Annotated in this window: 50 protein-coding genes and 3 tRNA genes (1 of these 53 running past the window's edge); 41 read left to right on the top strand and 12 right to left on the bottom strand. The window is 56.2% G+C overall.

The window, feature by feature from the left end; all coding sequences use genetic code 11:
• The 6 genes from BMY01_RS18625 to der all read left to right on the top strand — a co-directional run.
• Positions 1-1019 carry the 3' portion of a helix-turn-helix domain-containing protein gene (locus BMY01_RS18625; protein ID WP_074746891.1) on the top strand. 328 nt of this gene lie to the left of the window's left edge, so 1019 of the gene's 1347 nt are visible here — the last part of the coding sequence; its start codon lies beyond the left edge, outside the window; the stop codon is at positions 1017-1019.
• 33 nt (positions 1020-1052) lie between these two features.
• The gene (gene ispG / locus BMY01_RS10375) at positions 1053-2303 is read left to right on the top strand and encodes a flavodoxin-dependent (E)-4-hydroxy-3-methylbut-2-enyl-diphosphate synthase (RefSeq protein WP_439331400.1); all 1251 of its coding nucleotides are present in this window, start codon (positions 1053-1055) and stop codon (positions 2301-2303) included.
• Entirely contained in the window at positions 2293-3552 is a 1260-nt protein-coding gene (gene hisS, locus BMY01_RS10370; RefSeq protein WP_074746887.1) for a histidine--tRNA ligase, read from the top strand. Before ispG ends, hisS begins: the two co-directional genes overlap by 11 nt.
• 36 nt (positions 3553-3588) lie before the next feature.
• On the top strand, positions 3589-4227 hold the full coding sequence (locus tag BMY01_RS10365) for a tetratricopeptide repeat protein (RefSeq protein WP_074746885.1): 639 nt from the start codon (positions 3589-3591) through the stop codon (positions 4225-4227).
• A 157-nt stretch (positions 4228-4384) separates the two neighbouring features.
• Positions 4385-5710, top strand: a complete 1326-nt coding sequence (gene bamB, locus BMY01_RS10360) for an outer membrane protein assembly factor BamB (protein WP_074746883.1) — start codon at positions 4385-4387, stop codon at positions 5708-5710.
• 151 nt (positions 5711-5861) lie between these two features.
• Positions 5862-7262, top strand: a complete 1401-nt coding sequence (gene der / locus BMY01_RS10355; protein ID WP_074746881.1) for a ribosome biogenesis GTPase Der — start codon at positions 5862-5864, stop codon at positions 7260-7262.
• Positions 7263-7283: 21 nt separating this feature from the next.
• Here der and apaG read toward each other — a convergent pair whose 3' ends face one another.
• Positions 7284-7667, bottom strand: a complete 384-nt coding sequence (apaG, locus tag BMY01_RS10350; protein ID WP_074747054.1) for a Co2+/Mg2+ efflux protein ApaG — start codon at positions 7665-7667, stop codon at positions 7284-7286.
• Between the two features lie 185 nt (positions 7668-7852).
• On the opposite strand from apaG, the gene rpe reads away from it, so the two are divergent.
• The 4 genes from rpe to BMY01_RS17785 all read left to right on the top strand — a co-directional run bounded on the left by rpe (position 7853) and on the right by BMY01_RS17785 (position 11190).
• Positions 7853-8536 carry a ribulose-phosphate 3-epimerase gene (rpe, locus tag BMY01_RS10345; protein WP_074747052.1) on the top strand — a complete coding sequence of 228 codons (684 nt, stop codon included), beginning with the start codon at positions 7853-7855 and terminating at the stop codon, positions 8534-8536.
• A 161-nt stretch (positions 8537-8697) separates the two neighbouring features.
• Positions 8698-9381: a phosphoglycolate phosphatase gene (locus BMY01_RS10340; protein ID WP_074747050.1), complete on the top strand. Its 684-nt coding sequence runs from the start codon at positions 8698-8700 to the stop codon at positions 9379-9381.
• A gap of 140 nt (positions 9382-9521) precedes the next feature.
• Positions 9522-11003 (top strand): anthranilate synthase component I, encoded by a 1482-nt coding sequence (gene trpE / locus BMY01_RS10335; protein ID WP_074746879.1) that lies wholly within the window; start codon positions 9522-9524, stop codon positions 11001-11003.
• Between the two features lie 25 nt (positions 11004-11028).
• Entirely contained in the window at positions 11029-11190 is a 162-nt protein-coding gene (locus BMY01_RS17785) for a hypothetical protein (protein WP_175463244.1), read from the top strand.
• Positions 11191-11252: 62 nt separating this feature from the next.
• Here the strand turns inward: BMY01_RS17785 and dacB are convergent, their stop codons facing one another.
• Genes dacB through BMY01_RS17410 form a run of 5 tightly spaced genes read right to left on the bottom strand, consistent with a single transcriptional unit; the run spans position 11253 to position 14970 of the window.
• A complete protein-coding gene (gene dacB / locus BMY01_RS10330) occupies positions 11253-12899 on the bottom strand; it encodes a D-alanyl-D-alanine carboxypeptidase/D-alanyl-D-alanine endopeptidase (RefSeq protein WP_074746876.1) in 1647 nt (548 codons plus the stop codon).
• Position 12900: 1 nt separating this feature from the next.
• Positions 12901-13143, bottom strand: coding sequence for an MBL fold metallo-hydrolase RNA specificity domain-containing protein (locus BMY01_RS10325; RefSeq protein WP_074746874.1), 243 nt, complete (start codon positions 13141-13143; stop codon positions 12901-12903).
• Positions 13140-13391 carry a hypothetical protein gene (locus tag BMY01_RS10320; protein ID WP_074746872.1) on the bottom strand — a complete coding sequence of 84 codons (252 nt, stop codon included), beginning with the start codon at positions 13389-13391 and terminating at the stop codon, positions 13140-13142. Before BMY01_RS10320 ends, BMY01_RS10325 begins: the two co-directional genes overlap by 4 nt.
• A 30-nt stretch (positions 13392-13421) precedes the next feature.
• The gene (bioA, locus tag BMY01_RS10315; RefSeq protein WP_074747048.1) at positions 13422-14732 is read right to left on the bottom strand and encodes an adenosylmethionine--8-amino-7-oxononanoate transaminase; all 1311 of its coding nucleotides are present in this window, start codon (positions 14730-14732) and stop codon (positions 13422-13424) included.
• Between the two features lie 13 nt (positions 14733-14745).
• Positions 14746-14970, bottom strand: coding sequence for a hypothetical protein (locus BMY01_RS17410; RefSeq protein ID WP_139176854.1), 225 nt, complete (start codon positions 14968-14970; stop codon positions 14746-14748).
• Between the two features lie 210 nt (positions 14971-15180).
• On the opposite strand from BMY01_RS17410, the gene BMY01_RS18620 reads away from it, so the two are divergent.
• The 13 genes from BMY01_RS18620 (at position 15181) to BMY01_RS10250 (ending at position 27426) form a co-directional block, all read left to right on the top strand.
• The gene (locus tag BMY01_RS18620) at positions 15181-15513 is read left to right on the top strand and encodes a Flp family type IVb pilin (RefSeq protein ID WP_302848427.1); all 333 of its coding nucleotides are present in this window, start codon (positions 15181-15183) and stop codon (positions 15511-15513) included.
• A 43-nt stretch (positions 15514-15556) separates the two neighbouring features.
• Positions 15557-16141 carry an A24 family peptidase gene (locus BMY01_RS10305; RefSeq protein WP_254772692.1) on the top strand — a complete coding sequence of 195 codons (585 nt, stop codon included), beginning with the start codon at positions 15557-15559 and terminating at the stop codon, positions 16139-16141.
• Positions 16142-16355: 214 nt separating this feature from the next.
• Positions 16356-17168 carry a Flp pilus assembly protein CpaB gene (gene cpaB / locus BMY01_RS10300; protein ID WP_074746868.1) on the top strand — a complete coding sequence of 271 codons (813 nt, stop codon included), beginning with the start codon at positions 16356-16358 and terminating at the stop codon, positions 17166-17168.
• A 116-nt stretch (positions 17169-17284) separates the two neighbouring features.
• A complete protein-coding gene (locus BMY01_RS10295; protein ID WP_254772691.1) occupies positions 17285-18889 on the top strand; it encodes a type II and III secretion system protein family protein in 1605 nt (534 codons plus the stop codon).
• 7 nt (positions 18890-18896) lie between these two features.
• Positions 18897-19277, top strand: a complete 381-nt coding sequence (locus BMY01_RS10290; protein ID WP_081353874.1) for a tRNA dimethylallyltransferase — start codon at positions 18897-18899, stop codon at positions 19275-19277.
• A gap of 163 nt (positions 19278-19440) precedes the next feature.
• Entirely contained in the window at positions 19441-20676 is a 1236-nt protein-coding gene (locus BMY01_RS10285) for a pilus assembly protein TadG-related protein (RefSeq protein WP_254772690.1), read from the top strand.
• Between the two features lie 10 nt (positions 20677-20686).
• Positions 20687-21202, top strand: coding sequence for a TadE family protein (locus BMY01_RS10280; RefSeq protein WP_081353872.1), 516 nt, complete (start codon positions 20687-20689; stop codon positions 21200-21202).
• The gene (locus BMY01_RS10275) at positions 21202-21666 is read left to right on the top strand and encodes a TadE/TadG family type IV pilus assembly protein (protein ID WP_074746864.1); all 465 of its coding nucleotides are present in this window, start codon (positions 21202-21204) and stop codon (positions 21664-21666) included. Before BMY01_RS10280 ends, BMY01_RS10275 begins: the two co-directional genes overlap by 1 nt.
• Before the next feature lie 57 nt (positions 21667-21723).
• Complete coding sequence (locus BMY01_RS10270) at positions 21724-22884, top strand: CpaE/TadZ family protein (RefSeq protein WP_254772689.1); 1161 nt, start codon at positions 21724-21726, stop codon at positions 22882-22884.
• 28 nt (positions 22885-22912) lie between these two features.
• Positions 22913-24271 carry a TadA family conjugal transfer-associated ATPase gene (locus BMY01_RS10265; RefSeq protein ID WP_074746859.1) on the top strand — a complete coding sequence of 453 codons (1359 nt, stop codon included), beginning with the start codon at positions 22913-22915 and terminating at the stop codon, positions 24269-24271.
• A 24-nt stretch (positions 24272-24295) separates the two neighbouring features.
• The gene (locus tag BMY01_RS10260; RefSeq protein WP_074746857.1) at positions 24296-25267 is read left to right on the top strand and encodes a type II secretion system F family protein; all 972 of its coding nucleotides are present in this window, start codon (positions 24296-24298) and stop codon (positions 25265-25267) included.
• Positions 25268-25300: 33 nt separating this feature from the next.
• Entirely contained in the window at positions 25301-26242 is a 942-nt protein-coding gene (locus BMY01_RS10255; protein WP_074746855.1) for a type II secretion system F family protein, read from the top strand.
• A 17-nt stretch (positions 26243-26259) separates the two neighbouring features.
• The gene (locus BMY01_RS10250) at positions 26260-27426 is read left to right on the top strand and encodes a LytR C-terminal domain-containing protein (RefSeq protein WP_074746853.1); all 1167 of its coding nucleotides are present in this window, start codon (positions 26260-26262) and stop codon (positions 27424-27426) included.
• 138 nt (positions 27427-27564) lie between these two features.
• Here the strand turns inward: BMY01_RS10250 and BMY01_RS10245 are convergent, their stop codons facing one another.
• On the bottom strand, positions 27565-29001 hold the full coding sequence (locus BMY01_RS10245) for a cyclic di-GMP-binding domain-containing protein, MshE-related (protein ID WP_074746850.1): 1437 nt from the start codon (positions 28999-29001) through the stop codon (positions 27565-27567).
• Between the two features lie 193 nt (positions 29002-29194).
• Positions 29195-29857, bottom strand: coding sequence for a methyltransferase family protein (locus tag BMY01_RS10240; RefSeq protein WP_254772688.1), 663 nt, complete (start codon positions 29855-29857; stop codon positions 29195-29197).
• Between the two features lie 473 nt (positions 29858-30330).
• Here BMY01_RS10240 and groES point away from each other — a divergent pair, with 473 nt between their 5' ends.
• The 13 genes from groES to BMY01_RS10175 all read left to right on the top strand — a co-directional run bounded on the left by groES (position 30331) and on the right by BMY01_RS10175 (position 42981).
• Entirely contained in the window at positions 30331-30621 is a 291-nt protein-coding gene (gene groES, locus BMY01_RS10235; protein ID WP_074746846.1) for a co-chaperone GroES, read from the top strand.
• A gap of 52 nt (positions 30622-30673) precedes the next feature.
• Entirely contained in the window at positions 30674-32332 is a 1659-nt protein-coding gene (groL, locus tag BMY01_RS10230) for a chaperonin GroEL (protein WP_074746844.1), read from the top strand.
• A 284-nt stretch (positions 32333-32616) separates the two neighbouring features.
• Positions 32617-33459 carry a presqualene diphosphate synthase HpnD gene (gene hpnD, locus BMY01_RS10225; RefSeq protein WP_074746842.1) on the top strand — a complete coding sequence of 281 codons (843 nt, stop codon included), beginning with the start codon at positions 32617-32619 and terminating at the stop codon, positions 33457-33459.
• A gap of 107 nt (positions 33460-33566) precedes the next feature.
• Positions 33567-34313, top strand: coding sequence for a YciK family oxidoreductase (locus tag BMY01_RS10220; RefSeq protein ID WP_175463243.1), 747 nt, complete (start codon positions 33567-33569; stop codon positions 34311-34313).
• A gap of 118 nt (positions 34314-34431) precedes the next feature.
• Positions 34432-34516, top strand: a tRNA-Leu gene (locus BMY01_RS10215).
• 95 nt (positions 34517-34611) lie between these two features.
• A complete protein-coding gene (gene tig, locus BMY01_RS10210) occupies positions 34612-35919 on the top strand; it encodes a trigger factor (protein WP_074746840.1) in 1308 nt (435 codons plus the stop codon).
• Between the two features lie 2 nt (positions 35920-35921).
• Positions 35922-36563, top strand: a complete 642-nt coding sequence (gene clpP, locus BMY01_RS10205) for an ATP-dependent Clp endopeptidase proteolytic subunit ClpP (protein WP_074746838.1) — start codon at positions 35922-35924, stop codon at positions 36561-36563.
• Between the two features lie 67 nt (positions 36564-36630).
• Complete coding sequence (gene clpX / locus BMY01_RS10200) at positions 36631-37908, top strand: ATP-dependent Clp protease ATP-binding subunit ClpX (RefSeq protein ID WP_074746836.1); 1278 nt, start codon at positions 36631-36633, stop codon at positions 37906-37908.
• A gap of 91 nt (positions 37909-37999) precedes the next feature.
• Positions 38000-40411, top strand: a complete 2412-nt coding sequence (lon, locus tag BMY01_RS10195) for an endopeptidase La (protein ID WP_074746834.1) — start codon at positions 38000-38002, stop codon at positions 40409-40411.
• A 170-nt stretch (positions 40412-40581) separates the two neighbouring features.
• Positions 40582-40854 carry an HU family DNA-binding protein gene (locus BMY01_RS10190; protein ID WP_011381631.1) on the top strand — a complete coding sequence of 91 codons (273 nt, stop codon included), beginning with the start codon at positions 40582-40584 and terminating at the stop codon, positions 40852-40854.
• 14 nt (positions 40855-40868) lie between these two features.
• A tRNA-Val gene (locus BMY01_RS10185) sits at positions 40869-40944 on the top strand.
• Positions 40945-40958: 14 nt separating this feature from the next.
• Positions 40959-41035, top strand: a tRNA-Asp gene (locus tag BMY01_RS10180).
• Between the two features lie 59 nt (positions 41036-41094).
• On the top strand, positions 41095-42981 hold the full coding sequence (locus BMY01_RS10175) for a SurA N-terminal domain-containing protein (RefSeq protein ID WP_074746832.1): 1887 nt from the start codon (positions 41095-41097) through the stop codon (positions 42979-42981).
• A 13-nt stretch (positions 42982-42994) separates the two neighbouring features.
• Here the strand turns inward: BMY01_RS10175 and BMY01_RS10170 are convergent, their stop codons facing one another.
• Entirely contained in the window at positions 42995-43777 is a 783-nt protein-coding gene (locus BMY01_RS10170; RefSeq protein ID WP_074746830.1) for an enoyl-ACP reductase FabI, read from the bottom strand.
• 282 nt (positions 43778-44059) lie between these two features.
• Here BMY01_RS10170 and BMY01_RS10165 point away from each other — a divergent pair, with 282 nt between their 5' ends.
• From BMY01_RS10165 to BMY01_RS10145, 5 genes are read left to right on the top strand one after another with little or no spacing between them, the layout of a single operon-like run.
• A complete protein-coding gene (locus tag BMY01_RS10165; protein ID WP_081353871.1) occupies positions 44060-46333 on the top strand; it encodes an ABC transporter substrate-binding protein in 2274 nt (757 codons plus the stop codon).
• 3 nt (positions 46334-46336) lie between these two features.
• Positions 46337-47314 (top strand): ABC transporter permease, encoded by a 978-nt coding sequence (locus BMY01_RS10160; protein ID WP_074746828.1) that lies wholly within the window; start codon positions 46337-46339, stop codon positions 47312-47314.
• 21 nt (positions 47315-47335) lie between these two features.
• On the top strand, positions 47336-48796 hold the full coding sequence (locus tag BMY01_RS10155) for an ABC transporter permease (RefSeq protein WP_074746826.1): 1461 nt from the start codon (positions 47336-47338) through the stop codon (positions 48794-48796).
• A gap of 36 nt (positions 48797-48832) precedes the next feature.
• Positions 48833-50932, top strand: coding sequence for an ABC transporter ATP-binding protein (locus BMY01_RS10150; protein ID WP_074746824.1), 2100 nt, complete (start codon positions 48833-48835; stop codon positions 50930-50932).
• A gap of 17 nt (positions 50933-50949) precedes the next feature.
• Positions 50950-52557: a peptide chain release factor 3 gene (locus BMY01_RS10145; protein ID WP_074746822.1), complete on the top strand. Its 1608-nt coding sequence runs from the start codon at positions 50950-50952 to the stop codon at positions 52555-52557.
• A 17-nt stretch (positions 52558-52574) separates the two neighbouring features.
• On the opposite strand, the gene BMY01_RS10140 is transcribed toward BMY01_RS10145, so the two are convergent.
• The 3 genes from BMY01_RS10140 to BMY01_RS10130 form a co-directional block, all read right to left on the bottom strand.
• On the bottom strand, positions 52575-53459 hold the full coding sequence (locus tag BMY01_RS10140; RefSeq protein WP_074746820.1) for a fructosamine kinase family protein: 885 nt from the start codon (positions 53457-53459) through the stop codon (positions 52575-52577).
• Positions 53460-53471: 12 nt separating this feature from the next.
• The gene (argH, locus tag BMY01_RS10135) at positions 53472-54902 is read right to left on the bottom strand and encodes an argininosuccinate lyase (protein ID WP_074746817.1); all 1431 of its coding nucleotides are present in this window, start codon (positions 54900-54902) and stop codon (positions 53472-53474) included.
• 156 nt (positions 54903-55058) lie between these two features.
• Positions 55059-57263: a primosomal protein N' gene (locus BMY01_RS10130; RefSeq protein ID WP_074746815.1), complete on the bottom strand. Its 2205-nt coding sequence runs from the start codon at positions 57261-57263 to the stop codon at positions 55059-55061.
• Positions 57264-57671 lie beyond the last annotated feature (408 nt).

The following is a 57671-nucleotide window of genomic DNA, read 5'->3' as shown; positions in this document are numbered from 1 at the left end:
CTTTCCCCTCCGGGCAGGAGTATCTGAAACGCAACGTGGTCATCGGCGGAGGAATTGTCCTGGCGATCACCCTGCTGGGTTACGCGATCTATAGCGGTGACAAGGCTCCAGTTGCCGAGCAGCCCGAGATGGCAATGGAATCGGAGAAAGACAACGAGCAGCCGACTCTTTCATTCCCGTTTGCGCCGCAGGCGCCCACCACAGAAGCGCCGGAATCCCAAGCTCCCGCACCTTCCGCGCTTGCTCCCGATATGGCTTCCCAACCAGAGCCAGGTATTGCTGCCCTCCAGGAGACAGGACCTTCTGCGGATACAGGCAGAGAGCAGGACACCGTGGCGTCCGCTCATAAAGACGAGACCGCTGGGAGCGGTCCCGAAGCTTCTGCTGGAGAGCCTCTCACTCTGCCTCTTGCGCCGCCACCGGCGTCGCAAACCACTCCCCCAGCATCGGCAGTTCCCAGGGGGGAACCCGCCAATGTCGCAGTGACTCCGAAGCCGCCTCAGGCCGCAGTTGCTTCGAAGCCGCCTCAGGTCGCAGTTGCTCCGAAGCCATCTGAGGTCCCAGTTGCTCCAAAGCCATCTGAGGTCGCAGTTGCTCCAAAGCCGCCTCAGGCCGCAGTTGCTTCGAAGCCGCCTCAGGTCGCAGTTGCTCCGAAGCCATCTGAGGTCGCAGTTGCTCCAAAGCCGCCCCAGGTCGCGGTTGCTCCAAAGCCATCTGAGGTCGCAGTTGCTCCAAAGCCGCCTCAGGCCGCAGTTGCTCCGAAGCCGCCTCCTGCAAAAGGTGGAATTCGTCTGACGTTTGCCGGGGAGTCATGGGTGCAAGTCAAGGATAGCAACGGTAAATTGCTTCTCTCAAGAGTCAATCCTCCTGGCAGCGAGCAGGTGCTGCGTGGTAAGCCGCCCTATTCCCTCATGATCGGAAACCCGGGCCAAGTCAAGCTCGTCTACAATAACAGACCGGTCGATCTCTCGATTTTCGCCAAACTTCCCGGTGGAATGGCACATCTCGTGCTCGAATAGATTTCAATTTCAACACAGAATTTCATATTCATCATGTCTATGGTTCAAAGTGCTTTTCCCCCACGCCGGAACAGCGTGGGCGTTCAGGTAGGTTCGATCCGGATCGGCGGGGGCGCGCCCATCGTAGTGCAGTCCATGACCAATACCGATACGGAAGATGAAATTGCTACCACCGTGCAAGTGGCCCAGCTTGCGCGTGCCGGATCCGAACTCGTGCGCATCACCGTCAATACGGCCGAAGCAGCCAAGGCGGTGCCGGGTATCAGGGCTCGACTCGACGATATGGGTTGCCACGTTCCCCTGATAGGCGATTTTCACTTCAATGGCCATAAACTGGTGACAGAGTATCCCGATTGCGCACGTGCACTGGCGAAATACCGTATCAATCCCGGTAATGTCGGGCATGGAAAGAAACGTGACGAACAGTTTTCCATTCTGATCGAAGCGGCCTGCAAGTATGAAAAACCGGTGCGCATCGGGGTCAACTGGGGAAGCCTCGATCCCGAGCTGCTGGCGCGCATGATGGACGAGAATGCCCGCTCCGGGGACCCGAAGGATGCCTCCGCGGTAATGTACGAAGCCTTGATTACCTCTGCACTTCAAAGCGCTGAGCGCGCGGAGGAGATCGGGCTGGGTCGTGACAGAATCATATTGTCATGCAAGATGAGCGGGGTGAGAGACCTCATTACCGTTTATCGCGCCCTTGCATCCCGCTGCGACTATGCGCTGCACCTTGGGCTCACCGAGGCGGGCATGGGTTCGAAGGGGATTGTTGCTTCCACGGCAGCACTGTCGGTACTGCTTCTCGAGGGTATCGGCGATACGATACGGATATCGTTGACGCCCGAGCCAGGGGGAGATCGCGCGCGCGAAGTGATCGTGGCCCAGGAGATACTGCAAACCACCGGTTTGCGCGCTTTTGTGCCTCTGGTTGCTGCCTGTCCCGGCTGCGGCCGTACCACCAGCACCTATTTTCAGGAACTGGCGGAAAGCATCCAGGGCTACGTGCGCGAGCAGATGCTGGTATGGCGCGAGGAATACGAAGGTGTGGAAAATATGACCCTCGCTGTGATGGGCTGCGTGGTCAATGGCCCGGGCGAAAGCAAGCATGCCAATATCGGTATCAGCCTGCCAGGCTCGGGGGAACGGCCGGTGGCGCCAGTATTTGTGGACGGCCAGAAGTCTGTAACGCTGAAAGGTGACAATATCGCAGGCGAGTTTCGCCAGATAGTCGATGAATATGTACAGATGAAATACCCCAAGAAAGCAGTCGATGCCCACTAGGGGGATTCAGGCTGTACGCGGGATGAACGACATCCTGCCTGATCAGATTGACCGGTGGGAGTTCTTCGAGCAAAGTGTCCGTGACTGGATGGCGGCTTATGGCTACCGTAATATCCGCATGCCGATAGTCGAGCAGACCGACCTGTTTGTGCGTTCCATCGGCGCGGTCACAGACATCGTCGAGAAAGAGATGTACACCTTTGTGGATCATCTCAACGGCGAGAGCCTGACACTGCGGCCGGAAGGAACCGCGTCCTGCGTACGTGCGGTTCTTGAGCATAATCTGCTCTATTCCGGCCCGCAACGGCTATATTATTCGGGTGCGATGTTCCGCCACGAGCGTCCGCAAAAAGGACGTTACCGGCAATTCCATCAGGTCGGCGCAGAAGCTCTGGGGTATGCCGGCCCCGATATCGATGCCGAGCTTATCGTCATGGGCGCCGACTTGTGGAAGCGGCTCGGTGTTTCCGGCGTGCGGCTCGAAATCGGGACGCTTGGCAGCGCGGAGTCGCGCTCCGTGCACCGTACCCGCCTGATCGGCTACCTGCAGCGGCATCTATGCAAGCTGGATGAGGATGCATCCAGGCGCCTGCACAGCAACCCCCTGCGCATACTCGACAGCAAGAATGCCGAGATGAGAGAGATTATCGAGGGCGCTCCGCGGTTACTGGATGACCTGGACGAGGACTCTCTCATTCATTTTGAAGGTTTGCAGCAAATCCTGCGCGAGCAGGGGATCGACTTCGAGATCAACCCGCGGCTGGTACGGGGACTGGATTATTATAATCGCACCGTATTCGAGTGGGTCACCGACAAGCTGGGGGCGCAGGGAACCGTCTGCGCAGGGGGACGTTATGACGGACTGGTAGAACAGGTTGGCGGCAAGGCTACTCCCGCGTGCGGATTCGCCCTGGGAGTGGAACGAGTACTGGCACTGGTGATGGACAGTGCCATCCCTCAGGCTTCTCCTGATGTCTACGTGGTTCACAAGGGCGATGTCGCGGCCGGGTTTGCCTGGAAAACGGTAAGATACCTGAGGGATCGTGGGTTCCAGGCAATTCTGCATTGCGGAGAGGGCAGCTTCAAGGGGCAGATGAGAAAAGCCGACGCCAGCGGGGCGCGTTTTGCGGTCATCATCGGAGATGATGAAGCGCAAGCCGGCGAAATAAGCATCAAGCCGCTGCGGGAAGCAGCGGAGCAGGTCCGGGTGGAGCTTGCGGAAGCTGCCGACCTGTTGAAAAAGGCTTGAATCAGAAGAATTCCAATTCCAAACTTGGGAAGGTAAATGGCAGCATATAATCCGGAAGAACAGGAAAATATAGACGAGTTGAAATCCTGGTGGAACACGTACGGCACAATGGTGATTGTGGTTGTCGCAGTTTTCATCGCGGGTATCGCCGGCGCACAGGTATGGAACTACTACAAGAAGCAGAAAACCGAGCAGGCCCTGGAATTGTATGATTCCGTGCTACAGGTTCAGGGGAGTGGCGATGCAAAAAAAATCAGCGACGCTGCCGGTCTGGTGATGGAAAGCTTTCCGAGTAGCGGTTACGCGTCGCGTGCAGCATTGATATCGGCTCAAGCCAGCTTCAACGCCGGAGATTTGCAGAACACGAAAAACCGCCTGCAATGGGTGCTCGACAATTCCGGGGAAGAAGAGCTGAAAGACATGGCGCGATTACGTTTGACGGGCGTATTGCTGGATGAGAAAAAATACGACGAGGCGCTGCGCCTGCTTGAGGTCAAGCATGGGGAATCCTTCGACGGACTCTATGCCGATCGCCGGGGCGATGTGCTGACGGCCACCGGGAAATTTGGCGAAGCCCGGGCGGCTTATCAAATGGCGCTTGCCAGGATAAGTGCCGGCAGCACTTACCATGATATCGTGCAGATGAAGCTGGATGCGCTGCCAAGCGCCAAATAGTTATAGTTTCAATATAAACTGGATAAACTCCAGCGCGAGCCCGCTACCCCTGGCGGCTTGCTGCAGCCGGTCCACTCTGAAAGCCGCTCCCTTAACATGATATGACTTGATCGGCTCGTTGATTTTTTCGTAATCACTCCTTCTCATAAACAGGAAAATGCGCGCAAGCAAAGCCTCAGCCGATGAGTTGCTGAATGTTTTTCCCGTGCCTGACCCCAGTGGCGTGCACAAGGAAATATCACTCTTGGAAGAAGCGCGTCCGTTTCACCTGGCGAATAGTGCATTCTGGCGCTATATTCTGCTGTTCGTATCGTCCTTCGCGCTTTCCGGATGTGCAGGCATGGTAGATATGGTGCGCGATGTGACCCGCAGCCTTGCCGATATCGATGTATCCGGTGTCACGGACCTTTTCGGACCAGGTGAGGTTCAAATGAGCCCGGAGCAGATCGCACAGCTGGAGGTGATACCGAGCACCCGTCCCGGTTGGGAGGCGGGCGTCGAGGAAAGTCCGGCGACTGTATTTCTGCCGGTTTTCGGCGATGGCGCTGTCTACGCGGGGGGACCGGATGGTCGTCTTGTGCGTTTCGACCCAGCTTCTGGCAAGGCTTCAGGTGTCATCGACACCAAGCATCCTCTCGCGGGTGGAATTGGCGCGGGAGATGGTATGCTGCTGGTAGGCACTTTCAAGGGCGAAGTGCTGGCTTTCGACGAGAAAAGCGGCAAACCGAAGTGGACTGCGAATCTTTCAACGGAAGTGTTGAGTCCGCCGCATGCCGGAATGGGCGTGGTAGTCGTTCGCACGGGAGACGGTCGTATATACGGGTTGGATAGCGAGAGCGGCAAGCGCAAGTGGGTTTATCAGGGCGCTACCCCATCCCTGACAGTGCGGAGTTTCGCTGGCGCGCTGATTGCCAATGATAGGGTATATGCTGGTTTTGCCGGGGGCAGGCTGGTGGCGCTGAATCTTTCGAACGGCAGCTTGGTTTGGGAGGCAATGGTATCACGCCCCAGGGGCGCCACCGAACTTGAGCGAATTTCGGATGTCACCAGTTTGCCCGTTCTGGATGAGCAGCAGGTGTGCGCTGTTGCCTACCAAGGGCGTATCGCCTGCTTCGATATTACAGCTGGTAACCAGATCTGGGCCCGGGATGTATCCAGTAATGCCGGTCTGGCCATGGATGACAATTACGTTTATGTGAGCGAGAACAGGGGCGGAATAGTGGCTTACGACAAAAGGGATGGCACCAGCGTATGGGCGCAGGATCTGCTCAACGGACTCAAGTTATCCGCTCCGCTGGTGCACGGCGCTCGTATCGTGGTCGGAGATTCTCAAGGTTATGTAAATTTCATCAGGAAGGATAACGGCGCCATTATTGCGCGCTCCGGAACCGACGAAAGTGCCATTACCGCCCGTCCCATATCATTGCCCAATGGTATCGCGGTACAAACCCGGAAAGGCGGAGTTTTTGCATTTGGTGCCTAATCGCGTGCCTAGTCGGACGCTTGGGCGCGCGTGTTTGAAAATTCACCTTCTTCTGAGGAACACCTCGGGTAATCCGCGAAATCGCTGTTCAGCGCTTCAACTCCGTGCCATATGCCGCAGCCGAGCCCTGTTTTAGACGAAAGCTGAAATCATGAAACCCACCCTCGTACTGGTAGGGCGATCCAACGTCGGCAAGTCCACGCTTTTTAACCGTTTGACACGCAGTCGCGACGCGCTGGTGGCCGACATGCCGGGGTTAACGCGCGACCGTCATTACGGACACGGCAAGCTGGGCGACAGGCCGTATCTCGTGGTCGATACAGGAGGCTTCGAGCCGATGGCAACGGAAGGCATCCTGCACGAAATGGCGAAGCAGACGCTGCAAGCAATTGACGAGGCTGATGTCGTGCTCTTCATCGTGGACGGTCGAAGCGGTTTGACGGCGCAGGACAAAATTGTCGCCGAGCAACTTCGCAGATCGGGTCGCCGAACCCTGCTGGCGGTAAACAAGACCGAAGGCATGGCTGTTTCCGTCGTTACTGCGGAATTTCACGAACTGGGATTGGGCGAGCCTTGTGCAATTTCCGCCGCCCATGGCGACAACGTGAGTGAACTGGTGGCGCTGGCGCTTCAGTATCTTCCCGACGAACCGGAGCAGGAAAGAAAAGACGAGCATCCGAAAATCGCCATCGTGGGGCGTCCCAATGTGGGGAAATCAACGCTCGTGAACACCCTGCTGGGAGAGGAACGTGTCATCGCGTTTGATCAGCCGGGGACAACGCGTGACAGCATTTATATCGACTTTGAGCGGAATGGACGTACCTATACCCTGATCGATACAGCCGGCTTGCGCCGCCGCGGCAAGGTGCAGGAGACCGTGGAAAAATTTTCCGTGGTGAAAACACTGCAAGCGATAGAAGATGCCAACGTGGTGATACTGGTGCTGGATGCTGGCAGCGAGATTTCGGATCAGGATGCGCATATTGCCGGATTCATCCTGGAAGCAGGACGGGCACTGGTGCTGGCCGTGAACAAGTGGGACAGTCTGGATGAGTACCAGCGTGACATGATCAAGCGCGATATCAGCCGTAAATTGCCATTTCTGCAGAATTTCGCCCGGTTTCACTACATCTCGGCGCTACATGGTACTGGAACGAAAGGCCTGCTGCCCTCTGTCGATGCCGCCTATGAGGCGGCGATGGCTCATCTCCCCACTCCCAGGCTTACCCGCACGTTATTGGCCGCGGTGGAGAAGCAACCTCCTCCGCGTGCCGGTATGTCGCGTCCCAAGCTGCGCTACGCCCATCAGGGTGGTTCGAATCCGCCCTTGATTATAATCCATGGCAGCGCCCTCAATGCCGTGCCCCAGACCTATCAGCGCTATCTGGAAAATACATTTCGCGATACCTTCGAGTTGGAGGGAACGCCGCTACGGATAGAATTCAGGACAGGCCGCAATCCCTACGCGGGAAAGAGCCCCGCTCCGCTCACCGAAGCCGAGGCAAAACGGGCTCATCGTCGTCGACGATACGGGCGGAAGAAGTATGGGTAACGGCGAGGGGGAAGATATCTCTTAATGGAGGATTCGCGGCACGCTCAGAATGAACTCGGGAATGGGTGCGTCGAAGCGCAGGCCATCCTCGGCTACCATCTGGTAGCTGCCTTTCATTGAGCCTACCGGTGTCGAAATGGCCGTGCCGCTCGTGTATTCGTAGCTGTCTCCCGGCTTCAGCAGCGGCTGCTCTCCTACCACTCCCAAGCCTCTTACCTCCTGTACGCCACCGCTGCCATCGGCGATGACCCAGTGTCGACTGATGAGCTGGGCGGTGACGGTACCGGTGTTGGAAAGAACGATCGTATAGGCGAATACATAGCGATCCAGCGCCTCGTCCGATTGTTCCGGAAGATAGGTGGTATGAACCTTTACCGCGATCTCGTATTTTTTTCCTTCAGCCATACTGGCATTGCACACTATTTTCCGGCTCAGGGCAAGGGCAGCACGCCGCAAAATCATTGGAACGATTTTCAAGACTGCAAGAGATCGCAACCAGGAACAGCAGCTTTAAAGACCGATGCCACTAACGCCGCAAGACAATTTACGGTTAAAATTGCGCTTTTTTGATCATCACAAGGACGCCCTTCATGGCCAATTACCGCATTGCTCCAAGCATTTTATCTGCAAACTTTGCCAAGCTGGGCGAGGAAGTTTCCGCAGTTATCAATTCCGGGGCGGATTTTATCCATTTCGATGTGATGGATAATCATTATGTACCCAACCTAACTATCGGACCCCTTGTGTGCGAAGCCATTCGACCGGTGACCGACGCGATTATCGACGTGCATCTGATGGTCGAACCGGTTGACCGTATCGTTCCGGATTTCGCAAAAGCAGGAGCCAATATCATTTCCTTTCATCCGGAGGCAACGCGCCATATCGATCGCACCATCGGGCTCATCAAGGAACAGGGATGCATGGCAGGACTTGTTTTCAATCCCGCCACACCGTTGAATTATCTTGACCACGTTCTCGACAAGCTGGACCTGGTGCTGATCATGTCGGTCAATCCTGGATTCGGGGGACAGAAATTCATTCCGGAAGCGTTGCCGAAGCTGAGGGAAGTGCGAAAACGTATCGATGAGAGCGGCAGGAACATACTGCTGGAAATCGACGGCGGTGTGAAAGTGGACAATATTGCGGAAATTGCGCGTGCTGGAGCGGATACTTTCGTTGCCGGTTCCGCAATTTACAGCGCAGGGAAGGACAGCGATCCCCACCGTTATGACACCATCGTATCAGCCCTGCGAGCAGAACTGAAGAAGGTTTGAGCGTGCTCGCGAGTAAACTCCCGAAGTTTGGAGCGATCCATTGGGAAAGCTCCCCGTCGCTTCGTCGCTTATACGACGTGCCGGTATTATTTTTTAATTAATATGGATAATACGACGTGAACAAAGGCCTCTCTCCGCTTGCACGTACTTCTGCTCCTGATATGCATTTTCCCCTGCCGATCAAAGCGGTCATGATCGATCTCGACGGCACCTTGCTGGATACTGCGCCTGATCTTGCCACCGCTGCCAATATGATGCTGAAGGAACTGGGAAAAGCCGAGCTTCCGCTGGAAACCATCCAATCCTATATTGGCAAAGGGATAGAAAAGCTGGTGAAACGTTCGCTCACCGGCGACCTCGACGGCGAGCCCGACACAGACCTTTTGCAGCGCGCAATGCCGCTGTATGAGCGCAGCTACGAAAAAACATTGTATGTCGATACGCGCGCTTACCCCGGCGTGCGCGAGGGATTGAACGCCTTGCGTGCAGGCGGCTTCCGGCTCGCTTGCGTGACCAACAAGGCAGAGGCTTTTACCTTGCCGCTGCTTCGTGCGGCGGAATTGCTGGACTACTTCGATATCGTGGTTTCGGGCGATAGCCTGCCGAAAAAGAAGCCGGATCCGATGCCTTTGCTGCATGCTTGTGAACGTTTCGAAATCGAGCCTCATGACATGCTGCTGGTGGGGGATTCGCTGAATGATGCCCAGGCTGCGCGCGCGGCGGGTTCTCACGTATTTTGTGTTCCCTATGGATATAACGAAGGACGCGACGTGTACGAACTTGATTGCGACGCGATCGTCCCATCGTTATACGAGGCAACAAAGCTGATCCAGAAATCCTCATGAGTAACGGAAAAACGGAAAAGGAAAGATATGCAACCCAGGGATGGTGCTACTGGCACTGTTGGGGTTGGCGTTGGCGGTTCGATAAACATTGATCCGGTCTGCGGTATTTTTTCATTTTCTGTTTTTTTGGAGTCTGAATCATGACGGAAGCAGAATTCCATGCCCTGGCGACAAAAGGCTACACGCACATTCCTGTCGTCCTGGAAACCTTTGCCGATCTTGACACCCCGCTGTCGGTTTATCTGAAGCTGGCAAATGAGCCTTATTCCTATCTGCTGGAATCCGTCCAGGGAGGCGAGCGTTTTGGACGTTATTCAGTTATCGGTTTACCCGCCCGCAGTCGAATCGAAGTGCGCGGCAACGAGGTCAGCGTAATCGACGGCAGCACCAGCCAAGTATTCCAGTCGGAAGATCCTCTTGCTTTCGTGCAATCCTATCTGGCGCGCTTCAAGGCGGCACCTTATCCCGGCTTGCCACGTTTTTGCGGCGGTCTCGCGGGCTATTTCGCGTACGATACGGTACGTTATATCGAGCGCAGGCTCGCCGGCGAGTGCGCGCACAGGCTGCCTGACACAATGGATACGCCCGAAATCCTGCTGCTGGTTTCGGAGGAACTGGCAGTGGTGGATAATCTTTCCGGCAAGCTCTATCTCATCGTATATGGGGATGCCGCTCTGGAGGGCGCGTATTCCAGTGTCCGGAAACGGTTGAAAGAACTGCTGGGATCTCTCCGAGAACCGTTACGGATTCCATTGGAAGCGCCGTGTGAATCGGGTGCGCCGGTTTCGCAGTTCGCGGAGGCGGATTTCATCTCGGCAGTAGAACGGGCCAAGCGCTATATTTTTGATGGCGATATCATGCAGGTGGTGCTATCGCAGCGCACCAGCAAACCGTACGGCGCCTCGCCGCTCGCGCTGTACCGCGCGTTGCGCAGCCTCAATCCTTCTCCCTACATGTTTTATTACCACCTCGGCAGCTTTTACGTGGTGGGAGCCTCCCCCGAAATCCTGGTGCGACTCGAGGGTGAAACGGTTACGGTACGCCCGATCGCAGGAACCCGTCCACGGGGCAAGACCCTAGGAGAAGACGCAGCGCTGGCCACCGATCTGCTCGCCGACCCGAAAGAGCGGGCGGAGCATGTAATGCTGATGGACCTGGGGCGCAATGATGTAGGACGCGTGGCGCAGATCGGAACGGTAAAGGTGACAGAGAACATGCGTATCGAGCACTACTCGCACGTCATGCACATTGTTTCCAATGTCGAAGGCCGGCTCAAGCCCGGCCTCAATGCGATGGATGTGCTGCGCGCCACCTTTCCGGCGGGGACCGTGAGTGGGGCGCCGAAGGTGCGGGCAATGGAAATCATCGATGAGCTGGAAGTCTCGAAGCGTGGAATCTATGCAGGTGCAGTCGGATATCTTGGATTCAACGGGGATATGGATCTGGCTATCGCCATCCGCACCGGAGTGATCAAGGACGGCAAGTTGCATGTCCAGGCGGGGGCTGGCATCGTTGCCGATTCCGTTCCTCAAAGCGAATGGGTGGAGACGCAAAACAAGGCTAGGGCCCTGCTGCGCGCGGCGGAGATTGCGGAGAACGGGTTGGACAGCAGGATCGAATGAAAACCGGAAATAACGCGAGCCATGAATGCTTGCACGTGAGGATGTTACGCAAGCACCTGGCTATGTGGAGTGGCGAAGAGCGCGAGGCAATGCTTTGCAACAGCAAGAGTCAGGGCGCAAGTTGATATTCAACCTTATTCTCGCTGACTGTGATCCGACCGCTGGATTGCAGTTCATCGAGGATTGAGGTGAAAGTTGCTCTCTCTGGGCTACTCCGGCTTCTCGAAGCACGACTTTCGTTGATGAACATTATCGCCCCTCATAGACCCAATCGAGCAGTGCATCCATCGCAGCTTGTCCGCTCTCCGCGCGCGGGTGGTTGATGAAAAAAACTACGACCGAGCGCCTGCCCGACTTGTCGCGCACATAACCCGCGATGGTTTTTACCCCCTCCAGCAGGCCTGTCTTGATATGGGCTTGGCCGGCGACGGCACTGCGGTTGAGCCTTTTCTTCATGGTGCCATCCACTGCGACGATGGGCAGGGAGGAGACAAATTCGGGCATGACATGACTCTGGAATGCGGCGAGCAGCAGTTTGCCCATGTGGCCGGCACTGATGCGTTCATTCCGCGACAAGCCCGACCCGTTTTCCAGGATCAACTCGGGAAAGACCAGTTGGCGGGAAGCGAGCCATTGCCGGATGGCCGTTTCCGATTTGGCAAGAGTTGCGCGTGACGGGTCAGGATTTTCCCCGGTTCCATCCAGGGAAAGTATTGTTCCACTTTTGGCGGCTCGATCATTTCCGTAGCCGATGCTGAAGGAAGCCGGCATAACTTGCGGTTCCCTGTATGGTTCGCTGCCCAGCCCCAGGGTGAGATAGAGCTGCCGCGCGGCGGTATTGTTGCTGAACTTGTTGATATCGCGCACGATATCCGTCAAGGGAGGAGATTGGTGGGTTTCCAGCGGAACAGTTCCTCCCGGAGCGGCACTCCTGCGCACGTTCCCGCGCAGAACACCGCCTTGCTGTTCCCACAACTGCCTGAACAGATCGAAGGTATAGCGGGCAGTGTCGTGAACACTGAGGAACAGGGTTTTTTCGCCGCACCCCAGGGCATAGCTGCCCTTGAACGTCACGGAGACGCGGCTGTCCAGGCCGGGGCCGAACTGAATATCCGTGCCAAGGTCGTCCTTCCAGTCATTGCATGCACCGTTAGTGAGCGTCAGGCTGTTTTTGAGGTCGAGAGAGGGCAGCAGGGGGTCCACCACAACGCGCACGCTCCTGGTTTCCGGTTGCGGCAGCAGCCGCAGCGCGAGCGTCCGGTAATTCACCATCAGCGCCTCGGGGAGGACGTTGTATGCGCGATAGGGCTTGCCGTCGAATGCGGCGGAGTCAATCCCGGGGAGATCGAAATGGCTGCTGTCGAGCACCAGGTCGCCGGTGATCTCGCGCAATCCGGTCTGGCGCAGCCGTCGGGTGAGCAACCAGAAATTCTCCAGATTCAGCCTCGGATCGCCGTAGCCCTTGATGACCAGATTGCCGTGAAGGGCATCCCCCCGAACAATCCCATCAGCATACAGCTCCGTCTTCCAGGCATATCCCGGCCCCAGTAGTTCCAGTCCGGCAAATGTGGTCAGAAGCTTCATCACCGAAGCCGGGCTCATGCCGACGCCGGCATTGATAGCCAGCAGCGGCTGTCCTGCACCGGTTTCATGCACGTAAATGCCAACGGCAGACCGGGGGATACCCGCCCGCGCGAGCGCGTATTTTACCGAGTCAGGCAGGTCGAGCGCCAAACCCGGCAGCGGCAGGAAGACAAGCAGGCTGCATAATGCCCGCTTTATTGCGCGTGATAGCGCTACGCGATGCGAGGTTCTCAATGGATTTCCGAGCGAGTTTCCGGTGAGGTTTTTCTGCGGGTTTTCCAGCGAGTTTTCCAGAAGTGTGAACAGGGACATGCTATATCTCAACAGATGCGGATTGGACAGGGATACTTGCATTCCAGTTTGGTTTCTGCCGGATGGTGTCGGCCAGATGAGCGCAAGTCGAAGGTTGCCGTGAACGAGGAAAGTCTGACCGGAAAGTCAGACTGGGAGGAGCACGGAAGTGGCTCAGCCAGGCGAGCAGGTCCGCGTGAGCGGAAAGCCCGCCGATGGTGTAGATATCCAGCCGCATGGGAATATTGTCATCGAAAATCTTCACTGATCCACCCCCTCCACCGAGCTGCGTCCCACCGTGCCGACCGCCTGGAAGCCGGTAATGAGTATGTTGCATTCCGGCCTGTCCAGATTGGACTTTAGATGATACTTGATCCTGCCCCCTCGCACATCCCGCTTGCAGAGATGCAGAGATGATAACGGCTCCCTCTCGTACATTGAGGCGCATCGATTCCACAGAGCTCTGAACGAAATGAATGCAAGGCTTGCCAGCATTCGGCGCAGCCACTTCATCGCATCCGTCGTTTCCTCATCGGGCAGTTTTCACCATGAGTCCAGCGCCGCCAGCGTCCCCGCTACCAGCAGGTCCATTTCCTGTTCGTTGATGACATACGGCGGCATGAAGTAGACGGTATTTCCCAGCGGTCGCAGGGACAGTTCCTGTCTGAGCGCAGCCTGGAAAAATTTTCCCGAAAACGACGGATCGGAAGTCTCGACTTCAAACGCCCAGATCATTCCGCAATTGCGGAAGTTCCGCGCCCGTGGATGCTTTGCGAGGGGCGCAGATGCCTGGTTGAGATAGCGCGCCTTGGCACGGTTCGCCTCGATGATTTCGTCCTGCTCGAAAATATCCAGCGTCGCGAGCGCAGCCCGGCAGGCCAGCGCATTGCCGGAGTGGGTATGGGAATGCAGAAAGGCGCGCGCCATGTTGTCGCCGTAGAAGGCAGCGTAGATTTCCTCCGTAGTCATCACGACCGAGAGAGGAAGGTAACCTGCCGTCAAACCCTTACCGATGCAGAGGAAATCCGGCAGGATGTCTGCCTGCTCACAGGCAAATAGCGTCCCAGTCCTGCCGAATCCGACTGCGATTTCATCCGCGATGAGATGCACCTGATACCGGTCGCAGAGCTCGCGCGCGTACCTCAGATAATCAGGGTGATACATGCCCATGCCGGCCGCCCCCTGAATCAGCGGTTCCAGAATGAGTGCAGCGGTTTCCGCATGATGCGCTGCAAGGTGCGCCTCGAGCCCCGCAGCTGCGCGCAGAGCATGCTCCTGAGGCGATTTGCCCTCGGAGGCATAGCGCCAGTCCGGGGTGGGAACATGACTGCCTGGCCGCAGGAGCGGTGCATAGGTTTCCTTGAAAAGCGCCACATCCGTGACCGAAAGCGCTCCCAGCGTTTCGCCGTGGTAGTCGTTCTGCAGACTGACGAAGCGATTCTTCTCCGAGCGGCCGAGGTTGTGCCAGTAATGAAAACTCATCTTCAGCGCAATTTCCGTGGCCGAGGCGCCATCGCTCGCATAAAAGCAATGCCCCAGCTGGTTCGATACCAGTTTGCCCAGACGCTCGGACAATTCCACCACCGGCTCATGCGTGAATCCGGCCAGCATGACATGCTCCAGACGGTCGAGTTGCTCGCGAATGGCTGCGTTGATGCGCGGGTTAGCATGACCGAACAGATTGACCCACCAGGAACCGATGGCATCGAGATACCGTTTGCCGTCGCCGTCGTACAGCCACACGCCTTCGGCGTGTGAAATGGTGACGAGCGGCAGCGATTCATGCTGCTTCATCTGGGTGCAGGGGTGCCAGACCGACTTTAAACTGCGTTGCCGCAAGGACTCATCGTTCATCTGCGAATGGGCATCATGGGGAAAACAATCGGGAAAACGGGTAGTGGAAAACAATGGGATGGAAAGCAGTGGACCGATGGAACACGAAGGCGACATCATACCGTGCAACACCTAGCGGGTGAACAGGTAGTGAAATGTCTTGCTGCCAACGGTCAGTGGCACGAAGGCGTATTTCACCTCCCATGGGGTGATCTGCCGTGTTGCTCGACGCCGCGCCCGGCAACCAGAGCTTGTTCATCGAATTTCCGAGATAGCGCGTCTTTCTCCTCCTGTTTCCCGCAATGCTAGCAGGTTACCGCCCCGATAATTTCACTGGCATAAAAGGCAGGGACGCATACGAGGCACAGGTTCAGACAGATCGAGCGGGTAGAAGCCTTCGGAAGAAAAGCGGAAGAAGGGCATCCCACAATGGACCGTGGTCGCAGCTCCTTTCTATCTAAACATCATAATGGCGACGATTATCACGCAACCTGTACCTTGGTACAAGGTGTACTTCAGTACGATGGACGCAGCACCTGCGGACTTTCAAAATGGCGCCGCAGTAGAAGAAGGAAGCCCGCCATATTCGGCGGATTTTATTGATGACCTAAATAAGATAAGAGGAAACATTATGAACAAAATCGCGCAAGGCGTTAAGCAGTTTCTGAACGATGAAGAAGGTGTAACCGCCATTGAATATGGTTTGATCGCTGCTCTGATCGCGGTAGTTATTCTCACGACCGTACAGTCTATCGGTACTTCTTTGGATACTAAATTCAAGGCTATTCTCGCTGCACTGTAAAAAGAAATCTCAACCGCCCGGCGTTTTGTCGGGCGGTCAGCAGTTGAATGAAAACGTGAATCATCAAATGCATTTATTAAATATCGGATTTTTGCTGCTGCTATTGCTGGCAGCAGCCTGGAGCGACATCCGCACCCGCCGGATACCCAACATCCTGGTTTTTCCCGGTGCGATTGCCGGCGTACTGTGGCATGTCCTGCTGCCGCAGGAAATGGGCGGGCTTGGTTTTCTCGGCTCCCTGGCTGGAGGGGGCACCGGCCTGGCGCTGCTCTTGCCGCTCTACATGCTGCGCGTCATGGGCGCGGGCGACGTGAAGCTCATGGCTATGGTCGGCGCCTTTCTCGGCGCACGGGAAACCGTCGGCGCGCTGCTGTGCGTCCTGTTGGCGGGCGGGGTATTGGCGCTAATAGCCGCATTGTGCGAAGGCAAGCTGCGCGTGCTGTGGCGCAATCTGAACGTCATGCTGCTGGGGACGCTCGCCGGTGGGACGATGACGGGCCTCTTCGTGAGTGGAAAAGCCGGTGAAGGTATCGGGGGAGATGCCGCGGAATCCGCTGGTGCGCTGCCTTATGGTGTGGCCATCGCCGCCGGCACGACGGTGTATCTAGCCATGACCCGCTGGAACTGACAGAAAGTATGCCAGATGAGCATACGGGAATGCAGGTATAAAAGTACAAAGTACAAAGGCGAAAGTATAAAAGCTCTTTGGGCGGTTCGCGGGTCAGCCGGTGCGTCGGTGCTCGCATAACGGAATTAACGAATCGAGTGGCTGGATTACGAGGAGATACCAAGGGTGATCCGGAAACAATTGTCAGCTAAAGTCAGCTAAAAGGAATGACTGAATGAAAAACGTGAGAGCGATATGGATGATCGTGATCTCGCTGTTGTTGGGATTGGCTGCGGTAGTGGTAGCAGGCAAGTGGATCATCGACCGTGCCAGTGTGGATGCGGCCACTGTGATCGTTGCTTCGCGCGATATTGACGTCGGTACCCGCCTGACGCCGGATCTGCTGCAATCGTCAGACTGGCCGCGGGCTACAGTGCCGCCGGGATCCTTCCAGGACGCAAAGTTGCTCGATTCCCGCGTGGTCAAGGTCAATCTGGTGCGCGGCGAACCCCTGCTGGAAACCAAACTGGCTCCGCAGGGCGCTGCGGGAGGATTGTCGGGCGTGATTACCGAGGGCAAGCGCGCCATCACGGTGAAGGTCAACGAGATCGTTGGCCTCGCCGGATTTGCGCTGCCCGGAAACAACGTGGACATTCTGGTTAACGCCAAGGATGAAAACGACAAGTCCATTTCCAAGATCGTGCTGGAGCGCATTCTCGTGCTGGCGGTAGGGCAGGACCTGGGCCGGGATGAAACCAAGCCGAAGGCGGTCACCGCCGTGACACTGGAAGTCACGCCGCAGGAAGCGGAAAAACTCGATCTCGCGCGCAGCATCGGCACGCTGTCGCTGGTGCTGCGCAACCAGATCGACAAGAGTCCCGGCACCACTGGGGGGGTGCGCAGCCGAGATCTGCTGACGATGCACGGCGAGCCTCCCTCTCCAGCACCTGTCCGGCGTGCTGCCGTCGCCGTATCCAGACCGGGCGTCGAAATCATCCGGGGCATTGAAAGAACTGAAGCAAAACTGGTGGAAAAGGAAACCCGATGAAGTCGCAGCTCCCCCCGAACAGATTTTCCGTCATCCCGATGCCCATGCGTACTTCATGGCGCACCGCCACGGCCGGTTTCGGCCGGGCCGACGGCCTCAGGTCTCCATTGTTTCGGATGGTGTTAATCCCGACTCTACTGGGCATGCTTCTGGGACTGACCGGCGAGCTTTCCGCCGCAGCTCAGACGATGGGCCAAACCGTGGTTGCATCGGCGAAGCAGGCAGGACCAACGGATGCGCTGCTCGCTGCCTCCGATATGGATGTGACCTACGGCAAATCGGCTCTGCTCAGGTTGCCGGCGCCGGTCACGCGGCTATCGATTGGCAACCCGGATGTGGCCGATGTGACGCTGATCAGCCCCAGCGAAATCTATGTGCTGGGCAAGTCGATCGGGACGACCAACGTCATTTTGTGGACCCGGGGGGGACAAACGGGGAGCGGTCAGACTGCTGTCATCAATGTCACTGTCATTCTGGACGCGGGGGCGCTGCAAGCCAAGCTGCGGGAACTCATGCCCGGTGAAACCGACATCAGGGTGACTGCGGCTGGGGATTCGCTCGTTCTCTCCGGCACGGTATCCGATACATTGAAGGCAGACCGGGCGGTGGCGCTGGCGGATGCGTATGTGCGCGCCGCAGCAGGGGGTCAAGGCGGGCAGCGCGGTGGCAAGCAGGGAGGGGATGCATCTGGCGGGAGCCAGGGTGGCGGAGGAGACGAACCCAAGGGCGCCGGCCAGGGGCTGGGTAGCATTCAGGTCGTTAATCTGCTGCAGGTGGGCAGCAATCAGCAGGTGATGCTTGAAGTGAAAGTGGCGGAGATTAACCGGAAGGTCGCAGAAAAACTCGGTTTCGATTTCCAGAGAGCGGCCAGAAAAGCCGGGAGCGCCTGGACGCAGATCATGACCGGCATCATCGGCGGAGCACCCGGCATGCTGTTCCAGTCCAGGGGGACGCCCGATATCGGCGACGCTTTCCTGATCGATGCCGAGAAAAAGGACGAACTCTTCCACATTCTGGCCGAACCCAACATCGTGGCAATCAGCGGCCAGGAAGCAAGCTTTCTGGTGGGCGGGGAAGTCATGATCCCCATTCCCCAATACGCTGGTGTGATTACCCTCCAGTCCAGGCAGTTCGGCGTGGGCTTGCGGTTCACTCCGACCGTGCTGGAGGAGAGTCGCATCAACCTGGTGGTATCGCCGGAAGTGACGGAACTGGTCAAATTCGACACCATCGCCACTACCGGTCTCGGCGGGATATTGGCGGTACCTACCTTCACGACGCGGCGCGTATCCACCACGGTACAGCTGCGCGACGGCCAGTCGCTCGCCATCGGCGGGCTGCTGCAGGACAACATTAAGGAAACGGTCAAACGCTTCCCGGTGCTGGGAGAGATTCCCATACTCGGCGCCCTGTTCCGTAGCAGCGATTTCCAGAAAGACAAAACCGAGCTCATGGTGGTGGTGACGCCGCGCCTGATCAAACCGCTGCAGCCGGATTACGCGCTGCCAACCGACGCTTTCGTCCAGCCCGACCGGCCGGGGTTCCTGTTTGACGGCAGGATGGAAGGTTCTCCAACGGGCGTGCTGCCAAAGGGCATGCCGGCATCGGAATACCCCCCGCAGTATCCGCCGCAGGGGCAATTACCGGGCCAACAAGGACAGTTACAAGGCCAACCGCAGGGCCAGACCGGGCGTGATGATGGCGGGTTCGAGATGAAGTGAGAATGAAATGAGAGATGATAAGGACGCAATCAGCATGTACAAAATCCTGATAACCGCCATTTCAGCCAGGTTGCACCCGGCCAGGGCAGCCGTTCTGGCAGCAGTTGTGATCGGCGCCCTAGGGGGATGTATACCTGCTACTCCACGGCTGGATGCGCAATCCGGCATTGCCGTGAATATCGCCCGTACCCAGCAGATCGCCAATCCCAATGCTTCGCGCGATAACGCTCCGGTCAGGGGAATCGACGGGCAGGCGGGAGACGCCGCCGTGGACAGCTACCGTGAATCGTTCGTGAATCCGCGGCCAGCCCTGTCGGGCGGCGTGGTGAATGTTGGCAGTGGCAGGGTTGGAAGCGGAGGCGGAGGCGGTGGAATGTACGGGAGGTAGCATCATCCGCCAGAGCGAGCATGCGGCAAGCCAGGACAGTGGACAGTGAGACAGTGGGACAGAAGACAAGACTATGAAGCAGACTTCAGGTGGGTCACCGCGATACCCGAGCCCATATCGGAGTTGGTGCCGGATCCATCCGGGCTGCCGCCAGGAAAGGGGTGTGATCGCCATCATCGTGGCACTGTCGTGGGTCGTCCTGATGGGTTTCGCCGGCTTGGCACTGGATCTGGGCAAGCTCTACGTAGCCAAGTCGGAGCTGCAGAACAGTGCCGACGCCTGTGCACTGGCGGCAGCGCGGGAGCTCACCGGGGCGAATACCAATCAGCTCGTCCTAGCCGAAGCGGCGGGAATGACTGCGGGCATGCGCCATGATGTCCTCTTCCAGGATGAGATGATTGCCCTGGCCGTTGACGACAGCGTGACATTCAGCCAGACACTCAACGGCGTCTATCAGGTCAAGGCCGCAATCGGTCCGACGGAAGCCGTGCTCATGCAGTACGCGCGCTGCACGGTGGAGCGAACCGAAATTGCCAACTGGTTCATTCAGGTGCTCAATCTTCTGCCGGGAGTGACGATCGGCAACCAGGCAGTCGCAGCCGCCGCAGTCGCCACCCGCACGCCTTCACAGGTTACCTCCTGCGCTGTTCCGGTAGGCATCTGCAGCAGCGCGATCACACCCACGACGCCGGTCGGCACATGGCTGCAGAGCGTGATAGGTCCCGGCCCCTCCGGCAGCGGAAGCGGCAATCTGACGGGAAACTTCATGTGGGTGGATTACACGCCGCCCGGGGGCGGTGCCTCCGAACTCGGGGGCATCCTGACAGGTCCGGGTGTGTGCAATCTCCCCGCCATAGGCACGGAGGTTGGCGAAGCCGGCGTCATGTCTTCGCTCGCGGCCCACTGGAACAGCCGTTTCGGCATCTATCAGGGGAGCGTCAAGCAGGGGGAGTCGATACCGGACTACACCGGTCACGCCTATACCGACGCCGCAGGAAGCTGGCCCTCGAAATTCAATGCGTTTGCCGATTTCAGGAGCAAAAGAGCCGTGTATGCGCCCTACCAGGGCGACACCACTACCGGGTTGCGCACGAATGGAACGATCATCGATTCGGCTGCTCTCCGGGCAAGCGGCGGAGACCGCAGACTGGCGACTGCTGCTGTGCTCGACTGCAGCGGCTTCACCGGCGGTTCCACGGTGGCGCCTGTGCAATCATGGGCTTGCGTACTGATGCTGCACCCGATCAATACCAACATGGGGGGCACCGGAACCGGTGCGGACCGCATGTATCTCGAATACCTGGGGCGGTCGGACGACGAGGGCAGCCCCTGCGCGAGTTCCGGCGTCCCCGGCGGACCCGCCAGCGGAGGCCCGCTCGTCCCGGTGCTGGTGCGATGAGGATTACCTGATGGCTACTCTGAATAAGCAGGAATACAACAGGCGGGCATTTTCCCGCGCCGACCGGGGAACGAAGCGAGAAGCGATGCGCGGGGCTGTCGCCGTGGAATTTGCCCTGCTGCTGATTCCCCTGCTGCTGCTGGCATTCGGCATCGCCGAATACGGCCGTGCACTGTACCAGTACAACACGCTTGTCAAGACGGTGCGCGATGCGGCGCGCCTGCTGTCGCACCATAATCCGGAAGATCCGGCTTCCTACGGGCCAGTGCTGGAGGAAGCTCGATGCCTGGCGGTACATGGCAATACCAGTTGCAGCGGGGCGGCTCTCGCGCCGGGTCTGACGACCGGGATGGTGACGATTGCGTCCAGCGCCACCACTAGCACCGCGGGCACGACAGTTACACTGGTCGAGGTCAGGATCACGGGGTATGTCTTCAACTTTGTCTTCAATCCGGCCCGATTGTTCGGCGCCGCCGTAGACACCATTCCATTCAGCGATATCCACGCTACCATGAGGCAGCTCTGATGAATGAGCAACGTCCTTACCGATTGTCGCCACACGCGAGCCGGTTCCGGCAACGGGGTGTCGCCGCGGTCGAATTCGCGCTCATCGCTTCGCTTCTGTTTATCCTGCTGTTCGGTATCATCGAAATGGGGCGGGTACTGTTCTACTGGAACACCGCGACCGAGGCCACACGGCTGGGAGCGAGGTTGGCAGTGGTGTGCGGCAAGGATGCGGCCATCATCAAGACCCGCATGGGCAACATGCTCAGTATTCTGACACCGGGCACCATCGACATTGCATATACCCCATCCGGCTGCGACGTCAGTTCATGCCGATCGGTCACCGTCAGCATCACCGACCTGAATGTTTCAACATTCATCCCGTTTATGCCGTTGAATCTCAGCATGCCTCCATTCGCCACGACCCTCCCGCGCGAAAGCATGGGTATGGATGCAGGGGGCGAGGCCAATCCGGATTGCAGTTGATCCGGCGGAATGAAAAACCAGGAAAGACAACCAGGAAAAACAAGGAAAGGCAAAAAATTGAAGATCGCCGTAGTCGCGCAAGACTCGCAATATCCCAGCACGATCCAGAGATTTCTGGCCGAAGCCGACAAGTCCTATCCGCTGATCAGCCTGATTGGTGGAGTGCAGCAGGTCGCGGCCGTGGCGGAGCAGGAACAGCCTGATTTGCTGATGCTGGAGGGGCAATACTTCAGTTCCATGGAACTGGATGTTATCAATCGCGTTACCTCTCGTTTTCCGGATGTGGGCGTGGTGATGCTGTGTCCGGCCCAGCCCCCCGAGCTGCTCATCGAAGTCATGCGCGCCGGCATTCGCGAAGTGCTGCCGACGCCGTTGACCCGCCATGTGGTGATCGATGCGGTCGAGCGCTTTCAGCAAAGAATCGCGCTGGCGCGGATGCCCATGCATGAGTGCAAGGTGCTGGCGTTCATTCCCTGCAAAGGCGGCAGTGGAGCAACGTTTCTTGCGACCAACATCGCCTATGCCCTGGCCGTGCAGGAAAACAAGCGGGTCGCCTTGTTCGATTTCAACCTGCAGTTTGGCGACGCCTCGCTGTTCGTGCAGGATGACGCGCCCACCACTTCGATTGCTGATGTGGCGCGCCAGATCCAGCGGCTGGATGGATCGTTCCTCAACTCGAGCATGATCCAGGTATTGCCGAATTTCGGCATGCTGGCCGCGCCGGAAAGTCCGGAAAAGGCTGCGGAGATAAGACCGGAGCACATCAATCCGCTATTCCAGGTCGCCATGAAATATTATGACTTCGTGATTCTGGATGTCGGACGCGAACTGGATGCGATTTCGATCCAGGCGCTGGATCGCGCCGATCTGATTTTCCCGGTGTTGCAGCAGACCCTCCCCTCCATCCGGGACGCCAAACGCATGTCGACCGCGTTTGCTGCACTGAGTTATTCGGACGAAAAGATACGGTTGATCGTGAACCGCTACAAAAAAAATGCCGATATCACGCTCGATGATATTGAAAGTACCTTGAATCTAAAGATTTTCAAGGTGGTGCCGAACGATTATGCCGTCGTCACTGGATCCGTGAATCAGGGCATCCCCGCGACCAAGCTCGCTCCCCGCAGTCCGGTGGCGAAGTCGTTGCAGGAGATTGCGCATGCGCTATGCAGCAGCGCCGGCCAGGGAAGCCTGCTCAGGAAGTTGTTTGCATTCTAGATAACTCCGATTTTATGGACTGACAGCCATGTCGATACGAGAACGTCTCCAGAGCGTGAAGGAAACCGGGTTGACTGAGCATCATCCTGCGCCTGTCACGGCTCTGCACGATATCCCCGCCTATGAGGAATTGAAGTCGCGCGTTCACCAGAAGCTGCTTGATCGGGTGGATCTGGCAGTTATGGAAAGCCTACCGGCCGAACGCCTGCTGATGGAGATCAAGAACCTGGTGGAGCGGTTGCTGGTCGAGGAATCCGTCCCGATCAACGAGGGGGAGCGCCAGGGCGTCGTCCGCGACATCCAGAACGAAGTGCTCGGCCTGGGTCCGCTCGAGCCCCTGCTGGCGGACCCCACCATCTCCGATATCTTGGTGAATACCCATCGCCAGGTATATGTCGAGCGCCGGGGACGCCTGGAATTGACCGATACCCACTTTGCCAACGAAAAGCACCTGAGAAAGATTATTGACAGGATCGTGTCGCGTGTCGGGCGGCGCGTGGATGAGTCCAGCCCCATGGTCGATGCGCGCCTGCCCGACGGCTCTCGCGTCAATGCCATCATCCCCCCCCTGTCGATCGATGGTTCGGTGCTTTCGATCCGGCGTTTTTCCGTCAAACCGCTCAAGATGAACGATCTCATGGCGTACAAGTCGCTGACGCCGGAAATGGGGGAGATCATCAGCGGACTGGTCAAGGGCAAGTGCAGCATACTCATCTCCGGCGGCACCGGCAGCGGCAAGACGACTTTGCTCAATATCATGTCCGGTTTCATTCCATCCTCCGAACGTATCGTGACCATCGAGGATGCGGCCGAGCTGCAGTTGCAGCAACCCCACGTGGTGCGACTGGAGACACGCCCCCCCAACGTTGAGGGCAAGGGCGAAATCTCGCAACGGGCGCTGGTGAAGAACAGCCTGCGTATGCGTCCTGATCGGGTCATCATCGGGGAAGTGCGCGGCGCCGAGGCGCTGGACATGTTGCAGGCCATGAACACTGGTCACGAAGGTTCCATGGCTACGATCCATGCGAATACGCCGAGGGATGCCTTGGGCAGGGTGGAAAACATGGTGAACATGGCCGGGCTGAATCTGCCCATCAAGGCGGTCCGTCACCAGATCAGTTCGGCTATCTGGGTAGTGATCCAGGTTTTGCGCCTGACTGACGGCAAACGCAAGGTGACGAGCATACAGGAAATCACCGGGATGGAGGGGGACATCATCACCATGCAGGAAATCTATACTTTCGAGCAGACTGGCATAGCAGCGGACGGAGCAGTGCAGGGACATTTCCGCGCCACCGGCATCCGTCCCAAGTTCGCCGAGCGTCTCCGTGTATTTGGGATACCGCTGCGCGAGGAGCTGTTCGATCCCTCGCGTAGGTATACATAGCGCATAGCGGACGAGGAGACGGGAATGGACATGCTTTATTATCTGTTTCTCATATTCTGCTTCCTTGCGGTCGTGCTGCTGTTGGAAGGGGGCTATCTGGCTTGGCACGCTCACCGCGGGCCGGAAGCAAAGCGCATTCAGGAGCGTTTGCAGGCCGTTTCCGCGGGATGGGGAGATGCTGAAACCGGGCTGATGAAGCAGCGGCTGCTGAGCAATTCGCCGGCGCTGGAGCGCTTCCTGCTGCAGATTCCACGGATTCACAGTCTCGACCGCCTGTTGCAGCAATCCGGTATGTCCCTGATGGTGACCCATTTCCTGGGCTATACGGCCATGACCGCCTTGGGGGGGATGGCGAGCGCCGCGCTGCTGGGCCTGCCGTTTGCCGTTACGCTGCTGTGTGGGATGGCGGGAAGTGCGCTGCCCCTGTTTTTCACGCTCAGTGCTAAACGCAAGCGCCTGGAGAAAATCGAGCGGCAGCTGCCGGAAGTGATCGATCTGATGGGGCGCGCACTGAAGGCAGGTCATGCTTTTTCCGGCGCCCTGCAAATGGCTTCCACCGACGGACCCGAGCCGGCTGCTGACGAATTCCGCCTGACATTCGACGAGATCAATTTCGGCGTTTCAGTGCAGGATGCGCTCATGAACCTCGCCACGCGGGTTCCCATCACCGATCTGCGCTATTTTGTCATCGCCGTGCTGATCCAGCGTGAGAGTGGCGGCAATCTGGCTGAATTGCTGGATAAAATCAGCGGATTGATCCGCGCACGTTTGACGTTACTGGGGAGAATCCGCGTGCTTTCAGCCGAAGGACGGCTGTCGGCCTGGATCCTCTCCTGCCTGCCGTTTGCCGCAGCTTTGGTCATCAATATCGTCAATCCCGGGTTTCTGGCGGTCTTGTGGACCGATCCCCTAGGATTGATGATGGTGGGAACGGCGCTCGGAATGATGGTAAGCGGTATCTTCGTCATGTCGCACATCATCAAGATCCGGGTATGAAGCAGTTTCAGGAATAATGAGGATAGCCGAGACATGACACCTGTGCAGATCGCCTACCTGGTGGTGATTTTCATCATCGTGGCCGGAGCCGCGTTCGGAGTGATGCGGGCGCTGGCACCCCGCCCCACTAAAACCCGCCTGGATCAGGTCGCTGCAGGAGATTCCGCGCCACAACAGAAGGCCGGGGACGGCTGGGAACGGACCATATTCAATCTGGCGAACCCGCTGGCCAAGCTGGCCCTGCCGAGCGAGGGCTGGGAAACCTCCGTGCTGCGCACGCGCTTCATGCACGCAGGCTATCATGCCCGCTCCGTACCCATGGTATATTTCGCAGCCAAGACAGTGCTGGCGCTGGTGTTACCGGCGATTTTCCTGCTTTACGTCGGTATCGGCCGCCTGGAACTGGATATCAATGCCGCCATATTCGCCCTGTTGAGTCTGGCCGGACTCGGCTATTACCTCCCCAACCTAGTGCTGGCGCGTCTGGTTTCGCAGCGCAAGCGGGAGCTGTTCGAGAGTTTTCCGGATGCCATCGATCTCATGACGGTGTGCGTCGAGGCAGGATTGGGACTGGATGCAGCAATGGTGCGGGTGGCGGAAGAAATGCGCTTGCGGAGTAAAGCCTTGGCGGGCGAGCTTCATCTGGTAAGCCTGGAGCTGCGCGCCGGCAGGACCCGCGAGCAGGCGCTGCGCAATCTTGCCATGCGTACCGGCGTTGAGGAAGTCGAGGCTCTGGTCTCCATGTTGGTCCAGGCGGATCGCTTTGGCACCAGCGTCGCCGCTTCCCTGCGCGTGCATTCTGATACGCTGCGCACCACTCGCCGGCTGCGGGCGGAAGAAGCCGCGGCAAAAATCGCGCTCAAGCTGCTCTTTCCTCTGATTTTCTTTATCTTCCCGTCGCTCTTACTGGTGCTGATGGGGCCGGCTTTCCTCAACATCTATCGTGTGATGCTTCCCACTCTCGGGAGCCAGTAACGGACGGAGAACAGGTCATGTTCAGAGTTAAACAGCTTGCATGGGCAATGAGTTGCATATCGCTCATGGGCGGATGCACGCTGTATCCGTGGTATCAGAACAAGGATGGGCAGACTGTCGCCATCAAGCCGGTGATGGAAGTTCACCATACGATTCGCAGCGCGGACGCGATGTATCAGCTTGGACGATATTACCAGGCCAGGGTCAACTATGCGGAAGCCATCGCAACCTACGAGAAGGTCCTGCAGGCAGACCCGGGCCATGTCGAGGCGCACAATGGCTTGGGCATCGCCCATTGCCTTCAGGATCGGCATGAACTGGCGCTGCAGTATTTCCGGAAAGCGATCGGAATGGCTCCCCTGGCAGCCCATCTGCACAATAATCTCGGCTATGCGCACCTCGTGCACGGACAGGAAGCTGAAGCTGTGTCTGCATTCGAACGGGCATTGCGCCTCGAGCCGCAAAACCAGCGGGCGCACCGCAACCTCGCCGCCGCCTACATAAAGACGGGATTGAGCGACAAGGCCGCCGCGCTGACCAGGGCGGGCTCTGAATCCACCGCGGCGACACCCATAGCCGTGACAGCGCCTGCTCCCGGCACTCCTGCCGGTGCTCCCGCTGGTACCGCTTCTGCTGCCATATCGGCCATATCGCCTCCCATGGCAGTCGCAGCAGGAGAGAAACAGAAGTTGTCATGCAGTGTCGGTGCGCGACTGGTGCAGGTTACACCCGGTGTATTCGAGTTCCGGATGACCGAAACGGAGGCAGTGGCAGCCATAGCGCCGGGTAAAATCATCGGCAGGACCCCTACTCCGCAGGATTCCGGCAGGTTTTCCGGCCAGGACATCCGCATCGAGGTCTCGAACGGTAACGGCGTGCCTGGCATGGCTAGGCAGGTGTCCGATTTTCTGCAGCAGAATGGGTTTGCCAGGCCCCGGCTCACTGACCGGCAACCGTATCAGCAGGTCCTGACGGAAATACATTACCGGCCAGGTCATTCCGGGGTGGCCGAGGAGATCAGCCGGCTGATGCCGATGGGAGCTCCAATGGTGGAGAGCTACAATCTTCGCAAAGATATTCATGTGCGGGTGATGCTGGGCAAGGACGCTGTGCGCCAAGTGGCTTACCTGGAGAGCCCGCGCGGGGTGCAGATCGCGCAAGGAACTGTGGAATCCATCGAGTAAAGCGGCGAATCTAAAGCGGATGATCCGGAGCACGGCGCGGGCGGGAGTCCGAGCCATGCGCAGATGGTGAGGAGCGTGCAGATACGGCGACTGCCCCCTGCGCGGGTGCTCCGCCATGATGCGCCCGTGGATACTTCGTCACATCTCCACGAAATAGCTGGCTGCGGCCAAGTCCACAGTCTCGGGTGTCAATTCCGGAAGCCGCCGCATGAAGCGCGCGCGATCCACGATATGTTCCACAAGATCCCGCGGATGGCTGCCCGTCAGCGGCCGCCCGCCCTTGCGGTAATAATTATCCAGCAGATATTCGGCCGCTTCCGCGTCGTAAGCGATTCCCTGGCCCTCGCACACGCGCCGCAGGATTTCCCTGAACTCGTCTTCGGTCTGATACTGCACCTGTATCTTGTGGCGAATACGGCGCAGGAACGCCTCGTCGACCAGATCCCCGGGGCGCAGATTGGTACAGAAAACCGTGATCTGGTCGAAGGGTATCTCGAACTTCAGGCCCGTATGGAGCGTGGGGAAATCGGTGCCGCGTTCAAGGGGTATGATCCAGCGGTTGAGCAACTGGCGCGGTTCCACCTGCTGGCGGCCAAAGTCATCAAGGATGAATACGCCGTTTCCGGCTTTCATCTGGATCGGAGCTTCGTAGAATTTGCTGCTGGCGTCATAACGCAGGTCGAGCATGTTCAGGGTCAGCTCTCCGCCTACCATTACCACCGGACGCCGGCATTTTTTCCAGCGGGGGTCATGCTTCACGCTCCGGCTCAGGTCAAGCCCGGCATCTTCCCTGGATTCATCTTCCACGCTGAAGTGAATCGAGGGATCGAACAGGCGGATCACGTGGCCGCTCACCTCTATCGCCTGCGGGATATAGATGTGCCCCGGCAGTGCGCGCCCCAGTATTTCGGTAATGCTCGTTTTTCCCGTTCCCGGTGGGCCATAGAAGAAGATGGAACGCCCCGAACCAAATGCGGGCCCCAACTGGCTGAGCATTCTCTCGCCGATGACCATGTGCTTGAGGGAGTGCCGTATCCATTCATCGTCCACTTCCACCTGACGGACGCATTGCCGCGTCACGGCGCGGCTGTAGTCCCGCAAAGGGACTGGTGCCGCACCTACATAACGGCTGGTGTCAAGGGCGGCTTCCGCTCTTTCCCGCCCGCGCTTGGTCAGCTCGAGAACATGAGAGGCTCGGCTATAACCGGTGGCTGAACGGATGGCGACCAGTTGATCCGCCTTCATCAGTTCCGCCAGCTCATCGACGACACTGAACGGGAGAGAGAGCGTGTCGGAGATCTGCTGCAAGGAGAATGTGCCGGCCTCTAGATAGGCGGCCTTGAGCAGCAGGTCGGTGAGAAAAGCTTCACTCAGCCCGGTGTCCGACACTTTTAGCGGGACCTGCGGGACGGGCTGGAAAAACTGGCGAAACTGGTTTGTTGTGAGAAAGCCAAGCGAGGCGAGGATATCCCCCAGGCGGCCATTGTTCTGCCTCTGGTGGGCAAGCGCCTGGGCCAACTGGACAGACGAGATCAGGCCTTCGCGAACCAGCAGTTCACCGATAGGGTTTGCCATGGAGAGCCTTAAAAATCGTGATAATCCTGGTAATCCTGGTTCAAAATTTCGTTATTTGAGGGCTTGAATCGGTACCCTGTGGAGGTTTCATGACCGAGGCACTCATCCGCTCTTTGACCTGGAATATAAGCTGGCAGGATGAGAACCATGGAGCGATCCATTCCGTATTTTCGCCGACTATGTCCGCTAGCGGCTAAAACACGAACGGCACGAGCCGGTAAGGTACCCGGAGCATGTAAGTGCGGTAGGCCGGGTCCAGCGCAAGGTGTCTTTCCTCACGTTGGATCCGCACCCAGAGAAATCCCATGGTCGCCGCAAAGATGAGCACATTTGCGAGTGTCGTATGCACCAGCGCGTAGCCGCCAAACACGAGAAAATAACAGGCATAGAGCGGATGGCGCACGATACCGTACATCCAGGCCGTCTTGATTTCCCGTTTGGCCGCGACGAGCGCAAAACTGCGATTGAGGGATAGCAGGCTGACGATCTGTAGCAGGGTGCCGAGCGCAATGATGCTGCTTGCCACAGGAAACACGCCCCAGGTTGCGGGGCGGAGCAACAGCGGCGCGAAGGAACCGGCAATCGCGACCAGCCAGTCTGACGGCGCTGTGGAAACTGTCTGTGGGAAGCTGCGGAAGATAAAGAATCCCGTTGTCAGGGTTTCGGAAAGGATGACCAGCAACAGTGTCCATTCCCCTGTTTCCAGGTACTTGTTGAAGTGCGCCCAGGCAAAGAGTCCGAATAATCCTGCCAGCAGCATGCCGCTGTATACATGGAATCGACGGGAGTGCAGTATTTTTGACAATGCGCTCATGCCTGTATTACCCCTTTGGCGAGCGTCGATTCGAGCTGACATGGCAAATCCTTGTGTGTGATGAGTTGGATGTGTTCGATGGGATGTGTTCGATGTATTCCGTGTATTCAAGGGAGGAAGAGCCATGGCGAAAGCCATATGCCTCGCCAGCAAGCGGCCCGGCAAACTGCATCTAGCAAACGGCAGACGGCACAGGATCATCACATTCCTCCTGAATAGGAGTTCCCATTCTAGGAATGCCCCCGATGCCCTGTCCATCGTACTGAAGTACAGGAACTCGCTGGCGAAGTGACGCTGAAAAGCTTCGCAAGGTTGAGTAATCGCCTTGTCAAGCGGATGGAGTTCTTCTTTTATCTTGCTTATCCACTTGATATTCCGGGTGACAAGCCCTATTATTAGCACTCGTTAGCATTGAGTGCTAATAATTTCGGTAAATGGCTCGGGAAACCCCATGCGAGCGGCAACCCCGAAGGATTTCATTCGTTTTAATTTTTTAAAACACAGGAGAAGAAAACATGCAGATTCGTCCCTTACACGACCGCGTCATAGTCAAGCGGCTGGAAGAAGAGCGCAAGACCGCATCTGGTATTGTCATACCTGACAGTGCCGCGGAGAAACCGGATCAGGGCGAAATTGTCGCCGTGGGCAAAGGCAAGGTCGGCGATGACGGCAACGTTCGTCCGCTGGAAGTGAAAGTCGGCGATAAAGTGTTGTTCGGCAAATATTCCGGACAGACCGTGAAGATATCGGGGGAAGAACTTCTGGTGATGCGCGAAGAAGACATCATGGGCGTTGTTGAAGGTTAATTTTCACAAGGCGTCTTGCACAATATTTTCTGGAAATTAGGAGAAACGGATTATGGCAGCGAAAGAGGTTAAATTCAGCGATTCAGCTCGCCACAAGATGGTGAACGGAGTCAATATCCTGGCCGATGCGGTAAAAGTCACTCTCGGACCCAAGGGACGTAATGTCGTACTGGAGCGTTCTTACGGCTCACCCACCATCACGAAGGATGGTGTTTCAGTAGCGAAGGAAATCGAACTGAAAGACAAGTTCGAGAACATGGGCGCGCAGATGGTAAAGGAAGTCGCCAGCAAGACTTCCGATGTTGCCGGTGACGGCACGACCACGGCTACCGTTCTGGCGCAATCCATTGTCAAGGAAGGCATGAAGTATGTCGCCGCCGGGATGAACCCGATGGATCTCAAGCGGGGGATCGACAAGGCGGTGGTCGCTACGGTTGAAGAGCTGAAGAAACTTTCCAAGCCCTGCACCACCGGCAAGGAAATCGCGCAGGTGGGCAGCATTTCCGCCAATTCCGACCCCGAAATCGGCAAGATCATTGCCGATGCAATGGAAAAAGTTGGCAAGGAAGGTGTCATCACGGTGGAGGATGGTTCCGGGCTGCAAAACGAACTGGATGTGGTCGAAGGCATGCAGTTCGATCGCGGCTACCTTTCACCCTACTTCATCAACAACGCGGATAGACAGATCGCGCTGCTGGAAAACCCGTTCATCCTGTTGCATGACAAAAAAATCTCCAATATCCGGGACTTGTTGCCGGTGCTGGAGCAGGTGGCGAAGGCTGGCAAGCCGTTGCTGATCATCTCCGAAGATGTCGACGGCGAGGCTCTCGCCACGCTGGTGGTCAACAACATTCGCGGCATTCTCAAGACCTGTGCAGTGAAAGCGCCAGGATTCGGTGATCGCCGCAAAGCGATGCTCGAGGATATCGCCATTCTCACCGGCGGCACGGTGATTGCCGAAGAAGTGGGCCTCTCGCTGGAAAAGGCAACCCTCGCGGAACTGGGGCAAGCCAAGCGGGTGGAAGTCGGCAAGGAAGAAACCACCATCATCGACGGCGCCGGGGATACCCAGAACATCGAAGGCCGTGTGAAGCAGATCCGCGCTCAGATCGAAGAAGCGACCAGCGATTACGATAAGGAGAAACTGCAGGAGCGCGTTGCAAAGCTGGCTGGCGGGGTGGCGTTGATCAAAGTGGGTGCCGCTACCGAAGTCGAAATGAAGGAGAAAAAAGCGCGGGTGGAAGATGCGTTGCATGCTACCCGGGCTGCGGTGGAAGAAGGTATCGTTCCTGGCGGCGGGGTCGCGCTCCTGCGGACCCGTAGCACGGTGTCGAACCTGAAAGGCGACAACCACGACCAGGATGCCGGAATCAAGATCGTTCTGCGTGCCCTGGAAGAGCCGCTGCGTCAGATCGTTGCAAACTGCGGTGATGAGCCTTCCGTAGTCATCAACAAAGTTCTGGAGGGAACGGAGAACTTCGGTTACAACGCAGCCAGCAGTGAATATGGTGACATGGTTCAGATGGGCGTGCTCGACCCCACCAAAGTGACGCGTTATGCCTTGCAGCATGCCGCTTCCATTGCAGGTCTGATGCTCACCACGGATGCGCTGGTAGCGGAAGTGCCCAAGGAAGAGGGTGCCGGCGGCGGTATGGGCGGCGGCATGGGCGGTATGGGTGGAATGGGCGGCATGGGCGGCATGGACATGTAAGGTTTGCCCGCACCGACTGCTCCAATTGTGCAATAAGCTGTGCAATAAAAAACCCCGCAGCCGCGGGGTTTTTTATTATCGGAAGCCGTGCGTCAGGCAGCATTCATCCATGGATATTCCTGCTGCAGAAATCTACCCGGGCAATCTATAAGGCTGATTGTCGGCTGGTTGAGCGGGTTTTGTCCGGAGGAATGCAGCGACAAGTGTGATTGATGAGATAATGCGCTTTTTTGCCTCAGCCGTGGTTCAGCGATGACAAATTATCGCCTTTTTAATAACTTATCATGACCCCAGACCAGTATTGCCAGGAAAAAGCTGTTCAAAGCGGTTCGAGCTTCTACTACAGCTTTCTCTATCTGCCTCCTGAGAGGCGTCGTGCCATTACTGCACTCTACGCTTTTTGTCGAGAGGTGGACGATGTCGTAGACGAGTGTACGGAAGCGTCAGTAGCGCGGGCAAAGCTTGCATGGTGGCGACAGGAAGTTGCTGCGATCTTCGATACAGAGGGGAACAAGCCCAGCCATCCCGTGGCGCAGGCATTAGCCGGAGTGGCAGGCACGTTCAATCTGACCGCAGGCCGCCTGAACGAGATCATAGACGGCATGGAAATGGATCTTGATTATAACCGCTATGCGGATTTCGATACGCTTCGGCACTACTGTTACCACGTGGCAAGCGTAGTGGGATTGTGCTCCGCCGAGATATTCGGCTATCGCAATCCAAAAACGCTCGAATATGCTCAGGATCTCGGCCTGGCATTCCAGCTTACCAATATCATACGCGACGTCGGGGAGGATGCCCGGCGCGATCGTATTTATCTGCCTCAGGACGAACTCGCACGCTTCGGGGTAAGCAATGAGGATATACTCCAGTCGCGCGAAACGGACAATTTTAGGCGTTTAATCGAATTTCAGATCGAGCGGGCGGAAAGTTATTATGCGAGCGCTTTCGCGGCACTACCGGAGGAGGATCGCAAAAGTCAGCGCTCCGGGATCATCATGGCCGCGATCTATCAGGCCTTACTGAAGGAGATCAAGGCTGATGGATGTCATGTGATGCGGCAGCGTATAAGCCTGACGCCGCTGCGTAAACTCTGGATAGCGTGGAAAACCTGGATGAAAGGGTGAAGTGTTGTTCCCGCGCTACCCAAAGGCGCTCTCTCCGGAACCTGGGTTGTTGTAAACCGGGAGCAACCCTCTTAACGGAAATTTGTTTCCAACCGTAAGTATCTTTTATGAACGATTTGAAAAACTACATTGCGCCGAACGACCTGCTCAAGGATCGTGTGATCCTGGTTACCGGAGCGGGCCAGGGTATCGGTCGAACTGCCGCGCTGACATATGCTGCCCATGGCGCCACGGTTATCTTGCATGGGCGAAACGTGAAGAAACTGGAAAGCGTCTATGACGAAATCGAAGCGGGAGGCGGGGCTCAGCCGTCTATTTTTCCGCTGGATCTGGAAAAAGCGGGGGACAAGGATTTTGCTGCTATTGCCCATGCCATTAAATTGCAGTTGGGCAGACTGGATGGCATTCTGCATAATGCGGCGTTATTATTCAACCTGACACCGCTGGAGACCCAGACACTGGAAGAATGGCTCGCCCTGCTGCGCGTCAACCTCATTGCGCCGTTTGCCTTGACCCGCGCCTGCCTTCCGCTGCTGAAGGCTTCTCCTGATGCAAGCATCATTATGACATCCGATGCACACGGACATGTTCCCGCCGCCTACTGGGGTGGTTTTGCGGTAGCCAAGGCCGGAGTGGAGGCGCTGGTCAAGATCCAGGCGCAGGAGTGGGAAATCCTTCCTACTCTGCGTATCAATGCCTTGATTCCGGGACCTGTGCACACGCCACAGCGAACTAGAACGCATCCGGGTGAAGTCAAGCAGAGTTTGCGCCAGCCGCAGGAGCTAATGTCCTGCTATTTATATCTTATGGGTCCTGACAGCAAAGCGGTAAGTGGCAAAACGATATTCTGCTAGCTGATCACTGCACATCGCGGTGCTGTCCTTCACGGCGGCCGACTTTGTCCAAAGGGGCATGGCTGCTGTCGCAGGGAGAAACGGGTATAATTGGGGTCAAGTCCGGAATGAAAAGCCTGCGAAAGTGGCGGAATTGGTAGACGCACCAGATTTAGGTTCTGGCGCCGAAAGGTGTGGGGGTTCGAGTCCCCCCTTTCGCACCAGGGATGTGAACAGGTCTGAGCGATGCGTGTTGATCGCTATCGGGTTTCCCTGGCCCCTTCATGATAAATAATGTTGTCAATCCTCAGGAAATTTAATGCAGACAAATGTTGAAAACCTTGGTGCACTCGAGCGCCGCCTTAACGTTTCAGTTCCCCAGGAGAAAATCGAAACGGAAGTCGAAAGCCGCTTGAAGCGACTGGCGCGAACAGCGAAATTTCACGGATTTCGGCCGGGCAAGGTGCCCTTGAAAATTGTCGCACAGCAATATGGTCCGCAGGTTCGCCAGGAAGTCATGGAAGATGTGCTGAAAAAGAATTTCAGCGAGGCAGTGCGCGAGAATAATCTGCGGGTAGCGGGCTATCCGCGCTTCGAACCCAAGCTGGCAGAAAGCGATACTGCTCAGGTTGAATTCAGTGCGACATTCGAGGTCTATCCAGATATTGCGCTCGGCGATCTTGGCGGCGCGCATATTGAACGTCCGGTAGTTGAGGTTACTCCTGCCGATGTGGATAAAACCCTGGAGATGCTGCGCAAGCAGCGGGTTGAGTTTGAACCTGCGGATCGACCGGCCCAGTCAGGCGATCGAATCAATATCGACTATCGTGGCTTGATCGACGGTGCCGAGTTTGCGGGTGGTAAAGCTGAAAATTTCAGTCTGGTGCTGGGCGAAGGAAGGCTTCTCAAGGACTTTGAAGAACCTCTGCTCGGCATGAGTCCGGGTCAGAGTAAAACATTTGAAGTTGCCTTTCCATCCGACTATCATGGAAAGGAGGTTGCAGGGAAAACGGCCGTATTTGAAGTGAAGCTCAATGGAGTGGAATCTTCGAAACTGCCGGAAGTGAATGCTGATTTCGCCACTTCGCTAGGGATTGCCGAGGGCGATATTGAAAAGATGCGCAGCGAAATCCGGGCGAATCTTGAACGAGAGGCGGCCAAACGCGTAAATGCGAGGCTCAAGGAGCAGGTAATGCAGATCCTTATCGATACGACCAGTAACGTTGATCCTCCCAAAGCGCTGGTGGAAATGGAGCTGGACCGCCTGATGGAGGATGCGCGCAATGATTTTGCTTCACGCGGTCTGAATACAAAGAACTTCTCCCTGCCGCACGATATGCTCCAGGAGCGGGCGCAACATCGGGTGAAGCTGGGTCTGATTCTGGGGGAACTGGTAAAAATACACAGCTTGCACCCCAAACCGGAGCAGGTGCGTGCGGTGGTGGAAGATCTCGCGCAAGCCTACGAGAATCCGGCCGAAGTAGTCAGTTGGCACTATGCTGCGCCGGAGCGGCTGAAGGAGGCTGAATCGGCGGCACTGGAGGATAACGTGGTGACATGGGTGCTGGAGAAGGCAGTCGTGACCGGCAAGCCGATGCCGCTGGATGAATTGATGGGAAGATCATAAATATGCAACGATTCGAGTGGAAGCAGCGTAATCCCGAACCGCAGGGTTTGGGTTTGATCCCGATGGTGATCGAAACCAGCGGGCGGGGAGAGCGCGCATACGATATTTATTCCCGGTTGTTGCGGGAGCGGGTCATATTTCTTGTGGGACCTGTTACCGAAGCATCTGCCAACCTGATTGTCGCGCAACTCCTGTTTCTCGAATCGGAAAATGCGGACAAGGATATTCATTTTTACATAAATTCGCCCGGTGGCCTGGTTTCCGCCGGAATGGCAGTCTACGATACCATGCAGTTTATCAAGCCAGACGTCAGCACGCTTTGCATAGGGCAGGCGGCCAGCATGGGATCGCTGCTTCTGGCAGCCGGAGCGAAAGGGAAGCGGTTTTGCCTGCCCAACTCCCGTGTGATGATTCACCAGCCGCTGGGAGGATTCCAGGGGCAGGCATCCGATATCGAGATTCACGCCCGGGAAATCCTGTATCTGAAGAACCGATTGAATGAGCTACTGTCAAAACACACCGGTCAGAGTATGGAAACCATTGAAAGAGATACCGACCGGGATAACTTTCTGGGTGCGGAGGACTCGGTGAAATATGGCCTGGTGGACGCTGTGCTAACCTCGAGGGCAGAGGGTGCCGGTTGAAGTTTGACTTCGGGAGAGCTTGTAATCAGTCACGAGCCATTCAGCTCGGATAATGCGGGATAAAACTATGTCAGAGAAAACTGGCGGAGAAAAACTGCTTTATTGTTCCTTTTGCGGTAAGAGTCAGCATGAGGTAAAGAAGCTGATCGCCGGTCCTTCGGTATTCATATGCGACGAATGTATCGAGTTGTGCAACGATATCATTCGCGAGGAAATACAGGGTGTGGAGGCGGCCAAGCTCGCAAAGTCGGACCTGCCTGTTCCCCATGAAATTCGACAGATCCTGGATCAATACGTGATCGGCCAGGAGCAGGCGAAGAAAATTCTGTCGGTAGCGGTTTATAATCACTACAAGCGTCTAAGAACTCTCGCAAAATCCGCTGATCCGGATGAGATCGAGTTGGCGAAGAGCAATATCTTGCTGATTGGCCCCACGGGTTCAGGCAAGACACTGCTTGCCCAGACGCTGGCACGTTTGCTGGATGTGCCTTTTGTCATGGCGGATGCGACAACGCTGACCGAGGCGGGTTATGTCGGCGAGGATGTTGAAAACATCATCCAGAAACTGCTTCAGAAATGTAACTACGATGCGGAAAAGGCGCAGCAAGGCATTGTTTACATAGACGAAATCGACAAGATTTCGCGTAAATCGGATAATCCATCCATCACGCGCGATGTCTCGGGTGAGGGGGTGCAGCAGGCACTGCTCAAGCTGATCGAAGGCACGGTTGCGTCCGTGCCGCCGCAGGGGGGGAGAAAGCATCCCAACCAGGAGTTCGTGCAGGTAGATACCACCAATATTCTTTTCATTTGCGGGGGCGCTTTTGATGGCCTGGAGAAGATCATACGCGCTCGCTCTGAGAAGGGCGGGATAGGTTTCAGCGCCAGTGTAAGAAGCCAGGATAACCGCAAGGATTTTGGCGCCGTACTGCGCGGTGTGGAGCCCGAGGATCTGGTGAAGTATGGCCTGATTCCGGAATTCGTCGGCCGATTACCTGTCGTTGCAACCCTTGAGGAACTTGACGAGGCCGCGTTGATTCAAATCCTGACTGAACCCAAGAATGCGCTTATCAAGCAGTATCAGAAAATGTTTCACATGGAAGGGGGCATTGATCTCGAATTCCGGGAGCAGGCGCTCAAAGCGATTGCTCGCAAGGCGCTCGTGCGAAAGACCGGTGCGCGAGGTTTACGCTCCATTCTTGAGGCTGCGCTGCTGGATACGATGTTTGATCTGCCGTCACTGGAGAATGTTGCCAAAGTGGTGATTGACCACAGTTCCGTCAATGGGGATATCAAACCCATTCTGATCTATTCGGACAAACCGAAAGTGGCGAAGAGCTGCTAGTCCGGGTTTCGTGTTTCGACATTGCCGTCGTTGCTTGAATTTCTTTACGGCGTCCCCATAACTATCGTTTGTTTCTTATAGGTGAGCCGATATGTCCTCTCCCATGAACGATCAAAATCAGATTTCATTACCTTTGTTGCCATTGCGCGATGTGGTGGTTTTTCCGCACATGGTGATTCCCCTGTTTGTCGGCCGGCCCAAGTCCATTAAGGCGCTGGAAATCGCGATGGAATCCGGCAAGAGCATTTTGCTTGTGGCGCAGAAGTTTGCAGCCAAGGACGAGCCCGCACCCGAAGATCTGTACGGGGTATGCAGCGTCGCAAACCTGCTGCAAATGCTCAAGCTGCCTGATGGTACTGTGAAAGTATTGGTGGAAGGCGGTCGCCGCGCTCGCATCATGAAAGTGGTTGACGACGGTACGTACTTCGCCGGCGAGGCAGCATTGCTGCCGCCCGATGCCGTGGATAACCATGAGGTCGAGGCGATGCGCCGCGCCATGCTGGCCCAGTTCGATCAGTACGTGAAGCTGAACAAGAAGATTCCTCCGGAGATCCTGACTTCGCTCAGCGGCATAGACGAAGCAGGCCGTCTGGCTGATACCATCGCCGCGCACCTGCCTTTGAAGCTTGAGCAGAAGCAGGAAGTGCTGGAAATTTTCGATGTGCCAAAGCGCCTGGAGCACTTGCTTGGTCTGCTGGAAACAGAGCTTGACATACTTCAGGTGGAAAAGCGTATTCGTGGCCGTGTAAAGCGGCAGATGGAAAAAAGCCAGCGGGACTACTATCTCAATGAGCAGGTGAAGGCCATCCAGAAGGAGCTGGGTGAAGGCGAGGAAGGCGCTGATCTGGAAGAGATGGACAAGAAGATCAAAAGCGCCCAGATGTCCAAGGAGGCGCGCGCCAAGGCGGAATCGGAGTTGAAAAAACTGCGGTTGATGTCGCCCATGTCGGCTGAAGCCACTGTGGTGCGTAATTATATTGATGCGCTGGTGGCTCTGCCATGGAAGAAAAAAAGCAAGATAAGCAAAGACCTCAGCGTTGCGGAAGCCGTGCTCGAGCAGGATCACTACGGCCTGGAAAAGGTCAAGGAACGGATTGTCGAGTATCTGGCGGTACAACAGCGCGTGGATAAGTTGAAAGCGCCTATCCTCTGTCTGGTGGGACCGCCCGGGGTAGGGAAGACTTCTTTGGGGCAATCGATCGCCCGGGCTACTAACCGAAAGTTCGTCCGCATGTCGCTCGGCGGCGTTAGGGACGAAGCGGAGGTACGTGGTCATCGCCGTACCTATATCGGTTCCATGCCGGGCAAGATCCTGCAGAACATGGCGAAAGTGGGTGTGAAGAACCCCTTGTTCCTGCTCGACGAGGTGGACAAGATGGGCATGGATTTTCGGGGCGACCCCTCATCCGCACTCCTGGAAGTCCTGGATCCCGAGCAGAATAACTCGTTCGTCGATCACTATGTCGAGGTTGAGTATGATCTGTCGGACGTCATGTTCGTCGCGACCGCGAATACGTTGAACATCCCTGCGCCGCTGCTGGACCGCATGGAAGTGATTCGGCTGTCCGGCTACACCGAGGATGAAAAACTCAACATCGCGACACGCTATCTGTTGCCGAAACAGATGAAAAATCACGGCTTGAAGGAAAATGAATTGACCGTCTCGGAGTCAGCCCTGCGGGATATCACGCGCTATTACACACGCGAAGCGGGTGTGCGGGCGATGGAGCGCGAAATTTCCAAGATATGCCGTAAAGTGGTAAAGGCGCTGCTGCTGAAGGGCGGCCAGAAACGGATTACTGTCACCGGGAGGAACCTCGACAAATACCTCGGCGTAAGGCGTTACACCTACGGCGTCGCGGAGGAAAAGAACCAGATCGGGCAGGTGACGGGCCTCGCCTGGACCGAGGTCGGAGGGGAATTGCTGACGATCGAGGCCGTCGTATTGCCAGGCAAGGGTAAGTCCATCACGACAGGAAAGCTGGGCGAGGTCATGCAGGAATCGGTCCAGGCCGCCCTGTCGGTGGTTCGCAGCCGGTCACGGGCTCTGGGTATTGCGGATGATTTTTACCAGAAGAACGACATCCATATCCATCTGCCGGAAGGTGCGACACCGAAAGATGGCCCCAGTGCCGGTATAGGTATCTGCGTGGCGATGGTGTCGGCGTTGACCAACATTCCGGCGCGTGCAACTGTCGCGATGACCGGTGAGATCACACTTCGGGGTGAGGTGCTGGCAATTGGGGGGCTCAAGGAAAAACTGCTGGCAGCGCACCGCGGCGGCATAAAGACTGTGCTGATTCCCGAGGATAATGTTAAAGATCTGAACGAAATCCCGGAGAATATCAAAAACAGGTTGGATATCCACCCAGTCAAATGGATAGATCAGGTGCTGGATCTGGCCCTGGAATCCAAACCCGAACCGCTTCCAACTCCTCCTTCATCAGTTCCCGCTCCTGTTGCGGTGGAAGGGGATGTGACGCCGGCGGTCATCAAGCACTAGGTTTGGTTAAAGAGTCTGGATAACAGGAGTGATAGAGGGCTAATGGCCTGCAAAGGTTTTATAAAGGCGAAGCGGAAATATTTTTACAATGGCTTGACCACGCACAAGCCGCTTGATATAAAACGTTTGCAGGGTTTTTACTCTCTTAACAATAATGAAAGGGGAATCACGTGAATAAAGCTGAACTCATCGATGCCATCGCGAAATCATCGGACATTTCCAAAGCTTCGGCGGGAAATGCGCTGGACGGTGCGCTGGAAGCGATCAAAGCCGCTCTTAAGAAAGGCCAAAGTGTAACACTGGTAGGATTTGGGACGTTCAAGGTAGGCACGCGTGCCGCCCGCACCGGCCGCAACCCCCGTACAGGCGCTGCTATCACAATCGAATCTACCAAGGTTCCTAAATTCATTGCTGGCAAGGCGCTCAAGGATGCAGTAAACTAGCGGCTTATCGGCGGGGGTGCTTAGCTCAGTTGGTAGAGCGTCGCCCTTACAAGGCGAATGTCGGCGGTTCGACCCCGTCAGCACCCACCAGAGTTAGATTTATTGGAGTGGTAGTTCAGTTGGTTAGAATACCGGCCTGTCACGCCGGGGGTCGCGGGTTCGAGTCCCGTCCACTCCGCCATATCTGTTTATATCAGGGCGAACGCGAGTTCGCCTTTTTTATTCGTTTTCCGTCATTCAATGTTTGATTTCGTCAACAAGAAAAGACGCATCGTTCAGATCATCCTGGGACTTGCCACGTTACCGTTCGTTTTCTGGGGCGTCGAATCCTATCGCAATGCGGATGGGGGTGACCATGTGGCGCTCGCCGCAGGAGAAAAAATCTCCCGCCAGGAATTTGAGCAGGCGCTGCGCAATCAGCAGGAGAATATGCGCGCCACGATGGGAGAGAATTTCAGCCCGGCGCTGCTGGAGAAACCCGAAGTGAGAGCGGCCATCCTGGAAGGATTGATCCAGCAGCGCTTGCTGCGGCAGGAAGCATTTCGCGTTGGATTGGGGGTGGCCGACGCGCAACTGGTCGAGATGATCCAGAACATCGACTTATTTCAGGAAGACGGAAATTTTTCGAAGCAGCGCTATGAAGAATGGCTGCGGAGCCAGGGAATGAACGCGCGCGCTTTTGAAGCACGCCTGCGTCAGGATTTGATGCGGCAGCAACTGGTTGATCCTTTCTCCAAAAATGCGTTTATTTCCCATTCGGTGGCGGAAAGAATCCTGCGCCTGGGTGACGAAAAGCGTGAAGTGAGTGTTGTTCAAATCCAACCGGAACGGTTTCTCGCGAATGTCAAACCGGGTGATGACGCCATCAAGGCTTACTATGAGGCGCACAAGGCCGAATTCCAAGTGCCGGAGCAGGCGCGGGTCGAGTATGTAGTGTTATCGATGGATGCGCTGGCCGAGAAGGCGCAGGTAACCGCCGATGAAGCGCTGGCCTATTATGAGGAGCACAAGCACGAATTCGGACAACCTGAAGAACGCCGTGCGAGTCATATCCTCATAAGCGCACCTGCTTCGGCTTCCGCTTCTGATCGCGCGGCAGCGCGCGCCAAAGCTGAGGAACTGCTGGCCGAGGTCAGAAAATCCCCACAGCGTTTTGCGGAACTAGCGAAACAGCATTCCCAGGATCCGGGCTCCGCGCCAACGGGCGGAGATCTCGGTTTTTTCGCCCGCAACATGATGACGAAGTCATTCGAGGACGTGGTTTTCCGGATGAAGCCGGGTGAAATCAGCGATATCGTCGAGACTGAGCATGGATTTCATATCATCCTGCTGGCGGAGGCAAGAGGCGGAAAGCAGGCGAGTTTCGAGGAAGTGAAGAAGCAGGTTGAACAGGAAGTCAGGAAACAGAAAGCTGCAAAGACGTTTGGTGAAATGGCGGACAGCTTCAGTAACATGGTGTATGAGCAGAGCGATAGCCTGAAACCGGTCGCGGAAAGTCTTGGCTTGACCATACAGCAGAGCGACTGGATTCGGATGAACTCGGATGAGCCGCCTTATCTCAACAATGAAAGGCTGCTTCAGGCAATATTTTCAGAAGATGCGATCAAGGATAAACGCAACACGGAGGCGATTGAAGTTTCTCCCAACACGCTTGTTTCGGCTAGAGTGCTTGACTACAGACCGGCCACTACCCCTTCTGTGGATGAGTTGAGGGATAAAATCGCAGTGTTGATCGCCCGGGAGGAGGCTTCCAAAGCAGCGGTAAACGAAGGGAAGGAGCAGCTTGCACAGCTGCAGCAGGGAAAGACTGCCGCAATCAAATGGACCTCCAGCCAGCTGGTTTCCAGAAGGGAGCGCCAGGGTTTTGACAATGAGACGGTACAGGCGATTTTCAGGGCTGAAACAAATCACCTCCCGGCCTATTCAGGCATGCCGAATGCTCAGGGTGGTTTTACCCTGATTCGCGTTGACCGTGTCATCGAGTCGCGGACGCCCAGTGCAGACGAGCGAAAAGCTTTTGCAGGCCAACTGAGCCAGTTGTTCGCCCAGGAAGAATTTTCATCCTATCTGGATGGAATCAAGAAAAGGTATGATGTATCGGTCAGGAGTGAAAACCTCGAGAAGTAGCCATGCTCCGGGATTAGAGGGTGTCGAAGGCAATCGTGTTGAATCCGGCATCGACATGAGTAATTTCGCCTGTTATGCCGCCTGCCAGATCACTGCATAGAAAGGCGGCCACATTGCCCACATCCATGATCGATACATTACGCCGCAGCGGCGCAACCTTCTCCGTGTAGCTCAGCAGCTTTCCAAAGTTGCCGATTCCTGCCGCAGCCAGCGTTTTGATCGGTCCTGCCGAAATCGCATTGACGCGTATTCCCTTGGGACCCAGACTGGACGCCATGAAGCGGACATTGGCTTCGAGACTTGCCTTGGCCAGTCCCATAACGTTGTAATTCGGCATCACCCTTGTTGCACCCAGATAGGAGAGCGTCAGAAGCGCGCCATTTCGTCCCTGCATCAGTGGAAGGGCAGCTTTTGCCAGCGCAGCGAAACTGTAGGAACTGACATCGTGGGCAATACGAAAAGCCTCCCGGTTTACGGTTTCAAGATAATCTCCGCTGAGCGCCTCGCGTGGAGCAAAGGCAATGGAGTGAACAATGCCATCGAGGTCATCCCAGCGCTTTGCGAGATCATCGAAACATCGGTCGATTTCCTCATCCTTTGAAACATCACAAGGAAACAGCAGATCGCTGTCAAATTCCTTAATGACTTTTTCGACCCGTTCACGCACACCTTCCCCTTGATAAGTAAAGGCAAGCTGGGCGCCCTCGCGATGCATCGCCTTTGCGATGCCATATGCAATCGAACGATTGGTCAGAAGACCCGTGATGAGAATGCGCTTGCTGGCGAGAAATGTCATGTCATATCCTTGCGGCGTTGGAGTAACGATGTGAAATATAGAAATACGGCGTCCCTGCTTGTCCGGATGTCCCGAAGTCGCGCAGACGGCTTGAACTCCTGACAAAACTGGGGGTCAAGGTACACGGGCAAATAACGTGACGTATAGCGTCGAACTGAAATACACGCTGAACCTGGCCAACTCCGGCATTATAGCTTCAACTGTTGCATGCTTGTAGAATCACACGGTTTGCCGAAAATCCGCCCATGAGGAATCAAGAATTGCCCCTGTATCATCAAGCCTGTGTTTACCCAATTTCTGAATAAGACCGCAACCTTGCCAGCGACGCACTTCCTTCCCGCATTCCTTGCTGTTCTGGTGTGCGCCTGCAGCGGCAACCCTTGGAACAGTCCATATCCTGCCGCGGATGCGGAAAAAAATATACTTTATGCTGCTTTTGCCGAGCGCCCCAAGCACCTGGACCCGGTGCAGTCCTACAGCTCCAATGAGATTCTTTTTACAGCGCAGATATATGAACCGCCGCTGCAATACCATTACCTGAAACGTCCCTACGAATTGATTCCCGCTTCCGCGACGAAAATGCCGGAGGTGCATTATTTTGACGAAAAAGGCGCGCGCCTGGGCGACAATGTGGACGCCGGTCAGATCGCCTTTACCGTTTATGAAATTTCAATCAAGTCCGGTATACGTTATCAACCTCATCCGGCCTTCGCCAGGGACTCACAGGGAGAGTTCCTTTATCACAGGCTTGGCGAGGAGGATGTACGTGGCATTTACAAGTTGAGCGATTTTTCGCAAACCGGCTCCCGGGAACTCACCGCTGCAGATTACGTTTTCCAGATCAAGCGACTGGCTCATCCCCGGCTGCACTCCCCTATTTTCGGCCTGATGTCCGATTACATCGTGGGCCTCAAGGAATATGCGACAACGCTCGAGATGGCGTTCAAAGAGCAGTCCAAGGAGCAGGGGGAGCAGAGCGGACGCGAGCAGGACGGCGAGGATTACCTGGATCTTGCACGTTACCCCCTGGAGGGGGCCGAAGTGGTGGACCGGTATACCTATCGCATCAAGATCAAGGGCAAATATCCGCAGTTCAGGTACTGGCTGGCAATGCCTTTTTTCGCACCTATTCCTTGGGAGGCTGAGCGCTTCTACAGCCAGAAAGGCCTGTGGGAAAAAAATATCAACCTCGACTGGTATCCCGTCGGCACCGGGCCCTACATGCTGTCGGAGAATAATCCCAATCGGATTATGGTGCTGGAAAAGAATCCCAATTTTCATGGTGAAACTTACCCTTCCGAGGGAATGCCGGAGGATGCGGAAGGGGGGCTGCTGAAAGATGCCGGTAAACCGCTGCCTTTCATAGAAAAGGTCGTATACAGCCGGGAGAAGGAAAGCATTCCACGCTGGAACAAGTTTCTGCAGGGTTACTACGATGCCTCCAATATCGGTTCCGACAGTTTCGACCAGGCTGTGCAGTTGACAGGACAGGGAGAGGCGACCGTAACTGAAGCGATGAAGGAGCAGGGCATTCGGCTGGAAACGGCTGTTGCGACTTCCACAAATTACGTCGGTTTCAATATGCTCGACCCAGTCGTCGGCGGTGTTGGGAAACGTGGCCGCGAATCGGCCCGGAAGTTGCGTCAGGCGATTTCCATTGCAGTGGATTACGAGGAGTATGTCTCCATATTTGCCAACGGACGCGGGATTCCCGCCCAAGGTCCGATTGCTCCCGGCATCGCCGGGCATCGCGAGGGCAAAGAAGGCATCAACCCCGTAGTCTATGAGTGGGTAGACGGACGGCCCCGCCGCAAGTCGATAGAGGTGGCCAAGGCATTACTGGCAGAAGCAGGTTATCCCAACGGCATCAACGCCAGAACCGGTGAGCCGCTCGTACTTTATTTCGACGTAACGGCTCGCGGCGCGGAGGATAAATCCAGCCTCGACTGGATGCGCAAGCAATTTCAGAAACTCAAGATCCAGTTGGTGGTTCGCAGCACGGACTACAACCGCTTTCAGGACAAGATTCGCAAGGGCAATGCCCAGATTTTCGAGTGGGGCTGGAACGCCGATTATCCCGATCCGGAGAATTTCCTGTTCCTGCTACATGGTCCACAGCAAAAGGTAGGCAGTGAAGGCGAGAATGCTTCCAATTACTCCAATTCCGAATATAACCGGTTGTTCGAGCAAATGAAGAATATGGAGAACGGCCCTGTGCGCCAGAAGATCATCGATAGAATGGTCAATATCCTGCGCCACGATGCACCCTGGCTATGGGGCTATCATCCCAAAGACTACGGCTTGTATCACTCATGGTATGGCAACGTCAAACCGAACAGACTGTCAAACAACAATGTCAAATATCTGCGCATAGACGGAGTCTTGCGCGAGCAGAAGCGGCGTGAGTGGAATGAACCGGTAGTCTGGCCCGCCATCGCGGGATTGATTGCGCTTGCCGGCAGTCTGCTTCCCGCCGTGCTTGTTTATCGGCGTAGGGAGCGAGGAACAGGAATATCGGATGTCGCGCTGAAAATGGAAGCTCAGGCTGAAGGGTGAGTGATGCTTAATTACATCATCCGACGCATCCTGTATGCGATCCCCATTCTGGTGGGCGTGAACCTGATTACTTTCACCTTGTTTTTTGTTGTGAACACGCCCGATGACATGGCGCGCATGCAGCTTGGCATCAAGCGTGTTACACCCGAGGCCATCGCCAAGTGGAAACAGGAGCACGGCTATGATCAGCCGCTGATGTTCAACAATGCCGAGGAGGGCCTCGAGAAAATTACCCGTACCATATTTTTCGAGAAATCCGTCGCCATGTTTGCGTTCCGCTTCGGCCGTGCCGATGACGGGCGCGACATCGCCTACGAAATCAGGACGCGCATGCTGCCCAGTCTCGCCATTGCACTTCCGGTATTCGTGCTGGGGCTCATCGTTTATATCGCCTTCGCATTGACGATGGTATTTTTTCGGGCCACCTACGTGGATTTTTGGGGTGTGGTACTATGCGTCGCGCTAATGTCCATCTCAAGCCTGTTCTATATTATCGGAGGGCAATTTCTGATCAGCAAATTGTGGCATCTCGTGCCCATATCAGGTTACAGCCAGGGACTGGATTCGGCCAAGTTCCTGGTGCTGCCGGTGATTATCGGCATCATCAGCGCGGCCGGCGCAAACACGCGCTGGTACCGGACACTTTTTCTGGAGGAAATGGGCAAGGACTACGTGCGTACTGCCCGTGCCAAGGGCCTGCCGGAAAGTACCGTGCTGTTCCGGCATGTGCTGCAGAATGCCCTGATTCCAATTCTTACCGGAGCCGTTGTGGTAATTCCCCTGCTGTTTCTGGGAAGTCTGATCGTGGAATCATTTTTCGGCATTCCGGGATTGGGCAGCTATACCATCGATGCGATCAACTCTCAGGATTTTGCCGTGGTGCGCGTGATGGTTTTCCTGGGATCTTTGCTCTATATCGTCGGTCTGATATTGACCGACATTTCTTATACGCTTGTAGATCCGAGGATAAGGCTGGAATGACTATCTTCCGGCAAGGTTGACATGTCTTTCAAACCTGTAATCCTGTGGACTGATGCGCTCGTCTACGTTCTGGTTGCCGTAATCGTTATCTTTGCCTGGCAGGTGCGGCGCCATGAACATCTTCTCGCACCCTGGCGGCGCGTCGGACATAGTGCAAGCGGCATGGCAGCCCTCACCATACTGATGTTCTTTATCGTTATCGGGTTGCTCGACACGATACATTTGCGTCCCGCCATCGAAAACGGCAATGGCGGCAGTGAAGCCGCTTACGGGGTCGAAGTGTTGAGCCTGCTCGACCTGCTTGCAACGCCTCTGCGCACGCAGGTGGAAACAACCTACTCAGCGCCTTTCGCCACGCATCTCTACGCTCGTGAAACCGTGGAGTTGCCGGGCGGAGGGCAGGTACGCGAATTCCCCCGTCTGAAATTCGGCGGAGCGCACCTGCAGGATCCGGAAGCTCAGCTCGCCAGCGATATTGCCACCAGAGCTGGAGCAGGCGCGGGCTTGGCCCTGCTGCTCTGGTTCTTGATCGCGACATCGGTGACAGCGCTTGTGGCGCACCGCAGGGATGAAAGGTTTATGTCCACGCTTTCCACAATCTGGCGGGGTATTACTCCGGTGCCGTGGAGAGCGGTATTTGTGACGCTCGCCCTGATACTGTTGCTTGGCGGCGCGGCTCTTGCATTGTGCAGCGATTACCACATTCTTGGCACGGACAAGGTGGGGCAGGACGTATTTTATCAGTCCCTCAAGAGTATCCGTACCGGACTTCTCATAGGAACGCTCACGACACTGATGATGCTTCCTTTTGCACTGCTTCTCGGAGTCGCCGCAGGTTATTTCCGGGGGTGGGTAGATGACTTGATTCAATACCTGTACACCACGCTCAGTTCGATTCCCGGCGTTCTACTGATTGCTGCCACCGTGCTGATGATGCAGGTTTACATGGAGACTCATCCTGAGCTGTTCGACACAATCGCTGCGCGCGCTGATCTCCGCTTGCTGTTTCTCTGCATCATATTGGGGGTTACAAGCTGGACCGGCCTGTGCCGCCTCCTGCGGGGCGAAACCCTGAAGCTGCGCGAAATGGAATATATCCAGGCAGCCAATGCATTCGGTGTTTCCCACTGGCGCATCATCAGCCGCCATATTATCCCCAATGTGATGCACATCGTGCTGATCACCACCGTGATGGATTTCAGCGGTCTGGTGCTGGCAGAGGCTGTACTGTCCTATGTGGGAGTGGGCGTTGATCCTTCAACCATCAGTTTTGGCACCATGATCAACGCCGCCCGCCTGGAAATGGCGCGGGAACCGATGGTGTGGTGGGCGCTGTTTGCCGCCTTCAGCTTCATGTTTGCGCTGGTCCTGAGCGCGAATCTCTTTGCCGATGCGGTACAGAATGCGTTCGATCCAAGGATGAAGACCCTGTCTGCCCTGGCGAGAACATGGCGCCGGAAAAGCATCGGGAAGAATGCGTAATCAGATCCCCTTTTCTACAGAGGCTTCTCTCCCGCCATGAATTCAGTTCTTGAAATCCAGAATCTCGAAACCGTTCTGCACACGGAGCCGCGACCGGTATGGGCGGTCGATGGGCTTACGCTGCAGATCCTGAAGGGTGAAACATTTGCTCTCCTGGGGGAATCCGGGTGTGGCAAATCCATCACGGCGCTTTCGATAATGCGGTTGTTGCCCGAGGCCGGAGAAATCGTGAGTGGCTCTGTCTGTTTAGGCGGCGAAGATCTGCTGCTGCTTCCCGAGGCAGCCATGCGCGACGTGCGTGGGAAGCGCATCGGCATGATTTTCCAGGAGCCGATGTTAAGCCTTAATCCGGTGATGACCGTGGCGCATCAAATTGGCGAGGTATTGCAGCGTCATTTCGACTTGCGTGGACAAGCGGCAGAAAAACGCATCGTGGAAATTCTGGATCAGGTGGGAATACCGGATGCGGCAAGGCGCATGAACGAATATCCTTTCCAGTTTTCCGGTGGAATGAAGCAACGAATGATGATTGCCATGGCGTTGGCCGGGGAGCCCGAGCTCCTGATTGCCGACGAGCCCACCACTGCGCTGGATGTGACCATCCAGGCGCAGGTGCTGGAACTCATGCGCGGCTTGCAGCAGCGGGCTGGTATGGCAATCTTGCTGATTACACACGATCTCGGGGTGGCTTCAGAAATGGCGCATCGGGTGGGAATAATGTATGCAGGGGAAATTGTGGAAACGGCGAGCCGTGAGGCGTTTTTTCGCGGCCCGGCGCATCCCTATTCCCGCAAGCTCCTTGCTGCCTTGCCCGGCAGGGACAGACGCAAACAGGGTCATCGGCTGGATGCGATCAGGGGCAACGTTCCCTCCCTGTCACGGGAATTCGTTGGCTGCCGTTTTGCGGACCGGTGCGACCAGGCGTGGGAATTGTGTCATCAGGTCGCGCCCGGATGGACCGCGCTGACCGGAGAGCAGCAGGTAAGATGCCACCTCTTTAATCAGAATTTTGGATCAAAAATCGTCAAACCGGCGGTTTCGGGGCAAGCAGGCGCGCCGGCAAGGCTGGATACGGAAAGCAGGGAATTTGAATCGTTTCCCAGTGCTGGAGTGGAGCAATCAACGCCTGATGGTTCCCTGTTATCCGTTACTGATCTGAAGGTTTATTTCCCTATCCACAAGGGCTTGATGAGGCGTGTAGCGGGGTACGTCAAGGCAGTCGACGGAATATCGCTCAAAATTGATCGGGGCAAAACGCTGGCGCTGGTGGGAGAATCCGGCTGCGGAAAGACGACGGCAGGAAAAGCCATGCTGCAACTCATCCCCCCTACGGCGGGCAGCGTGCGCTACAACGGGGTGGAACTGGTAGGCCTGGAGCGCAACCGGTTAAGGAGACTGCGCAGCGAATTCCAGCTTATATTCCAGGACCCGTATTCATCACTCAATCCCAGAATGCGCATTGTCGATATTATCGAAGAGGGAATGAACGCCCTCGGGGTCGAAGATGACGGAAAAGAGCGCAAGGAAAAAAGAGTGGACGGGTTACTCGAAAGTGTCGGTCTGCCAGCAGAGACCAAATGGCGTTACCCACATGAGTTTTCCGGCGGGCAGCGCCAGCGGATAGCGATTGCCCGCGCACTGGCCGTCAACCCGAAGCTGATCGTATGTGATGAGCCCACCAGCGCGCTGGATGTGTCGGTGCAGGCCCAGATTTTAAATCTGTTGAGGGAATTGCAGCGCAATCTGGGTCTGGCCTATCTGTTCATCACCCATAATATTTCAGTGGTCGAATACATTGCGGATGAGATCGCGGTCATGTATCTGGGAAGGATAGTGGAACGCGGGACGGTGGACGAAGTTCTGGGTAGCCCCCGCCATCCCTATACGCAGGCATTGTTATCCGCTGTTCCCGTTATCGAACTGGAGTCGAAGCGGAAGGTTATTCGCCTGCACGGCGACCTTCCGTCGCCCGCCAATCCGCCGCAAGGCTGCCATTTTCATCCCCGTTGCTCCCACGTCATGCCGGTCTGTCGTAAAAACTACCCGGTAGCAAGCGCATTCAGTTCAACGCATACGGCACACTGCTATCTTTATCCTCAAGACGAGGAGCAGTCAGACCGTAAAACACAGTCATAAGATAAGGAATACCCCGAATGGTTGGTCAGGAAGTGGCGCGCAGGCGCACATTTGCCATAATTTCTCACCCGGATGCCGGTAAAACGACACTCACGGAAAAATTACTGTTATTCGCCGGCGCCATCCATATCGCCGGCAGTGTCAAGGCGCGGAAGGCGAGCCGCCACGCGACCTCCGACTGGATGGAGATCGAGAAGCAGCGAGGCATTTCGGTTGCCAGCTCGGTCATGCAGATGGAGTATGGAGATTGCGTCATCAATCTGCTCGATACGCCGGGACACCAGGATTTCTCGGAGGATACTTACCGGGTGCTGACTGCAGTGGATGCCGCCCTCATGGTGATCGATGCCGGCAATGGGGTGGAAGCCCAGACATTGCGCTTGCTGGAAGTGTGCCGAGCGCGTAACACCCCCATTATCACTTTTGTAAACAAGATGGACCGGGAAGTGCGCGAGCCGCTCGATCTCATCGATGAAATCGAGCGAACACTGCGCATGGCAGCAGTGCCGTTTACGTGGCCGATGGGGATGGGGCGCAGTTTTCAAGGCGTCTTCGATCTGCGGCACAATCACATGCGTGTTTTTCATCCCGGTGCTGACAGGCTGGACGATGAAGATGAAATCATCAAAGGCCTGGATAATCCGCTGCTGGTAGAACGTTTTGGAGACCAGGCCGCGAATCTGCAGCAGGAAATCGAGCTGATAAGAGGCGCCTCGCCGGAATTCGACCAGGAAGCGTTTCTCGCAGGCCGCCAGACTCCGGTTTTTTTTGGTTCGGCCATTAATAACTTCGGCATCCGTGAAGTGCTGGATGCCCTGGTAGGTCTTGCCCCGCCACCTGGTTCACGCAGCGCATTGCAGCGCCACGTCCAGCCGCACGAACCACGGTTCACGGGAGTAGTGTTCAAGATTCAGGCCAACATGAATCCGGCTCACCGGGATCGTATCGCCTTCGTTCGCATCTGTTCCGGCCGGTTCGAACGTGGCATGAACCTGAGAATTGCGCGTAACGACAAGGATATTCGTACCAACGGAGTCGTATCTTTTCTTTCCCAGCGGCGCGATTTACTCGACGTTGCCTATCCCGGAGATATCATTGGTATTCCCAATCATGGGACACTGCAACTCGGGGATACGCTGACAGAAGGAGAGCGCTTGCAGTTTACCGGTCTGCCATTTTTCGCGCCGGAAATCTTTCAGACAGTGGAAATCGCCGATCCCATGCGCAGTAAGCAGCTCAAACTGGGGTTGGCTCAATTGGGCGAAGAGGGTGCGATCCAGGTTTTCAGGCCTCACCTGGGCAGCGCACTACTGCTTGGGGCGGTGGGAGCTTTACAATTCGACGTTGTCGCACATCGCCTCAAGCATGAATACAGCGTGGACGCGCGTCTTGCTCCCGCGAAATACCAGCTGGCGCGATGGATTACCGCTGAGGATGCACGTGAACTCAAACGCTTCATCGACACCAACGCCCACCGCGTCGCCTATGATGCCGTGGGCGCACCAACATTCCTGGCTTCCTTCGGCGCGGAACTCAGCGTGGCCGAAGAAAACTGGAAACACATTCGTTTCCACAAAATGCGCGAGCACGCCGGGCTTGTGTTTCAGGAGTCTGTCGATGTTTGACAGCCCCGAAGCGAACCTCAGCGGATTTCCGCCAGCAGTCTGCCCATCATCTGCTCCGCCTGGCTGAGGTATCCCCGGCCGAACAGGTTGAGATGGTTCAGTATGTGATACAGGTTGTAGAGGGTTTTGCGGGTTGCATAACCCGCGTCCAATGGGTAGGCGGACCGGTAAGCCGCATAAAAACTGCCGGGAAAACCGCCAAACAGTTCAGTCATCGCAATATCGGTTTCGCGGTCACCATAGTAGACGGCAGGATCAAATATGACGGGTTGCCCCGTTTCATCGAAATTGTAGTTGCCGCTCCAGAGGTCGCCATGCAGGAGCGACACGGCAGGTTGTCCGTCAGGAAAAAAGCGATCCAGTTCCCCCATCAATCGCTCCCCCTGCGTCTGCAGTCGTCCTGAGTAGCCATTGGCCTTCGCCAATTGCAATTGATACCCTAAACGGTGCTTGCGCCAGAAATCGATCCAGTTGGACGAAGGTGCGTTGATTTGCGGGGTCGCTCCAATGGTGTTATTGCATGTCCACCCGAATTCTCCGGAAGAGACACGGTGCATTGTAGCCAATCCTTCTCCCAGCGCACAGGCACCTTCCCCGGAGCCGGCGCGCACCTCCACATATTCCAGCACCAGCCATGCCACGGAAGTATTTCCGCTCCAGCATATTGGCGCAGGCGCACGCAGACTGCGGGAATTACGAATTTCCTGAAGACCCGCAGCCTCCGCCTCAAACATCGAAAGACATTCCGGGTTGTTCAGTTTGACGAAGAATCGTTGGCCGTTCCCTTCGATTCGATATGCCTGGTTGATGCAACCGCCACCCAGGGGAGAAGCTGTTTGTATGGTAAAAGGAGTACGGGTGGAATGGGAGATCTGCGCCGCGATTTCTGTCCAGGATTGCATAATTGCTTCAGACTATGCGCGGCTGGTGGTTGCGGATAGCCATTCTCTTGCCCTCCGTATAGCGGCGGCAACCTGTACCGGGGCAGTACCGCCAATGTGATTGCGGCTGTTTAACGACCCTTCCAGCGTCAGCACAGTGAAGATATCGTCCTCGATCAACGGAGAGAATTGCTGTAGCTCCGGCAGGGTGAGCGCACTTAAGTCCCGGTTGTTCTTTTCGGCAAAGCGCACTGCTTGTGCCACTGCTTCGTGCGCTTCACGGAAAGGCAATCCCCTTTTTGTCAGATAATCGGCAAAGTCGGTGGCAGTGGCATACCCGCGCGTCGCTGCTTCCCGCATGGCAGCCTGCTTGACGCGTATACCGGCCAGCATATCGGCATAAATGCGCAGCGTGTCAGTCAGTGTATCTACCGTATCGAACAGGGGCTCCTTGTCTTCCTGGTTATCCTTGTTGTACGCGAGCGGCTGGGCCTTCATCAGAGTCAGCAATGCGACCAGATGTCCGTTCACGCGCCCGGTTTTGCCGCGCACCAGCTCAGGCACATCCGGGTTTTTCTTTTGCGGCATGATGGATGAACCGGTACAGAAGCGGTCAGCCAGGTCGATAAATCCGAAAGGTGGGCTCATCCACAAGATGAGTTCCTCGGACAGGCGCGACAGATGTGTCATGATCAGCGCTGCTGCTGCACAGAATTCAATGGCAAAATCCCGGTCGGAAACGGCATCCAGCGAATTTTCGCAGACACCCTTGAAACCCAGTTCCCGCGCTACCATCGCGCGATCGATGGAATAGCTTGTTCCTGCCAGCGCGGCTGCTCCCAGCGGGAGTTTATTCACGCGCTTTCTGCAGTCGGCCAAACGCTCCGCGTCGCGTTTCAGCATTTCGAAATAGGCCATGAGGTGGTGTCCGAAGACGATGGGTTGCGCCACCTGCAGGTGCGTGAAGCCGGGCATCACCGTATCGACATGCTGCTCCGCCAGATGCAGCAACGCGTTCTGCATTGCATGGATCAGGGCGGTAATCCGGTCGATGGAGGCGCGCAGATAGAGCCGTATGTCCGCCGCTACCTGATCGTTACGGGAACGTGCCGTGTGCAGCCGTTTCCCGGCGTCACCAATCAGCGCAGTCAGGCGCTTCTCGATATTGAGATGAACGTCCTCCAGAGCCAACTGCCAGACAAATTCGCCACCTTGGATTTCCTGCCGGATCTGGCTCAGGCCTCGTTCGATGGCGTCGAGGTCATGATGGCCGATAATGCCACTGGCAGCGAGCATGCGTGCATGTGCGAGGGATCCCTGGATATCGTACTCCGCCAGTCGCTTGTCGAAACCGACCGACGCAGTATACCGCTGAACCAGTTCCGAAACCGGTTCATCAAAGCGTCCTGACCATGTGTTTGTGTTATCGCCGGGCAGGGCTTCCGTGCTTTTTGAGGCCGTCATAATGTTCCCGATGGAATGGCTTGCAAAGACCGGAGTCCTTTGAAACCACTTTCTATCGTTGCTTCAGAAAAAAGTGACGAGTATAAATCAAATCATCCGTCACCATGACGCCGCCCTGCGTCGGAAATGTTCCAGAGGAATCTATGCCAGATATTCCTAGAACTCCAGCGGGTCGATGTCCAGCGTCCAGCGCACTTTATGGCTGGGAAGGTTGTCGAGCTTCGTGCGCCAGCTCCCAAGGAATTCCTGCAGCTTCTTTCTGGACTTCGACTGCACCAGCAGATAAGCGCGCTCCATTCCCTTCAGTCGCGCCATTTGGGCCGGAACCGGATCAAATACCTTAATCTGGTGTGGCGCTTTTGCCAAGGTTGCCGCATTGGCAAGAAAGGCGAGCGCGGTAGCAATTGCCGGCGCCTCCACCCGTAATAGAGCCTGATAGACGAATGGCGGGAAGTGCGCGGTTTTCCTTTCTTCCAGCAGCATCCGGGCAAGTGTGTCGTAATCGTGATGGTGCAGCGCGCGATAGAGCGGGTGATCGGGGAACCCGGTTTGAATCAAAACTTCGCCGGGAGTACCTGAACGTCCCGCGCGCCCGGCTACCTGCATCAGTTGGGCAAACAATCGCTCCGATGCGCGAAAATCGGTGCTGAACAGGGAGGCGTCGGAATTCAGAATACTGACCAGTGACAGATTTGGAAAATCGTGTCCTTTCGCGAGAATCTGCGTGCCCACGAGTATGTCCACGCGCTGCTCACGAATATCTTTCAATATCCGCTGCCAGGAATCTTTCCGCCTCGTGCTGTCGCGATCTATCCGGACGATGCGGGCATGGGGAAAAAGCCGGGTTAATGCAGCTTCGATTCGTTGTGTGCCGTGACCAAAAGGAGCAATATCCTGATTCCCGCATTCCGGACAGAGGCTGGGAAATTCCGCTTGGTGGCCGCAATGGTGACAGCGCAGTTTTTTTTCGCGCAAGTGGACGACCAGACGGCTGGCACAGCGATGGCAGACCGCTGTCCACCCGCATGCTCTGCATAGCAGAATTGGCGCGTAACCACGACGGTTTATAAAAACCAGGCTTTGCTGGTTTGATGCCAGACATTTTTCCAGCGCGGAGATGACCGGAGGTGAAAAGCCTTCCTGGGTTTTTATTTTACCGATATCGATACAATGCACGGTGGGCAGGGAGGCATTGTCGGCGGCACGCGAGGGCAGGCGCAACAGGAGATAGCGTCCTGTAATGGCGTTGTAATAGGTTTCGAGCGACGGGGTGGCCGAACCCAATACTATGGGTATTCCGGCGCGCTTTGCACGAAAGACAGCGACATCCCGCGCTGAGTAGCGCAAACCCTCCTGCTGTTTGAATGAGAGATCGTGCTCCTCATCCACGATGATCATTCCCAGCCTTGGCAGCGGAGTAAATACAGCGAGCCGGGTACCCAGTATTATTTCGGCTTCTCCATGCTGCGCCTGCACCCACCCTTCGGCGCGTTCAGTGGGATTTAATCCGCTATGGAGGCTGACCAGCCTTACCCCGGGAAAGCGAGCCCGGAAGATGAACTCCAATTGCGGCGTCAGGTTGATCTCCGGGACGAGGACGAGCGTCTGTCGCGCCTGGCGCAGCAGCAGTGAAATCAATTGCAGGTATATCTCTGTTTTTCCGCTGCCCGTCACTCCATGCAACAGCCATGTATTGAATTCCCCCATTTTCGGGACTATTGCATCAATCGCACTTTTCTGCGCAGGGGTCAGCACGGGGAGCGGCGGTGTTTCTTGAAACGGAGAAGCCGAAACCACGGGGGACGCCACCGGTATTTCTTCCACCCATTGCAAAGCGACAAACTCCTTCATGGCCTCGGCGGCTCGGCTGGAAAATTGCTTTGCCTCCTCATCTTCGATCATGCTGGATTGCTTCAGCTTTACCAGAAGTCTGCGTTTGGCGATGCTGCGGCCTGGAATGGCCGATATATCGACGGCACGGCCCTTCGTCGTGAGGCGATATTGAAAAATGATGGGCGCCGTACGAATGGAAAAAGGTTGACTGCTGCGCAATCTGATCGGAAGGCCATTCATTACCACTTCTCCCAGCGGATGGTGGTAATACTCGCTGCAAAAACGGAATAAATCGAGCAACTCCGGGGGCAGGGGGGGAACATCGCGGAATACCTGACCAGCTTGCTTGATCTTGTCCGGGGAAATGTCGGAGTGAGAGGCTACCTCCATGATAACCCCTGTCATGCGACTTTTTCCAAAGGGAACGAATACGCGGCAACCGATATCCTGCTCTGTTACTCCTGCCGGGGCGAGATAATCGAAGAGTGTATTCAAAGGTTTATCAAGCGCAACGCGAATGATGGGCATGCCGGGATCAGCGGTGATCGGGGTGGAAAGGGGGTATGATAAACGCGGCCAGGATGAAATACGAATCCTGTGGGTGTACAAATTATGGATACAGATTGACTAGTAAAGAATGACTCGCTTTTCGTGCTGATGCCTCTTCTATCCGGGTTCTCCCAGCCTCAGGGTTTGTCGAGTTTTCTTACATCTGCGTAATAAAAGTATAGTGCGAATGATACAACTTATTGAATTTAAAGATAATAATATTTCTGGCATGAGATATGCTGCAGTTCTTGAAATGCGTGGTATGGCTAAGGATCAATAGATTATCGCGCATTTTGCCCTATTTGGCCTCTGACAAACTGCTTGACTTAAGTGTATGGCGGGGAGTAGTCTTTACGGGCTTATGGGTATGTAAAGTACTGGTAGAGG

It is taken from the genome of Nitrosospira multiformis, from assembly GCF_900110185.1.
Classification (GTDB): Bacteria; Pseudomonadota; Gammaproteobacteria; order Burkholderiales; family Nitrosomonadaceae; genus Nitrosospira; species Nitrosospira multiformis_A.
Note: the sequence above shows the minus strand (reverse complement) of the source record. Positions and strands in the feature narration are given on the sequence as shown.

Coding starts and splice junctions, on each gene's coding strand:
- lon (WP_074746834.1), top strand. CDS start 38,000: ATGTCCTCTCCCATGAACGATCAAAATCAGATTTCATTACCTTTGTTG.
- bioA (WP_074747048.1), bottom strand. CDS start 14,732: ATGAACGATGAGTCCTTGCGGCAACGCAGTTTAAAGTCGGTCTGGCAC.
- BMY01_RS17410 (WP_139176854.1), bottom strand. CDS start 14,970: ATGAACAAGCTCTGGTTGCCGGGCGCGGCGTCGAGCAACACGGCAGAT.
- apaG (WP_074747054.1), bottom strand. CDS start 7,667: ATGGCTGAAGGAAAAAAATACGAGATCGCGGTAAAGGTTCATACCACC.
- BMY01_RS10170 (WP_074746830.1), bottom strand. CDS start 43,777: ATGACATTTCTCGCCAGCAAGCGCATTCTCATCACGGGTCTTCTGACC.
- BMY01_RS17785 (WP_175463244.1), top strand. CDS start 11,029: ATGCTTGCACGTGAGGATGTTACGCAAGCACCTGGCTATGTGGAGTGG.
- BMY01_RS10340 (WP_074747050.1), top strand. CDS start 8,698: ATGCATTTTCCCCTGCCGATCAAAGCGGTCATGATCGATCTCGACGGC.
- BMY01_RS10290 (WP_081353874.1), top strand. CDS start 18,897: ATGAGAGATGATAAGGACGCAATCAGCATGTACAAAATCCTGATAACC.
- BMY01_RS10175 (WP_074746832.1), top strand. CDS start 41,095: ATGTTTGATTTCGTCAACAAGAAAAGACGCATCGTTCAGATCATCCTG.
- BMY01_RS18620 (WP_302848427.1), top strand. CDS start 15,181: ATGGCGACGATTATCACGCAACCTGTACCTTGGTACAAGGTGTACTTC.
- groES (WP_074746846.1), top strand. CDS start 30,331: ATGCAGATTCGTCCCTTACACGACCGCGTCATAGTCAAGCGGCTGGAA.
- BMY01_RS10160 (WP_074746828.1), top strand. CDS start 46,337: ATGCTTAATTACATCATCCGACGCATCCTGTATGCGATCCCCATTCTG.
- BMY01_RS10150 (WP_074746824.1), top strand. CDS start 48,833: ATGAATTCAGTTCTTGAAATCCAGAATCTCGAAACCGTTCTGCACACG.
- dacB (WP_074746876.1), bottom strand. CDS start 12,899: ATGTCCCTGTTCACACTTCTGGAAAACTCGCTGGAAAACCCGCAGAAA.
- BMY01_RS10280 (WP_081353872.1), top strand. CDS start 20,687: ATGGCTACTCTGAATAAGCAGGAATACAACAGGCGGGCATTTTCCCGC.
- rpe (WP_074747052.1), top strand. CDS start 7,853: ATGGCCAATTACCGCATTGCTCCAAGCATTTTATCTGCAAACTTTGCC.
- clpX (WP_074746836.1), top strand. CDS start 36,631: ATGTCAGAGAAAACTGGCGGAGAAAAACTGCTTTATTGTTCCTTTTGC.
- BMY01_RS10155 (WP_074746826.1), top strand. CDS start 47,336: ATGTCTTTCAAACCTGTAATCCTGTGGACTGATGCGCTCGTCTACGTT.
- BMY01_RS10255 (WP_074746855.1), top strand. CDS start 25,301: ATGACACCTGTGCAGATCGCCTACCTGGTGGTGATTTTCATCATCGTG.
- argH (WP_074746817.1), bottom strand. CDS start 54,902: ATGACGGCCTCAAAAAGCACGGAAGCCCTGCCCGGCGATAACACAAAC.
- cpaB (WP_074746868.1), top strand. CDS start 16,356: ATGAAAAACGTGAGAGCGATATGGATGATCGTGATCTCGCTGTTGTTG.
- groL (WP_074746844.1), top strand. CDS start 30,674: ATGGCAGCGAAAGAGGTTAAATTCAGCGATTCAGCTCGCCACAAGATG.
- BMY01_RS10240 (WP_254772688.1), bottom strand. CDS start 29,857: ATGTCAGCTCGAATCGACGCTCGCCAAAGGGGTAATACAGGCATGAGC.
- BMY01_RS10250 (WP_074746853.1), top strand. CDS start 26,260: ATGTTCAGAGTTAAACAGCTTGCATGGGCAATGAGTTGCATATCGCTC.
- ispG (WP_439331400.1), top strand. CDS start 1,053: ATGTCTATGGTTCAAAGTGCTTTTCCCCCACGCCGGAACAGCGTGGGC.
- tig (WP_074746840.1), top strand. CDS start 34,612: ATGCAGACAAATGTTGAAAACCTTGGTGCACTCGAGCGCCGCCTTAAC.
- trpE (WP_074746879.1), top strand. CDS start 9,522: ATGACGGAAGCAGAATTCCATGCCCTGGCGACAAAAGGCTACACGCAC.
- BMY01_RS10265 (WP_074746859.1), top strand. CDS start 22,913: ATGTCGATACGAGAACGTCTCCAGAGCGTGAAGGAAACCGGGTTGACT.
- BMY01_RS10365 (WP_074746885.1), top strand. CDS start 3,589: ATGGCAGCATATAATCCGGAAGAACAGGAAAATATAGACGAGTTGAAA.
- BMY01_RS10220 (WP_175463243.1), top strand. CDS start 33,567: ATGAACGATTTGAAAAACTACATTGCGCCGAACGACCTGCTCAAGGAT.
- BMY01_RS10320 (WP_074746872.1), bottom strand. CDS start 13,391: ATGAAGTGGCTGCGCCGAATGCTGGCAAGCCTTGCATTCATTTCGTTC.
- clpP (WP_074746838.1), top strand. CDS start 35,922: ATGCAACGATTCGAGTGGAAGCAGCGTAATCCCGAACCGCAGGGTTTG.
- BMY01_RS10145 (WP_074746822.1), top strand. CDS start 50,950: ATGGTTGGTCAGGAAGTGGCGCGCAGGCGCACATTTGCCATAATTTCT.
- BMY01_RS10140 (WP_074746820.1), bottom strand. CDS start 53,459: ATGCAATCCTGGACAGAAATCGCGGCGCAGATCTCCCATTCCACCCGT.
- BMY01_RS10130 (WP_074746815.1), bottom strand. CDS start 57,263: ATGCCCATCATTCGCGTTGCGCTTGATAAACCTTTGAATACACTCTTC.
- der (WP_074746881.1), top strand. CDS start 5,862: ATGAAACCCACCCTCGTACTGGTAGGGCGATCCAACGTCGGCAAGTCC.
- hisS (WP_074746887.1), top strand. CDS start 2,293: ATGCCCACTAGGGGGATTCAGGCTGTACGCGGGATGAACGACATCCTG.
- bamB (WP_074746883.1), top strand. CDS start 4,385: ATGCGCGCAAGCAAAGCCTCAGCCGATGAGTTGCTGAATGTTTTTCCC.
- BMY01_RS10295 (WP_254772691.1), top strand. CDS start 17,285: ATGGTGTTAATCCCGACTCTACTGGGCATGCTTCTGGGACTGACCGGC.
- hpnD (WP_074746842.1), top strand. CDS start 32,617: ATGACCCCAGACCAGTATTGCCAGGAAAAAGCTGTTCAAAGCGGTTCG.
- BMY01_RS10275 (WP_074746864.1), top strand. CDS start 21,202: ATGAATGAGCAACGTCCTTACCGATTGTCGCCACACGCGAGCCGGTTC.
- BMY01_RS10245 (WP_074746850.1), bottom strand. CDS start 29,001: ATGGCAAACCCTATCGGTGAACTGCTGGTTCGCGAAGGCCTGATCTCG.
- BMY01_RS10260 (WP_074746857.1), top strand. CDS start 24,296: ATGGACATGCTTTATTATCTGTTTCTCATATTCTGCTTCCTTGCGGTC.